Source organism: Micromonospora sp. WMMD882, from assembly GCF_027497255.1.
GTDB lineage: Bacteria > Actinomycetota > Actinomycetes > Mycobacteriales > Micromonosporaceae > Micromonospora.
On sequence record NZ_CP114903.1, the window covers coordinates 2,073,099 to 2,129,981 of the forward strand.

The 56,883-nt window shown below is 74.2% G+C and carries 56 protein-coding genes (2 of these 56 running past the window's edge); 9 read left to right on the forward strand and 47 right to left on the reverse strand.

Annotated features, from left to right (window positions below):
* Positions 1-1,106, reverse strand: the 5' portion of a protein-coding gene (gene tyrS / locus O7606_RS08125) for a tyrosine--tRNA ligase (protein WP_281598444.1). 181 nt of this gene lie to the left of the window's left edge; the window shows 1,106 of its 1,287 coding nt (coding positions 1-1,106); the start codon lies at positions 1,104-1,106; the stop codon falls past the left edge of the window.
* A gap of 136 nt (positions 1,107-1,242) precedes the next feature.
* Here tyrS and O7606_RS08130 point away from each other — a divergent pair, with 136 nt between their 5' ends.
* Positions 1,243-1,596: a PaaI family thioesterase gene (locus O7606_RS08130; RefSeq protein ID WP_281599553.1), complete on the forward strand. Its 354-nt coding sequence runs from the start codon at positions 1,243-1,245 to the stop codon at positions 1,594-1,596.
* 24 nt (positions 1,597-1,620) lie between these two features.
* Here O7606_RS08130 and O7606_RS08135 read toward each other — a convergent pair whose 3' ends face one another.
* The gene (locus O7606_RS08135; protein ID WP_281598445.1) at positions 1,621-2,940 is read right to left on the reverse strand and encodes a hemolysin family protein; all 1,320 of its coding nucleotides are present in this window, start codon (positions 2,938-2,940) and stop codon (positions 1,621-1,623) included.
* Between the two features lie 113 nt (positions 2,941-3,053).
* On the reverse strand, positions 3,054-3,686 hold the full coding sequence (locus tag O7606_RS08140; protein WP_281598446.1) for a hypothetical protein: 633 nt from the start codon (positions 3,684-3,686) through the stop codon (positions 3,054-3,056).
* Between the two features lie 178 nt (positions 3,687-3,864).
* On the opposite strand from O7606_RS08140, the gene O7606_RS08145 reads away from it, so the two are divergent.
* Positions 3,865-4,743, forward strand: a complete 879-nt coding sequence (locus O7606_RS08145; protein ID WP_281598447.1) for a universal stress protein — start codon at positions 3,865-3,867, stop codon at positions 4,741-4,743.
* 83 nt (positions 4,744-4,826) lie between these two features.
* On the opposite strand, the gene O7606_RS08150 is transcribed toward O7606_RS08145, so the two are convergent.
* The 3 genes from O7606_RS08150 to O7606_RS08160 form a co-directional block, all read right to left on the reverse strand.
* Positions 4,827-5,456 carry a DNA-3-methyladenine glycosylase gene (locus O7606_RS08150; protein WP_281599554.1) on the reverse strand — a complete coding sequence of 210 codons (630 nt, stop codon included), beginning with the start codon at positions 5,454-5,456 and terminating at the stop codon, positions 4,827-4,829.
* Positions 5,457-5,532: 76 nt separating this feature from the next.
* Positions 5,533-5,919 carry a metalloregulator ArsR/SmtB family transcription factor gene (locus O7606_RS08155; RefSeq protein ID WP_281598448.1) on the reverse strand — a complete coding sequence of 129 codons (387 nt, stop codon included), beginning with the start codon at positions 5,917-5,919 and terminating at the stop codon, positions 5,533-5,535.
* A 38-nt stretch (positions 5,920-5,957) separates the two neighbouring features.
* The gene (locus tag O7606_RS08160; protein ID WP_281599556.1) at positions 5,958-6,350 is read right to left on the reverse strand and encodes a VOC family protein; all 393 of its coding nucleotides are present in this window, start codon (positions 6,348-6,350) and stop codon (positions 5,958-5,960) included.
* A gap of 120 nt (positions 6,351-6,470) precedes the next feature.
* Between O7606_RS08160 and O7606_RS08165 the strand changes: the two genes are divergently transcribed.
* Positions 6,471-6,896, forward strand: a complete 426-nt coding sequence (locus O7606_RS08165) for a DNA-binding protein (RefSeq protein ID WP_281598449.1) — start codon at positions 6,471-6,473, stop codon at positions 6,894-6,896.
* Positions 6,897-7,046: 150 nt separating this feature from the next.
* Here the strand turns inward: O7606_RS08165 and argH are convergent, their stop codons facing one another.
* From argH to O7606_RS08250, 17 genes are all read right to left on the reverse strand, one after another.
* Positions 7,047-8,510, reverse strand: coding sequence for an argininosuccinate lyase (gene argH / locus O7606_RS08170; RefSeq protein WP_281598450.1), 1,464 nt, complete (start codon positions 8,508-8,510; stop codon positions 7,047-7,049).
* A gap of 112 nt (positions 8,511-8,622) precedes the next feature.
* On the reverse strand, positions 8,623-9,138 hold the full coding sequence (locus tag O7606_RS08175; RefSeq protein ID WP_281598451.1) for an arginine repressor: 516 nt from the start codon (positions 9,136-9,138) through the stop codon (positions 8,623-8,625).
* Complete coding sequence (gene argF / locus O7606_RS08180; RefSeq protein ID WP_281598452.1) at positions 9,135-10,139, reverse strand: ornithine carbamoyltransferase; 1,005 nt, start codon at positions 10,137-10,139, stop codon at positions 9,135-9,137. The genes O7606_RS08175 and argF overlap by 4 nt, the downstream gene beginning before the upstream one ends.
* The gene (locus O7606_RS08185) at positions 10,136-11,437 is read right to left on the reverse strand and encodes an acetylornithine transaminase (protein ID WP_281598453.1); all 1,302 of its coding nucleotides are present in this window, start codon (positions 11,435-11,437) and stop codon (positions 10,136-10,138) included. The genes argF and O7606_RS08185 overlap by 4 nt, the downstream gene beginning before the upstream one ends.
* The gene (gene argB / locus O7606_RS08190; protein WP_281598454.1) at positions 11,434-12,348 is read right to left on the reverse strand and encodes an acetylglutamate kinase; all 915 of its coding nucleotides are present in this window, start codon (positions 12,346-12,348) and stop codon (positions 11,434-11,436) included. Before argB ends, O7606_RS08185 begins: the two co-directional genes overlap by 4 nt.
* Positions 12,349-12,521: 173 nt before the next feature.
* Entirely contained in the window at positions 12,522-13,694 is a 1,173-nt protein-coding gene (argJ, locus tag O7606_RS08195; RefSeq protein WP_281598455.1) for a bifunctional glutamate N-acetyltransferase/amino-acid acetyltransferase ArgJ, read from the reverse strand.
* Positions 13,695-13,808: 114 nt separating this feature from the next.
* A complete protein-coding gene (gene argC, locus O7606_RS08200) occupies positions 13,809-14,813 on the reverse strand; it encodes an N-acetyl-gamma-glutamyl-phosphate reductase (RefSeq protein WP_281598456.1) in 1,005 nt (334 codons plus the stop codon).
* 232 nt (positions 14,814-15,045) lie between these two features.
* Entirely contained in the window at positions 15,046-17,592 is a 2,547-nt protein-coding gene (pheT, locus tag O7606_RS08205; protein ID WP_281598457.1) for a phenylalanine--tRNA ligase subunit beta, read from the reverse strand.
* 44 nt (positions 17,593-17,636) lie between these two features.
* Positions 17,637-18,704 (reverse strand): phenylalanine--tRNA ligase subunit alpha, encoded by a 1,068-nt coding sequence (gene pheS / locus O7606_RS08210; RefSeq protein WP_281598458.1) that lies wholly within the window; start codon positions 18,702-18,704, stop codon positions 17,637-17,639.
* A gap of 165 nt (positions 18,705-18,869) precedes the next feature.
* Positions 18,870-19,751 carry an RNA methyltransferase gene (locus O7606_RS08215; protein WP_281598459.1) on the reverse strand — a complete coding sequence of 294 codons (882 nt, stop codon included), beginning with the start codon at positions 19,749-19,751 and terminating at the stop codon, positions 18,870-18,872.
* A gap of 32 nt (positions 19,752-19,783) precedes the next feature.
* The gene (rplT, locus tag O7606_RS08220; RefSeq protein WP_088984921.1) at positions 19,784-20,176 is read right to left on the reverse strand and encodes a 50S ribosomal protein L20; all 393 of its coding nucleotides are present in this window, start codon (positions 20,174-20,176) and stop codon (positions 19,784-19,786) included.
* A gap of 36 nt (positions 20,177-20,212) precedes the next feature.
* Positions 20,213-20,407, reverse strand: a complete 195-nt coding sequence (gene rpmI, locus O7606_RS08225) for a 50S ribosomal protein L35 (RefSeq protein ID WP_089015061.1) — start codon at positions 20,405-20,407, stop codon at positions 20,213-20,215.
* Positions 20,408-20,426: 19 nt separating this feature from the next.
* On the reverse strand, positions 20,427-21,032 hold the full coding sequence (gene infC / locus O7606_RS08230; RefSeq protein WP_281598460.1) for a translation initiation factor IF-3: 606 nt from the start codon (positions 21,030-21,032) through the stop codon (positions 20,427-20,429).
* A 346-nt stretch (positions 21,033-21,378) separates the two neighbouring features.
* Positions 21,379-21,840, reverse strand: coding sequence for a PH domain-containing protein (locus O7606_RS08235; protein ID WP_281598461.1), 462 nt, complete (start codon positions 21,838-21,840; stop codon positions 21,379-21,381).
* A 45-nt stretch (positions 21,841-21,885) separates the two neighbouring features.
* Positions 21,886-22,863 carry a DMT family transporter gene (locus O7606_RS08240; protein ID WP_281598462.1) on the reverse strand — a complete coding sequence of 326 codons (978 nt, stop codon included), beginning with the start codon at positions 22,861-22,863 and terminating at the stop codon, positions 21,886-21,888.
* A complete protein-coding gene (gene hisG, locus O7606_RS08245; RefSeq protein WP_281598463.1) occupies positions 22,860-23,705 on the reverse strand; it encodes an ATP phosphoribosyltransferase in 846 nt (281 codons plus the stop codon). The genes O7606_RS08240 and hisG overlap by 4 nt, the downstream gene beginning before the upstream one ends.
* Positions 23,706-23,754: 49 nt before the next feature.
* On the reverse strand, positions 23,755-24,018 hold the full coding sequence (locus O7606_RS08250; protein ID WP_281598464.1) for a phosphoribosyl-ATP diphosphatase: 264 nt from the start codon (positions 24,016-24,018) through the stop codon (positions 23,755-23,757).
* A 187-nt stretch (positions 24,019-24,205) separates the two neighbouring features.
* On the opposite strand from O7606_RS08250, the gene O7606_RS08255 reads away from it, so the two are divergent.
* Genes O7606_RS08255 through O7606_RS08265 form a run of 3 tightly spaced genes read left to right on the forward strand, consistent with a single transcriptional unit; the run spans position 24,206 to position 26,656 of the window.
* Complete coding sequence (locus O7606_RS08255) at positions 24,206-25,069, forward strand: ABC transporter substrate-binding protein (RefSeq protein WP_281598465.1); 864 nt, start codon at positions 24,206-24,208, stop codon at positions 25,067-25,069.
* Entirely contained in the window at positions 25,066-25,911 is an 846-nt protein-coding gene (locus tag O7606_RS08260) for an ABC transporter permease subunit (protein WP_281598466.1), read from the forward strand. Before O7606_RS08255 ends, O7606_RS08260 begins: the two co-directional genes overlap by 4 nt.
* Before the next feature lies 1 nt (position 25,912).
* The gene (locus O7606_RS08265) at positions 25,913-26,656 is read left to right on the forward strand and encodes an amino acid ABC transporter ATP-binding protein (protein WP_281598467.1); all 744 of its coding nucleotides are present in this window, start codon (positions 25,913-25,915) and stop codon (positions 26,654-26,656) included.
* A gap of 27 nt (positions 26,657-26,683) precedes the next feature.
* Here the strand turns inward: O7606_RS08265 and ribH are convergent, their stop codons facing one another.
* The 7 genes from ribH to rpe all read right to left on the reverse strand — a co-directional run bounded on the left by ribH (position 26,684) and on the right by rpe (position 32,856).
* Positions 26,684-27,178, reverse strand: coding sequence for a 6,7-dimethyl-8-ribityllumazine synthase (ribH, locus tag O7606_RS08270; RefSeq protein WP_281598468.1), 495 nt, complete (start codon positions 27,176-27,178; stop codon positions 26,684-26,686).
* Position 27,179: 1 nt separating this feature from the next.
* The gene (locus O7606_RS08275; RefSeq protein WP_281598469.1) at positions 27,180-28,445 is read right to left on the reverse strand and encodes a bifunctional 3,4-dihydroxy-2-butanone-4-phosphate synthase/GTP cyclohydrolase II; all 1,266 of its coding nucleotides are present in this window, start codon (positions 28,443-28,445) and stop codon (positions 27,180-27,182) included.
* Entirely contained in the window at positions 28,442-29,140 is a 699-nt protein-coding gene (gene pnuC / locus O7606_RS08280) for a nicotinamide riboside transporter PnuC (protein WP_281598470.1), read from the reverse strand. Before pnuC ends, O7606_RS08275 begins: the two co-directional genes overlap by 4 nt.
* Positions 29,137-29,748, reverse strand: a complete 612-nt coding sequence (locus tag O7606_RS08285; protein ID WP_281598471.1) for a riboflavin synthase — start codon at positions 29,746-29,748, stop codon at positions 29,137-29,139. Before O7606_RS08285 ends, pnuC begins: the two co-directional genes overlap by 4 nt.
* Before the next feature lies 1 nt (position 29,749).
* Positions 29,750-30,811 carry a bifunctional diaminohydroxyphosphoribosylaminopyrimidine deaminase/5-amino-6-(5-phosphoribosylamino)uracil reductase RibD gene (gene ribD / locus O7606_RS08290; RefSeq protein ID WP_281598472.1) on the reverse strand — a complete coding sequence of 354 codons (1,062 nt, stop codon included), beginning with the start codon at positions 30,809-30,811 and terminating at the stop codon, positions 29,750-29,752.
* Between the two features lie 405 nt (positions 30,812-31,216).
* Positions 31,217-32,173: a response regulator gene (locus O7606_RS08295; protein WP_281598473.1), complete on the reverse strand. Its 957-nt coding sequence runs from the start codon at positions 32,171-32,173 to the stop codon at positions 31,217-31,219.
* A 2-nt stretch (positions 32,174-32,175) separates the two neighbouring features.
* A complete protein-coding gene (rpe, locus tag O7606_RS08300; protein ID WP_281598474.1) occupies positions 32,176-32,856 on the reverse strand; it encodes a ribulose-phosphate 3-epimerase in 681 nt (226 codons plus the stop codon).
* 242 nt (positions 32,857-33,098) lie between these two features.
* On the opposite strand from rpe, the gene O7606_RS08305 reads away from it, so the two are divergent.
* Positions 33,099-34,001, forward strand: coding sequence for a septum formation family protein (locus O7606_RS08305; RefSeq protein ID WP_281598475.1), 903 nt, complete (start codon positions 33,099-33,101; stop codon positions 33,999-34,001).
* 86 nt (positions 34,002-34,087) lie between these two features.
* Positions 34,088-34,981: a septum formation family protein gene (locus tag O7606_RS08310; protein WP_281599557.1), complete on the forward strand. Its 894-nt coding sequence runs from the start codon at positions 34,088-34,090 to the stop codon at positions 34,979-34,981.
* Between the two features lie 52 nt (positions 34,982-35,033).
* Here O7606_RS08310 and O7606_RS08315 read toward each other — a convergent pair whose 3' ends face one another.
* From O7606_RS08315 to pyrR, 17 genes are all read right to left on the reverse strand, one after another.
* Entirely contained in the window at positions 35,034-36,386 is a 1,353-nt protein-coding gene (locus O7606_RS08315) for a transcription antitermination factor NusB (RefSeq protein WP_348651160.1), read from the reverse strand.
* Between the two features lie 230 nt (positions 36,387-36,616).
* Positions 36,617-37,543, reverse strand: a complete 927-nt coding sequence (fmt, locus tag O7606_RS08320; RefSeq protein WP_281599559.1) for a methionyl-tRNA formyltransferase — start codon at positions 37,541-37,543, stop codon at positions 36,617-36,619.
* Positions 37,544-37,548: 5 nt separating this feature from the next.
* A complete protein-coding gene (gene def, locus O7606_RS08325) occupies positions 37,549-38,109 on the reverse strand; it encodes a peptide deformylase (RefSeq protein WP_281598477.1) in 561 nt (186 codons plus the stop codon).
* 104 nt (positions 38,110-38,213) lie between these two features.
* Positions 38,214-39,542 carry a cytochrome P450 gene (locus O7606_RS08330; protein WP_281598478.1) on the reverse strand — a complete coding sequence of 443 codons (1,329 nt, stop codon included), beginning with the start codon at positions 39,540-39,542 and terminating at the stop codon, positions 38,214-38,216.
* 105 nt (positions 39,543-39,647) lie between these two features.
* The gene (locus O7606_RS08335; protein ID WP_281598479.1) at positions 39,648-40,631 is read right to left on the reverse strand and encodes an AAA family ATPase; all 984 of its coding nucleotides are present in this window, start codon (positions 40,629-40,631) and stop codon (positions 39,648-39,650) included.
* A 171-nt stretch (positions 40,632-40,802) separates the two neighbouring features.
* A complete protein-coding gene (locus tag O7606_RS08340) occupies positions 40,803-42,836 on the reverse strand; it encodes a primosomal protein N' (protein WP_281599560.1) in 2,034 nt (677 codons plus the stop codon).
* On the reverse strand, positions 42,833-44,026 hold the full coding sequence (gene metK / locus O7606_RS08345; protein ID WP_281598480.1) for a methionine adenosyltransferase: 1,194 nt from the start codon (positions 44,024-44,026) through the stop codon (positions 42,833-42,835). Before metK ends, O7606_RS08340 begins: the two co-directional genes overlap by 4 nt.
* Before the next feature lie 87 nt (positions 44,027-44,113).
* Positions 44,114-45,319: a bifunctional phosphopantothenoylcysteine decarboxylase/phosphopantothenate--cysteine ligase CoaBC gene (gene coaBC / locus O7606_RS08350; RefSeq protein ID WP_281598481.1), complete on the reverse strand. Its 1,206-nt coding sequence runs from the start codon at positions 45,317-45,319 to the stop codon at positions 44,114-44,116.
* Between the two features lie 13 nt (positions 45,320-45,332).
* Positions 45,333-45,596 (reverse strand): DNA-directed RNA polymerase subunit omega, encoded by a 264-nt coding sequence (gene rpoZ / locus O7606_RS08355; protein ID WP_091462737.1) that lies wholly within the window; start codon positions 45,594-45,596, stop codon positions 45,333-45,335.
* A 494-nt stretch (positions 45,597-46,090) separates the two neighbouring features.
* Positions 46,091-46,408, reverse strand: a complete 318-nt coding sequence (gene mihF / locus O7606_RS08360) for an integration host factor, actinobacterial type (RefSeq protein WP_281598482.1) — start codon at positions 46,406-46,408, stop codon at positions 46,091-46,093.
* 171 nt (positions 46,409-46,579) lie between these two features.
* On the reverse strand, positions 46,580-47,425 hold the full coding sequence (gene pyrF, locus O7606_RS08365) for an orotidine-5'-phosphate decarboxylase (protein ID WP_281598483.1): 846 nt from the start codon (positions 47,423-47,425) through the stop codon (positions 46,580-46,582).
* A 104-nt stretch (positions 47,426-47,529) separates the two neighbouring features.
* Positions 47,530-48,804 carry an adenosylmethionine--8-amino-7-oxononanoate transaminase gene (locus O7606_RS08370; RefSeq protein ID WP_281598484.1) on the reverse strand — a complete coding sequence of 425 codons (1,275 nt, stop codon included), beginning with the start codon at positions 48,802-48,804 and terminating at the stop codon, positions 47,530-47,532.
* The gene (locus O7606_RS08375; RefSeq protein WP_281598485.1) at positions 48,801-49,886 is read right to left on the reverse strand and encodes a quinone-dependent dihydroorotate dehydrogenase; all 1,086 of its coding nucleotides are present in this window, start codon (positions 49,884-49,886) and stop codon (positions 48,801-48,803) included. The genes O7606_RS08370 and O7606_RS08375 overlap by 4 nt, the downstream gene beginning before the upstream one ends.
* Positions 49,883-53,284, reverse strand: coding sequence for a carbamoyl-phosphate synthase large subunit (gene carB / locus O7606_RS08380; RefSeq protein WP_281598486.1), 3,402 nt, complete (start codon positions 53,282-53,284; stop codon positions 49,883-49,885). Before carB ends, O7606_RS08375 begins: the two co-directional genes overlap by 4 nt.
* A complete protein-coding gene (carA, locus tag O7606_RS08385) occupies positions 53,277-54,455 on the reverse strand; it encodes a glutamine-hydrolyzing carbamoyl-phosphate synthase small subunit (RefSeq protein WP_281598487.1) in 1,179 nt (392 codons plus the stop codon). The genes carB and carA overlap by 8 nt, the downstream gene beginning before the upstream one ends.
* On the reverse strand, positions 54,455-55,732 hold the full coding sequence (locus O7606_RS08390) for a dihydroorotase (RefSeq protein WP_281598488.1): 1,278 nt from the start codon (positions 55,730-55,732) through the stop codon (positions 54,455-54,457). The genes carA and O7606_RS08390 overlap by 1 nt, the downstream gene beginning before the upstream one ends.
* The gene (gene pyrR / locus O7606_RS08395) at positions 55,729-56,313 is read right to left on the reverse strand and encodes a bifunctional pyr operon transcriptional regulator/uracil phosphoribosyltransferase PyrR (RefSeq protein ID WP_281598489.1); all 585 of its coding nucleotides are present in this window, start codon (positions 56,311-56,313) and stop codon (positions 55,729-55,731) included. The genes O7606_RS08390 and pyrR overlap by 4 nt, the downstream gene beginning before the upstream one ends.
* A 284-nt stretch (positions 56,314-56,597) precedes the next feature.
* On the opposite strand from pyrR, the gene O7606_RS08400 reads away from it, so the two are divergent.
* Positions 56,598-56,883 carry the 5' portion of a transcriptional regulator gene (locus O7606_RS08400; RefSeq protein WP_281598490.1) on the forward strand. 203 nt of this gene lie beyond the right edge of the window, so only the first 286 of its 489 coding nucleotides appear in the window; it begins with the start codon at positions 56,598-56,600; the stop codon falls past the right edge of the window.

Below are 56,883 nucleotides of genomic sequence, written 5' to 3' on the forward strand. Positions count from 1 at the left end.
GCGTCCCGGAGCAGGCCCGCGACGTCCGGCAGCTCCGTGAGCTCCACCAGCCCGGCCTCGGTCAGGGCCGCCCGCAGCGTCTCCTCCGCCAGGTCGTCCAACGCCCCCCGACCGAACAGCGCCTGGCTCGCGGCGACCGCCTGCGCCGTCTCCGTCGCGCCGTGCACCAGAGTGGTCAGCTCCTCGGCGAGAGCCCGCTGGGCGGCACGGGCCGCCGGACGTTCCGCCGTCGCCTTCTCCAGCTCCTCCAGCTCCGCACGGGACCGGAAGCTGAAGTACCGCAGGTACGGGCCGACGTCCCGGTCGTCGACGTTGACCCAGAACTGGTAGAAGGCGTACGGGCTGGTCATCGCCGGGTCGAGCCACACCGCGCCGCCCTCGGTCTTGCCGAACTTCGTCCCGTCGGACCTGGTCACCAGCGGGGTGGTGAAAGCCTGCACCGGCCCGGCGCCGCGACGCCGGACGTAGTCGACCCCGGCGGCGATGTTCCCCCACTGGTCGGAGCCGCCGAACTGCAAGTGGCAACCGTGCCGCCGGTGCAGCTCGAAGAAGTCGTGGGACTGGAGAAGCTGGTAACTGAACTCGGTGAAGCTGATGCCGGTCTCCAGCCGGGCCTTGACGACCTCCCGGGCCAGCATCCGGTTGACCGGGAAGTGCTTGCCCACGTCACGGAGGAACTCGACCACCGACATCTCGCCGGTCCAGTCCAGGTTGTTGACCAGGCGGGCGGCGTTCTCCCCGGTGTACGAGACGAAGGGCGCGAGCTGGTCGTGGATCCGGCGCACCCAACCGGCCACCACCTCGGGCGGGTTGAGGGTCCGCTCGGCGCTCTCCTTCGGGTCGCCGATCTGCCCGGTCGCGCCCCCGACCAGCAGCAACGGCCGGTGGCCGGCGAGCTGCAACCGCCGCGCCGTGACGACCTGCATGAGGTGGCCGACGTGCAGGCTGGGCGCGGTCGGATCGAAGCCGACGTAGTACGTGGCCGACCCGCTGTCGAGCAACGCGCGCAGCTCGTCGGGGTCGGTGGAGTCCTGGATCAGGCCCCGCCACCGCAGGTCGTCGGTCAGGGAGCCCCGCCCGGACGGCGGGAGGTTGCTATCGGTCACGATCACCGATTGTCCCCCATGGCGGCCGGACGGACGTACCGGGATTGCGCGACGGCCGCCCGGCTAGGCTGGTCGTCGCGCCGAGCGGGAGGAGCCGAGGGTGGACGGGTCGGACCGCGACGGAGGTCTCGTCGCCCTGCTCGGTCTGGAGATCGCCGCGGCCGACGGCGACCGGGTGGTGATCCGGTGGCGGGTCCGGCCCGAGCTGCGCCAGCCGTACGGCATCCAGCACGGCGGGGTCTACTGCGCGGTGGTGGAGACGGCGGCCAGTGTCGGCGCCGCGATCTGGCTCGGCGACCGGGGCCGGGTGGTGGGCGTCGCCAACCAGACCGACTTCCTCCGCGCGGTACGCGACGGTGAGCTGACCGCGGTGGGCACGCCGCTGCACCGGGGACGCAGCCAGCAGCTCTGGCAGGTGGAGATCCGCGACGAGGCGGATCGGCTGGTGGCGCGCGGTCAGGTCCGGTTGCAGAACCTCACCTCGGTGTGACGGCGGGCCCGTGGACGCGGGCGCTCACCGCTCGGCGGCGTCCAGGACGCGCTCGGCGTCGACCGGCTCGGCCTCCTGCCCGGGGCGCAGGCGCACCTGGGCGATGGCGTGGTGGTCGATGTCGGCCACCTCCAGTCGCCAGCCGTCGATGGTGACGTGCTCCCCCGTCTCGGTGGGGATGTGGCCGAGACAGGCGAGAAGCAGGCCGGCGATGGTGGTGTAGTCGCCCTCCGGGCGGCCCGGCAGCTCCACTCCGACGTCGACCAGGTCGTGCACCGGGAAGGTGCCCGGCAGCAGGAGGCTGCCGTCCGGCTCGGGCCGCACCGCGCGGACGTCCCGGTCGGTCTCGTCGTAGATCTCGCCGACGATCTCCTCCAGGATGTCCTCCAGGGTGACGATGCCGTCCACGGCGCCCCGTTCGTCCACCACTAGGGCGATGTGCTGGCGTTCCGCCTTGAACTGACGCAACGCGTCCACCACCGGCAGGGAGTCCGGCAGCAGCATCGGCGGGCGGGCGTACTCGTCGATCGGCCGGTCGTCGGGCACGCCGACCAGGTCCCGCAGGTGGAGCACGCCGACGGCGTCGTCCAGACCGCCGTGCCGGACCACCGGCGCCCGGGAGTGGCCGGAGGCGGCCAGCACCAGCCGGGCGGCCTCCGCCGTGGTGCCGCTGTCCAGGCAGAAGACCTGGAGGCGCGGGACCAGCACCGCCCGCAGCCGACGGTCGGCGATCTCCACCGCGCCGGCGATGATGGTCTGCTGCTCCTTGGTGAACCCGTGGTTGCCGGCGACGATGTCCCGCAACTCGTCGGGGCTGATCTCGTCACGCTGCGGCTTCGGGTCGACGCCGGCGAGGCGGACCACGACGTCGCTGGTGGCGCCGAGCGCCCACACGGCCGGGCGGGAGAAGCTGGCGAGCAGGTCGAGCGGCCGGGCGACCAGCAGCGCCCACCGCTCCGCCCGCTGCATGGCGATCCGCTTCGGGGCCAGCTCGCCGAACACCAGGGTGACGAAGGTCAACACGAGGGTGACCAGCACGATCGCCGCCGTTTCGGCGGCGCCGCCGAGGAAACCGAGCAGCGGCGTCAGGGGCCGGGCCAGGGAGACCGCCGCCGCCGCGGAGGCGAGAAAGCCGGCGAGGGTGATGCCGATCTGGATGGTGGCGAGGAAGCGGTTCGGGTCCTTGGCGAGCCTCGCCAGGACCCGGCCGGCGCGGCTGGCCCGCTCCAGGCGGTGCACCTGGCTCTCCCGCAGGGAGACCAGCGCCATCTCGCTGCCGGCGAAGAGCGCGTTCAGCACGACCAGGACTCCGACCAGGGCCAGTTGGCTCCAGTAGCTCTGCACGCCGGGCTCTCCTCACGCCGTTCGCGCCGCGCTGGCGACGCCGCCGGCCGGGGGTCCCGGTCGGCGTACGGCTGTCTTTGCCCCGCCGCCCGGTCGGCGAATCATCGCCCCGGTCAGGGCTGCCGCCCGGCCGGCAGGTCCAGCACGTACGAGTCGCCGTCGGGGCGGAAGCCGAGCCGGTGGTAGTAGGGGGCGACCATGCCGGGCGGGCTGACCACCCGGCGGTAGCCCCGTTCGGTGAACAGGTTGCTGCGGCGGAAGACGAACTCGCCCGGGGTGAGGTCCCGGAACCGTCGGGTCACGTAGTCCAGGTCGATCTGGGCGATGCCGTCGACTTCGGCGTGCGCGAGCACCACCCCGACCACCTCGTCGGCGCGCAGCACGAGGAACGCGTCCCCGGAGGCGGTCCGGGGGTCCCAGCGGAAGCGCGGGTTGAACCGGGCGATGTCCCGCGCGTGCACCCGTAGCGTGTGGGCGAGGAACTGGTCCCGCACCCCGACCGGCACCACCTCGAAGGCGCGCTCGTCGTGCCGGGTGGCGAGCAGTTTCCGCAGGTACCACAGGTTGACCACCGCGAGCACCACGTTGAGTCCGACCATCGGCCACACCGCCAGGGCGGCGTTGTACCCGATCAGGACCAGGCAGCCGACCAGGTTGAGCGCGCGCAGCCGCAGGATGCGTGCCTGGATGAGGGACCAGACCAGCAGGGCCGACCCGATCCAGCCGATCATGTCCAGCCAGTTCACCCCGCGAGAGTAGTCGCAGCTCACCGGGGCCGCCACGGGAACGGTGCGCGGGCTGCGCCCGGTCGTCACGCCCGCTGGCGCAAACCGGACGACGGCCGTCCGGCGGCGTGTCGCGGCGGATACCGGACGATACCGTCCGGGGCCTCCAGAATGGGGAGGGAACCCGGGAGGAGCGCAGATGAACCGACCTGTCGTGGTGGGCGTCGACGGATCACCGCCCAGCCTCGTCGCCGCCGAGCAGGCCGCGCAGGCCGCGACGCTGCGGTCCCGTCCGCTGCACCTGGTGCACGGGTACCTGCACCCGCTCGGCTACGGCGTGCCGGTCAACCCGTACGACCTGGGGGTGCCGGCGCCCAGCGAGGACGGCCGCAAGATGCTCGACCGGACGGCCGACGAGCTGCGCGACCGTTGGCCCGGCCTGGTGGTGGAGGCCCGCCAGGTGGCGGGCGGGCCGGGCGCGACCCTGGTCGAGGAGTCCCACCGGGCGGAGCTGGTGGTGGTCGGCAGCCGGGGTCTGGGCGGTTTCACCGGGCTGCTGCTCGGCTCGGTGAGCGCCCAGGTCGCCGGGCACGCGCACTGCCCGGTGCTGGTGGTCCGGCCCGGCGAGCCGACGGCGCGGACCGGGCCGGTGCTGGTCGGCGTGGACGGCTCGGAGTCGGCGGAGCTGGCCGTGGAGCACGCCGCCGACGAGGCCGTCCGGCGCGGCTCGCCGTTGGTGCTGGCCCACGTCTGGTCGGCGTCCGGCAACCGGCCGGCGGCCGAGGAGTTCGTCGAGGCCGAGGCGGCGTTCCGGGTGGCGGCCGTCCGGTTGCTCGCCGAGGCGGCGCAGGCGGTACGCGCGCGGCATCCGGGCCTGACCGTCGAGGAACGGGCGGTGCGGGCTGTCGAGCCGGCGGAGGCGCTGGTCGCGGCCAGCGCGGAGGCGTCGCTGGTCGTGGTCGGCTCGCGGGGCCGGGGCGGCTTCGTCGGACTGCTGCTCGGCTCGGTCAGCCAGGCGTTGGCGCAACATGCCCGCTGCCCGGTGCTGGTGGCGCGCCCGCACGCGCACACCGGCTGACGCCAGGCCCGCCCCGGACTGTCGAGGTGCGGCGACGCCTCGCCGCGCGCCGGCGGTGGCGACCCACCCGGCGCGTCGAGGCGTCAGGAAGGGACCCGAAACGGCGGCTGCCGGCGGAGGCGGGGGACGTGCCGGCGGTAGGCGCTGACCGTGGGGTCGCCGGCGAGCCAGAACCGCCAGGGCACGTCGTGCGCGGCGGCGACGCCGACCCGGGGGCCGGCGGTGATCGACGACGGGTCCACCGGCCGGGCCGGTGGGGTCAACCGCAGCGGGCCGGTCCCGTCGACCAGGCAGGTGCCGTTCGCGTCCGCGCCGGTCCCGAGCGCGACCACCAGGCGGGCCGGTCCCCGCGCCAGGTCACGATCGGCCACCTCCCCCCGACGGGCCCGGGCGGCGTCCCGCCCGGCGACGACCTCGCCGGCGCGGAGCAGGACGGCCGCCGCCTCCCCCTCGGCGCCGCAGACCACGTTCAGGCACCAGTGCACGCCGAAGACGAAGTACGTGTAGGCGTGCCCGGCCGGCCCGAACATGACCCTGGTCCGGGGGGTGGGTCCGCGATGGGCGTGCGATGCGGCGTCCTGCCCCGTTCCGGCGTACGCCTCGACCTCGGTCAGCCTGATCCGGACGGCACCGGCCGCGATCTCCCAGCCGAGCAGCGTCCGCGCGGTCTCCGGCACCCGGGCGGCGCTCGCCCGGAGCCAGGCGTAGTCCAGATCGTCCACGGGTCAAGGAGACGACGGACGGCCGAGATCGGCAATTCGACAGGCGGGTGGCGCCGTCACGGCGGGCTCACTCCGCCGGTCGGCGGCCGGTGTCGGTCGGTCGCTGCTCGTCGGCGTCGGTCGTCGCGCGGCGACGTTCGCGTCGGCCGCGGGCCAGTTCGGTGCCGAGCGCGTCGAGGCGTTGCTCCCAGAAGCGCCGGTAGCGGGCCAGCCACCGGTCGACCTCCTCCAGCGGGGCCGGGTCGACCGCGTACAGCCGGCGGGCGCCCTCGGCCCGCACGGTGGTGAAACCGTGCTCCCGGAGCACCCGTAGGTGCTGGGAGACGGCCGGCTGGGAGATGCCGAACTCCGCCTGCACGATCGCGCCGACCTCACCGGCCGCGCGCTCACCGTCGGCCAGCACCTCCAGGATCCGGCGCCGCACCGGGTCACCGAGGACGTCGAACGCGTGCACAGCTCCCCCACCTTCCGCCGGGAGGACCTACCGGGCGCTCACGCGGCGGGCTGTTGCAGGCTCAGCAGATTGCCGCAGGTGTCCTCGAAGACGGCGGAGACCACCGGACCGGTCGGGGTGGGCGGCATGGTGAACCGGACGCCGAGACCGGTGAGGCGCTCGTGCTCGCGGTGGACGTCGTCGGTGGCGAGGATGAGCATCGGCAGCCCGGCCTCGCGGACGCCCCGCTGGTATGCCTGGGCGACCGGGCTGGTGTTCGGCTCCAGCAGCAGCTCCACCCCGTCGGGCTGGTCCGCGGCCACCACGGTCAGCCAGCGCGCCTCGGGACCCAGCGGCACGTCGTGCCGTGGCACGAAACCCAGCACGTCGGCGTAGAAGCGCAGCGCCTTTTCCTGGTCGTCGACGAAGATGCTGGTCACGGCAACGCTGATCATGGCCGTCCTCTTCTCTGCCACCGGAACCGGAACATGGTTTCAGACGACTCTTATATAAGTCAAGACTGGTTAAACAAACTGTTGACAACAAGATGTTGAGAGTGGTGCGCTGTGGGCATGCCCAGCGACCACTTCACCCACCCGCCCGCCGCCGACCGGAGCCGACGGGACTTCGCCGCCCTGCAAAGGCTCGCCGAGCGGCACGCCGACACGGAGACCCGCCGACGGCGACACACCAACCCGTACCTGCCCGAGCCGTACGAGGCGGTCGGCGTGGTCCTCGCCCTGGCCGCCGGAGCGGCCGAGACGACGCCCGGCGAGGAGCCCGTCGACCAGGCCGACCTGATCGCGGCCCTCACCCTGCTCCCCCGGATCCGCGCCGACGTGGACACCCTGGAGGCGGGCCTGCTCGGCCTGGCCCGCAGCCGGGGCCTCACCTGGCAGGCGATCGCCCACGGTCTCGGCCTGGGCAGCGCGCAGGCCGCCCGGCAACGCTTCGAACGGGTCGCCGGCCGGGCCGCCGACGGCGGCGCCGCCCCGTGACAGGCGCCACGGACGTGGTGTCCGCGGTGGTGGTTCCGCCGAGCGGCGCGGCGGTCCCGGTCAGGGGACGGCCGGCGCTGGCGCTCCGCCACCACGTTCCACGACGTGGCGGCGCCGGCCCACCAGGGCCGACGCCGTCACGTCCGGAGATCAGCGGGGAACGACCTTCTCGGCGGCCCACTCCCGCCACCCGACCAACTGGTCGGCGGTGATGGCGAGCTGGTCGGCGACCGGGCCCGGGCCGGTCGAGCCGGGAGTGATCCGGGCGGCCAGCGCCGACCGGACCGACAGCACGTCCCGAACGGACGGGTCGAGATGCGGGCTGACCGCGACCAGATCGGCGTCGGAGACCTCGTCGAGAGCGCAGTCCCGGGCCGCGCAGAGCGCCACCAGCTTCCCGGTGATCTCGTGCGCGTCCCGGAACGGCACGTTGCGCCGGACCAGCCAGTCGGCGACCTCGGTGGCGAGGGAGAAGCCGACCGGCGCCGCGGCGACCAGCCGGTCGACGCGTACCGTCATGGTGGAGATCATGCCGGCCAGCGCCGGCAGCAGCAGTTCCAGGGTGTCGACCGCGTCGAAGGCCGGCTCCTTGTCCTCCTGCATGTCACGGTCATAGCTCATCGGCAGACCCTTGAGCATGGTCAGCACCGCGACCAGTCCGCCCACCAGGCGGCCGGACTTGCCCCGGGCCAGCTCGGCGACGTCCGCGTTCTTCTTCTGCGGCATGATCGACGAGCCGGTGGCGAACGCGTCGTCCAGCTCGACCCAGCCGAACTCCTGCGAGGTCCAGAGCACCACCTCCTCGCCCAGCCGGGACAGGTGCACTCCGACCATCGCGGTGACGAAGAGGAACTCGGCGACGAAGTCCCGGTCGGCCACCGCGTCCATCGAGTTGGCGAAGGACGTACGGAAACCCAGCTCCTTGGCGACCGCCACCGGGTCCAGCGGCAGGCCGGAACCGGCCAGCGCGCCCGCGCCGAGCGGACTGACCGCGGTCCGGTGGTCCCAGTCCCGCAGCCGCTCCAGGTCCCGCAGCAGCGGGTGGACGTGCGCCAGCAACCAGTGCCCGAAGGTGACCGGCTGGGCGTGCTGGACGTGGGTCATCCCCGGCGCGGCGGTGTCGACGTGCCGACCGGCCTGCTCGGTGAGCGCCTCGGCCAGCTCGACCAACCGGGCGGCCACCCCACGGGCGTGGTCACGCAGGTAGAGCCGCAGGTCGGTGGCGACCTGGTCGTTACGGGAGCGGCCGGCGCGCAGCTTGCCGCCGAGGCTGCCCAGGCGCTCCAGCAGGCCGCGTTCGAGGGCCGTGTGCACGTCCTCGTCGTCCACCGTGGGACGGAACGCCCCGGACGCGCAGGCGGCCTCCAGGTCGTCGAGGGCGGCGAGGATCCGACCCAGCTCCTCCGGGTCGAGCAGGCCGGCGCCGGCCAGCACCCGGGCGTGCGCCCGGGAGCCGGCGATGTCGTACGGGGCCAGCCGCCAGTCGAACTGCACGCTCACCGACAGCCGGGCCAGGGCCTCGGAGGGACCGCCGGCGAACCGGCCACCCCACAGGCTCGTCCGGTTGGTCGCGGCGCTGTTCTCGGTCAGGCTCTTGTCGTCCACCCCGCTCATTCTGGTGGTCACCATCCGACGCCGCCCAACCGGGCGTCGCGGACCGCCGCCGTCCCGCCCGACAGGCAGCGGCCGACGTCCGCCGCGGAGCACGCCAGGACGACCCGCTCGCTCATGCTGTGGTGCCTCCTTCAAGATTCTCGTCCCGGCGGGACCAGGCGTTGAGTTTCTCCCCCAGCGCGGCCCCGCCGTCGGCCGCACGGGCCACGACGAGGATGGTGTCGTCGCCGGCGATGGTGCCGACGATCTCGGGCAGGCCCGCCCGGTCCAGCGCGCTGGCCAGGTACTGCGCCGCGCCGGGCGGAGTGCGCAGGACGGCGATGTTGCCGCTGGCGTCGACGCCGTTGAGCAGCTCCCGCAGCAGGCGCACCAACCGGGTCGGGGCGCTCTCGGCGTCCCGCAGCGGCCGGTGGCCGTCCTCGGGGATCAGGTAGACCCCCCGGCCGTCACCTCCGCGTACGGTCACCGCGCCCAGCTCCTTCAGGTCCCGCGACAGGGTGGCCTGGGTCGCCTGGACGCCCTCGGCGGCGAGCAGCTCGCCCAGCTCCGTCTGGGAGTGGACCGCCCGGTCCCGGATCAGCTCGACGATGCGGGCGTGCCGGCCGGCGCGGTTGGCGGGGGCGGTCACCGCAACGCCACCTCCCGGGTGACGCCGGGAGGCGGGTTCGGCAGATCCACGCTGTCGGCCGGCCCGTCCGGCAGGTCCGCCGAGCCGGCCAGCAGGAAGGCCAACAGCGCCTTCTGCGCGTGCAGGCGGTTCTCCGCCTGGTCGAAGACCGCGCTGCGCGGACCGTCGAGCACCTCGTCGGTGATCTCCTCGCCCCGGTGCGCGGGCAGACAGTGCAGCACGATCGCGTCCGGCGCGGCGTGCCCGAACAGCTCGGCGTTCACCTGGTACGGCAGGAACGGGGTGATCCGGTCACGGCCGTCCTCCTCCTGCCCCATCGAGGTCCAGGTGTCGGTGGCGACCACGTCGGCGTCGCGGACCGCGGCGACCGGGTCGGTGAGCGCGTGGACCGACCCGCCGGTGGTCGAGGCGATCTCGGCGGCCCGGGCCAGCACCGCCGGGTCGGGATCGAAGCCGGCCGGGCCGGCCACCCGGACGTGCATGCCGGCGGTCGCCCCGGCCAGCAGGTACGAGTGCGCCATGTTGTTCGCCGCGTCCCCCACGTACGCGAGGGTCCGGCCGGCCGTGCCCCCGCACCGTTCCCGCACGGTGAGCAGGTCGGCGAGAAGCTGACACGGGTGGAAACCGTCGGTGAGCGCGTTCACCACCGGCACGGTGGCCGCCGCGGCGACCTCGGTGATCCGCTCGTCGGCGTGGGTACGCAACACGATCGCGGCCACGTAACGCGACAGCACCCTGGCCGCGTCACCGACGGACTCACCCCGGCCGAAGTGGGTCACCTGGGTGTCCACCACCAGCGGGTGACCACCGAGCTCGGCGATGCCGACGTCGAACGAGAACCGGGTGCGCAGGCTCTGCTTGTCGAACAGCACCGCCACCGAACGGGGACCGGCCAGCGGCCGGAAACCGTGCCGGTCGGCCTTCATCCGGACGGCCAGGTCGAGCACCGCCGCCTGGTCGGCGGGGGCGAGGTCGTCGTCACGCAGCAGGTGCCGGGTCATGCGCTCGTCTCCTGGTCGGTGGTAGGGGTGGTCGGGCTCGACGCGGCGGCCGGGACCGCCGCCGCGTCGAGGGCCGGAGCCGCCCCGTCAGGGACGGAAGCCGCCGCGCCGGGCGCCGCCGCGTCGGGGACGAAGGCCGCCGCGTCGAGCGCCGCCGGAAGGGCGGCCAGGAAGGCGTCGGCCTGCGCGGCGGTGAGGATCAGCGGCGGGGCCAGCCGGAGCACGTCCGGCTGCACCGGGTTCACCAGGAAACCGGCGGCGCGCAGCCGGTCGGCGGCCGGACCGGCCACCGGGGCGGTGAGCGCCACGCCGAGCAGCAGGCCCGTGCCGCGGACCCCGGCGACCAGCGGATGACCGAGGGCCTCCACGCCCCGACGCAGCCGCTCACCGACGCGCTTGACGTGGTCGAGCAGCCCCTCGCTGGCGATGGTGGAGATCACCGCGAGCGCGGCGGCGCAACTGACCGGGTTGCCGCCGAAGGTGGTGCCGTGCGCGCCCGGCCGCAGCAGCTCGGCAGCCGGCCCGAAGGCCAGGCAGGCCCCGAGCGGCAGGCCGCCACCGAGCCCCTTCGCCAGGGTGACCAGGTCCGGCTCGACCCCGTCGGCCTGGTGGGCGAACCAGTGGCCGGTCCGACCGACGCCGGTCTGCACCTCGTCCAGCACCAGCAGGGCGCCGTGCCGGGCGGTGATCCGTCGCGCCTCGGCCAGGTACCCGGGAGGCGGGACGACCACGCCGTTCTCCCCCTGGACCGGCTCCAGGACCACCATGGCGGTGGCGTCGGTGACCGCCGCCGCCAGGGCGGCCGGATCGCCGTACGGGACGTGGGTGACGTCACCCGGCAGCGGACGGAACGGGTCGGCCTTGGCCGGCTGCCCGGTCAACGCCAGCGCCCCCATGGTGCGGCCGTGGAAGCCACCCTCGGCGGCGACCACGTGCCGGCGGCCGGTGAGCCGGGAGATCTTGAAGGCGGCCTCGTTGGCCTCCGCGCCCGAGTTGGCGAAGAACACCCGACCGGGCCGACCGGCGAGGGCGAGCAGCAGCTCGGCCAACGCCACCGGAGGCTCGGCCACGTAGAGGTTGGAGACGTGGCCGAGCGTGGCGACCTGCTTCGACACCGCCGCCACCACGGCCGGATGGGCGTGACCGAGGGCGTTGACGGCGATCCCGCCGACCAGGTCGACGTACTCCCGGCCCGACTCGTCGACCACGACGGCGCCCGACCCGGCGACCAGCGCCAGCGGCGGAGTGCCGTAGTTGTCCATCATGGACTGACGCCAGCGTTCGACAAGCGTGCTCATGCGGTGACCTCCGGGCTGTCCTGCGCGCTCGGCACCACCATCGTGCCGAACCCCTCCGACGTGAACACTTCCAGCAACGTGGAATGGGCGACCCGGCCGTCCACCACGTGCGCGGCGGGCACGCCGCCCCGCACCGCCCGCAGGCACGCCTCCATCTTCGGCGCCATGCCGGACTCCAGGCGGGGCAGCAGCGCCGCCAACTCGTCCGCGCCGATCCGGGAGACCAGACTGGCGGTGTCCGGCCAGTCCGCGTAGAGGCCGGGCACGTCGGTGAGCACGACCAGCTTGCGCGCCCCGAGGGCGACCGCCAACGCGGCGGCGGCGGTGTCGGCGTTCAGGTTGTGCAGCACCCCGTCGACGTCCGGCGCGACCGTCGAGATCACCGGAATCCGGCCGGCCGCGATCAGGTCGGTCACCGCGGACACGTCGACCGAGGCCACGTCCCCGACCTGACCGACGTCGACCGGCTCGCCGCCCACGTACGCCGGGCGGCGCACCGCCGTGAACAACCGGGCGTCCTCCCCGGACAGCCCCACCGCGAGCGGGCCGTGCGCGTTGATCAGACCGACCAGCTCCCGGCCGACCTGACCGACCAGCACCATCCGGACCACGTCCATCGCCTCGGCGGTGGTCACCCGCAGGCCGCCCCGGAACTCGCTGTCGATGCCCAGCCGGCCCAGCATCCGGGAGATCTGCGGCCCGCCGCCGTGCACCACCACCGGCCGGAGACCGACGTAGCGCAGGAAGACCATGTCGGCGGCGAAGGCCCGCTGGAGCTCCGGGTCCACCATGGCGTTGCCGCCGTACTTGACCACGACGGTCGAGCCGGAGAACTTCGCCAACCAGGGCAGCGCCTCGATCAACGTGGCGGCCTTCGCCTGGGCACGGGCGAGATCGGTGGCCAGAGTCACTGTGCCGGCCTTCCGCTCGCGACGGCCGGACCATGCTCCGCTGCGCTCACCGCGCTCACCGCGCCCACCTCCCGCTCACGACTGCGGGACTCCGCTCCGCTGCGTTCCTCGCGCTCACCGCGCCCACCTCCCGCTCACGACTGCGGGACTCCGCTCCGCTGCGTTCCTCGCGCTCACGACGAGTAGGCCGAGTTCTCGTGGACGTACGCGTGGGACAGGTCGTTGGTCCAGACGGTGGCCTCGGCCCGGCCGGCGTGCAGGTCGATCCGGATGGTGACGTCCCGCCCGGCCAGGTCCACCTTCGACCGGTCCTCGGCGGCGGCTCCGGCCCGGCACACCCAGACGCCGTTGACCGCGACGTCCACGCCGTCCGGCTCGAAAGCGGCGGCGGTCGTGCCGACCGCGGCCAGGATCCGGCCCCAGTTCGGGTCGTTGCCGAACAGCGCCGTCTTGACCAGGTTGTTGCGGGCCACCGACCGGCCCACCTCGACCGCGTCGTCCTCGTCGGCCGCGCCGACCACCTCGATGGCGATCTGCTTCGTCGCGCCCTCGGCGTCGGCCAGGAGCTGCTGGGCCAGGTCGTGACAGGCGGCGGTGACCGCAGCGGTCAGCTCCTCCTGGGTCGGCGTACGGCCGGAGGCCCCACTGGCCAGCAACAGCACCGTGTCGTTGGTGGACATGCAGCCGTCGGAGTCGACCCGGTCGAAGGTGACCCGGCAGGCGGCCCGCAGCGCCGCGTCGAGCGCGTCCGGGCCGGCGACGGCGTCGGTGGTGAGCACGCACAGCATGGTCGCCATCGCCGGGGCGAGCATGCCCGCGCCCTTGGCCATCCCGCCGACCGTCCACCCGTCGCCCGGAACCACCGTGTTCTTCGGTCGGGTGTCGGTCGTCATGATCGCCTGCGCGGCGGCCACGCCGCCGTCGCGGGACAGCCCCCGGATCGCGGCGCGGACGCCGGGCAGCAGCTTCGGCATCGGCAGCCGCTCACCGATCAGCCCGGTGGAGCAGACCGCGACGTCGGCCGCGCCGAGGCGCAGCCGGGGACTGGCCGAGGTCAGCGCGGCGGCGGTGTGCTCGGCGGTGGCGTGGGTGTCCTGGAAGCCGGCCGGGCCGGTGCAGGCGTTCGCGCCGCCCGAGTTGAGCACCACGGCGCGGACCACCCCGCCCCGGACCACCTGCTGGGTCCAGAGCACCGGCGCGGCCTTGACCCGGTTCGCGGTGAACACCCCGGCCACGGTGGCGTCCGGGCCGTCGTTGACGACCAGGGCGACGTCAGGCACGCCGCCGCTCTTGAGTCCGGCGGCGACGCCGGCCGCCCGGAAGCCCCGGGGCGCGGTCACGCTCACGGCATCGTCCTCTCGATCGCGACTGCGGGGCTCCGCTGCGCTGCGCTCCTCGCGCTCACCACCTCGTCCTCTCGATCGCGACTGCGGGGCTCCGCTGCGCTGCGCTCCTCGCGCTCACGGGGCCACTCCGAACGTCGACAGGCCGGTGGTCTCGGGCAGGCCGAGCATCAGGTTGGCGCACTGCACGGCCTGCCCGGCCGCGCCCTTGCCCAGGTTGTCGATGGCGCTGACCACGATCACCCGACCGGTGTCCACGTCGACCGCGGCCTGGAGGTGACACGAGTTCGAACCGAGCGTGGCGGCGGTGTGCGGCCACGCCCCCTCGGGCAGGACGTGCACGAAGGGCGCGTCCCCGTACGCCTCGGTGAGGACCGCGCGCGGGTCGACGCCGGCGGCGGCCGGCACGGCCGTTACCGTGGCGAGAATGCCCCGGGGCATCGGCGCGAGGACCGGGGTGAAGCTCAACCCGGTCGCGCCGGTGGCCTGTTTGATCTCGGGCACGTGCTGGTGCGCGCCGACCTTGTACGGCGACAGGTCACCCATCACCTCGCTGCCGAGCAGGTGCGGCTTGGCGGCCCGGCCCGCGCCCGAGGCGCCGGATGCGGCGACCACCACCACGTCGGCCGGGGCGACCACTCCGGCGGCGACCAGCGGGGCCAGGGCCAGACTGGTGGCGACCGCGTAGCAGCCGGTGGCGGCGACCCGGTCGGCGGCGGCGATGGCCGCCCGCTGGCCGGGCAGCTCGGGCAGGCCGTAGGTCCAGGCCCCGGCGTGCGGGCCGCCGTAGTAGCGCTGCCAGGCGGCGGCGTCGGCGAGCCGGTGGTCGGCGCCGAGGTCGACCACCTTGACCGTCGCCGGCAGAGCGGCGGCCAGAGCCGCCGACTGGCCGTGCGGCAGGGCGAGGAGGACCAGGTCCGCGTCGGCCAGGGTGGCCGGGTCGGTGGCGGCGAAGGTCAGATCGAGGCCGGCGAGCTGCGGGTGCACGACCGCGACCGGCTGCCCGGCCTGGGCGTGCGCGGTGGCCGTGACCAGGTCGAACTCGGGGTGACCGGCGACCAGGCGCAGCAGCTCGCCACCGGCGTAGCCGCTCGCCCCGGCAACCGCAATTCGGATACCCATACCCACCTCCGCATGACTATGCGGAAGATCGTAGCCGCTCGACCACGGGCACTGCAAACAAATACGGCGCTCCGTATGACGATGACGAAAGGTCGGCGCACCAGCGGCTGCCGCCATCGGCGATCAGCGACGGACAGCGGGCAGGCCCGGGCCCGATCCGGAGTGATGCGCGAAGGGGGAAGGGGCGCCCTGCCGACGCCTCGTGCGCGGGCAGGGCGCCCCTTCCAGCCTGTCAGGCGCCGCGCAGGGTGGCGCCGAACCGGTCCGCCGCGCGGGCCACGGCCGCGTCGCGGGCGGCCACCGCCTCCTCGACGGTCAGGGTGCGGTCCGGCGCGCGGAAGGTGAGCTTGTACGCCAGCGACCGACGCCCCGCGCCGAGCTGCGGCGAGGTGTACACGTCGAACAGGCGCACCGACTCCACCAGCTCGCCGGCGCCCTCGACGAGCGCGCGTCGCACCTCGTCGGCGGGCACCGACTCGTCGACCACCAACGCCACGTCGATCAACGCGGGCGGGAACCCGGAGATCGTCGGGGCCGGGGCGACCTCGACCGCCGGCACGGCGTCCAGGTCCAGTTCCATCGCGGCGGTACGCCGCGGCAGCTCCAGCGCGGCCAGCGCCGAAGGGTGCAGCTCTCCGGCGTGCCCCACCACGACGTCGTCGACCAGCAGCGCCGCGCAGCGCCCCGGGTGCCAGGGGGCGTGCTCGGCGGCCCGGACGACGACCCGGTCCTCGGGGACGCCGGCCGCGGCGAGCACCAGCCGACCGGCCTCGACGGCGTCCGCCCAGCCCGCCGGGCGTCCGCCGCCCCACCAGCCGGCCGGCTCGACGTCCCCGGCGAGGACCACCGCCACGTGCCGGGGCTGCCGGGGCAGCACCGCGTCGGCGGCGGCGAACTCGGTGTCGGACGGCCGCCGCGCCACCGACATCGCCGGCGGCGGGCCGGCCTGCGGGCGTGGCTGGAAGACCAGACCGGTCTCGTAGAGGGCCAGGTCGCGGTGCCCCCGACCGATGTTGCGCCGGAGGATGCCGAGCAGCGGGCCGAGCAGCATGGTCCGCAGCAGCGGCTCCTCCTCGGACAGCGGGTTGGCCAGCCGCACCGCCGCCCGACGCGGATCGTCCGCCGGCAGGCCGAGCAGGTCGGGCAGGCCGGGCGCGACGAACGGGTGGGCGAGCACCTCGACGTACCCGTGCTCGGCGAGCGCCCGGGTGACGGCCCGGTGCCGGCGCTGGCCCGGGGTGAGCCCGCGTCCCGGCGGCGCCAGCGGCAACACCGACGGCACCCGGTCGTACCCGTCGAGCCGGACCACCTCCTCGACCAGGTCCGCCGGATCGGTCAGGTCGGGTCGCCAGGTCGGCGGGACGACGCTGAGCGCCGTGCCGTCCCCGGCCGGCGTGCCGACCGCGCCCGGGTCCTCGCCGAGCCGGTCGACGCCCCGGGTCACCGTGCAGCCGACCTGTTCGAGCAGGGCGACCACCCGGGCCGGCGGGTACGCGACGCCGACCCGTCGGCCCGGCAGGTCCGCCGGCAGGCTGACCGGGGTACGCGGCCGGACGTGGTCCAGGTCGAGGACGTCCGGGTCGGCCGCGCCGCCGCCGTGCTCGGTGAGCAGCCGCACCGCCCGCTCGATGGCGACCAGCGGCAGGGCCGGGTCGACGCCGCGTTCCCAGCGTTTGGCGGCCTCGCTGAACAGTTTGTGCCGGCGGGCGGTGCGACCGACCATGACCGGGTCCCAGTGCGCGGCCTCGAACAGCACGGTGGTGGTGCCGGCGACGACCTCGCTGGTCTCCCCGCCCATCACCGCCGCCAGGGAGATCGGGCCGCTGTCGTCGCAGATGACCATGTCCTCGGCGGCCAGGGCCCGGGTCACCCCGTCCAGGGTGGTGAGCTTCTCCCCCGGCTCGGCGCGCCGCACCACCAACGGCCCGACGAGGCGGTCCGCGTCGAACGCGTGCATCGGCTGGCCGAGCTCGAGCATCACGTAGTTGGTGATGTCGACCGGCAGCGAGATGGAGCGGACGCCGGCCGCAGTGAGCCGCCGGGCCATCCACTGCGGGGTCGGCGCGGTCGGGTCGACCCCGCGGACCAGGCGGGCGGCGAACCGGTCGCAGCCGACCGGGTCACGTACCTCGACCGGGTACGCCGGCCGGTCGGCGCCCACCGGCGCGTCGATCTTCGCCGGGTCGCGGAACGGCACGGCCAGGGCGTACGACAGCTCCCGGGCGATGCCGCGTACGGACATCTGGTAGCCGCGGTCCGGGGTGATCTCCAGGTCCAGCAGCACGTCGTCGAGGCCGACGACCGGGCGGGCGTCGTCGCCGGGCTTGGCCGCGACGTCGGCGGGGAGCACGATGATGCCCGAGTGGTCGTCGCCGAGACCGAGCTCCTTCGCCGAGCAGATCATGCCGTGGGAGTTACGGCCGTACGTCTTGCGCGCGCCGATCGCGAAGTCCCCGGGCAGCACGCCGCCGGGGAGGATCACCACGACCCGGTCGCCGGGGGCGAAGTTGCGCGCCCCGCAGACGATCTCCTGCGGCTCGCCGGTGCCGTTGGCGTCGCCGACGTCGACCCGGCAGAACCGGATCGGCTTCTTGAAACCGGTGAGCTCCTCGATCTCCCGCACCTCACCGACGACCAGCGCCCCGGTGACCGTGGCCCGCAGGTCCACCACGGACTCCACCTCGATGCCGAGGTCGACCAGGGCCTGTTCGAGGTCGGCCGGGTCGAGGTCGGCGGGCAGGTCCACGTGCTCCCGCAGCCAACTGACTGAAACTCGCATTGTCTTCTAGACCACCGTCTCCGTGTCTCGTTCCCGCGCTTCCGCTACACCCCGACGCCGAACGCGCGGGTGAACCGCACGTCACCCTCGGCCATGTCCCGCATGTCGCTGACACCGTGCCGGAACATCACGGTCCGGTCGATGCCGATGCCGAACGCGAAGCCGGAGTAGACGTCCGGGTCCACGCCGCAGGCCCGCAGCACCTTCGGGTTGACCATGCCGCAGCCACCCCACTCCACCCAGCGTGGCCCGTCCCGGTGCTCGGGGAACCAGACGTCGAACTCGGCGGACGGCTCGGTGAACGGGAAGTAGTGCGGCCGGAAGCGGGTCCGCGCGTCCTCGCCGAACATCGCGCGGGCGAAGTGGTCGAGGGTGCCGCGCAGGTGGGCCATGGTGATGCCCTTGTCCACCACGAGCCCCTCGACCTGGTGGAAGACCGGCGCGTGGGTGGCGTCGAGCTCGTCGGTGCGATAGACCCGGCCGGGCACCACCACGTAGATGGGTGGCTTGCGGGCCAGCATCGTGCGGGCCTGCACCGGCGAGGTGTGGGTACGCAGCACCGTCGACGAGCCCCCCGGCGCGACGTGGAAGGTGTCCATCAACCCCCGGGCCGGGTGGTCGGCGGGGATGTTCAGGGCGTCGAAGTTGGTCCACTCCAGCTCGACCTCGGGCCCCTCGGCCACCTCGTAGCCCATCCCGACGAACAGGTCGCTGACCTGCTCCATGACGATGCTGATCGGGTGGCGCGCGCCGCGGGGCCGCCGGTCGTACGGGAGGGTGACGTCCACCCGTTCCTCGACCAGCACCCGTTGCGCGCGTTCCCGTTCCAGGATCTCCAGGCGGTCGGCGTAGGCCGTCTCGATGGCCCGGCGGGCCTCGTTGACCCGCTTGCCGGCGTCGGACTTCGCGGCCGGCGGCAGGGCGCCGATCTCCCGGCGGGCCAGCGAGACCGGGGCCCGGTCACCGAGGTGCGCGGGGCGCAGCGCGGTCAACGCGTCCGGGTCGGCGGCGTCGGCGAACGCCTTCCCGGCGTCGGTCACGGCCGCGGCCAGGGCGGCCGGGTCGAGCAGGGCGACCTGCTTCGGGTCGTACGGATCGTTGCGATAGGTCATGGCGTACGGGCACTCCCTCACGGCGGTGCCGCCTCGTGGGGCGGCCAGGCGAGTCTACGGACGCGCGGCGACGCCGCAGCCCGCCGGTGGGAGAGACGCGCGGAGCAGGTCAGGCCCGCCGCCCGCCGACACCGGCGGGCTGGCTAAACGAACGCCGAGGCGCGTTCACGGGCGGACGCTCTCCTTCGTGGGGACCCCCGTCGCGGGGGATCGATGTGCTCTGGCAGAAGCGTACAGGCAGACGGCGGCGGCCGCAGCGAGGTTCAGGCTCTCCGCGCGGCCGTGCAGCGGCACCCGTACCCGGGCGTCGGCGGCGGCGGTGAGCGCCTCGGGCAGGCCGTGCGCCTCCGAGCCGAACAGCCACGCGGTGGGGGCGGCCAGCCGGCCGGCGTCGGCGAGGTCGTCGAGGTCCCGGTCGCCGTACCCGGTGGTGGCCAGGACGGTGAGCCCGGCGGCCCGCAGCGCGTCGACCACCGCCACCGGGTCGGCGGCGCGGACCACGTCGACGTGGAAGAGGCTGCCGGCGGAGGCCCGCACGCACTTGCCGTTGTACGGGTCGACCGCGTCACCGGCGAAGACCACCGTCGCGGCGCCGGCGGCGTCGGCGGTGCGCAGCACGGTGCCGGCGTTGCCCGGGTCGCGGATCTCGGCGAGCACCGCGACCAGCCGGGGCCGGGCGGCCAACGCCCGCTCCAGCGGGACGTCCAGGTGCCGGCAGACCGCGACCAGTCCCTGCGGGGCGACGGTCTCGGTCAGCGCGGCCAGCGCCTCCTCGGTGACCTCGGAGACGGGCACGTCCGCGGCGGCGGCCCGGGCGGCCAGTTCCGGGTGCCGGTCCAGGGCGGCCGGGGTGCCGAACAGCTCGACCACCACCTCGGCGCGGGCCAGGGCCTCGCGGACGGCCTGCGGCCCCTCGGCCAGGAAGCGGCCGGTGGCGTCCCGGTCCCGCCGGCGGTGCAGCCGGCGGGCGGCGACGACCCTGGGGGTACGGGGGGTGAACGGTCCGGCGACGGCGTCGAGGCGCCCCCCGCGCGGTGGTGACGGCATGGGAGACGCCTCGATCGTTTCGTCCGGGCGGATCAGGCGGCCTGGGCCGCCGCGCCGCCGGTGCCCTCGGCCGCCACGGCGGCCCGGGCGACCTCGACGATGGCGGCGAACGCGGTGGCGTCGTTGACCGCCAGGTCGGCGAGGATCTTCCGGTCGACCTCGACCCCGGCCAGTCGCAGGCCCTGGATCAGCCGGTTGTAGGTCATCCCGTTGGCGCGGGCGCCGGCGTTGATCCGCTGGATCCAGAGCTGCCGGAAGTCGCCCTTGCGGTCCCGGCGGTCCCGGTAGGCGTACTGCATCGAGTGCAGCACCTGCTCCTTGGCCTTGCGGTACAGCCGGGAGCGCTGACCGCGGTAACCGCTCGCGGTCTCCAGCAGGGTACGACGCTTCTTCTGGGCGTTTACCGCCCGCTTGACGCGTGCCATTCAACTACTCCTTATTCAGTGGTCGCGTGGCGCGCGTCAGCGGCCGAGCAGCTTCTTGATTCGCTTGACGTCAGCCTTGGCCAGCTCGACCGTGCCGGTCAGCCGCCGGGTGTGGGTGGAGGACTTCTTCTCCAGCTTGTGCCGGAGGCCGGCCTGCTGGGCAACGATCTTGCCCCGGCCGGTCACCTTCACCCGCTTGCCCGTTCCCGTGTGGCTCTTCATCTTCGGCATGTGAAACGTCTCTCCCCTGTTACTCGCCGGTGGACCCGGCGGGCTCGGCCGCCCCGGCCGGTGGTGCCTCGGCGGCACCGGCCTCCCGCTCCCGCGGCGTGCCGGCCCGGGCCGCCGTGGCGGCGGCCTTGGTGGCGCGGTGCGGTGCGAGAACCATGATCATGTTTCGGCCGTCCTGTTTCGGAGCGGCCTCGACGTACCCCAGTTCCGAGATCTCGGACTCGAGCTTGCGCAGGAGCCGGTAGCCCAGCTCCGGGCGGCTCTGCTCGCGACCGCGGAACATGATCGTCACCTTGACCTTGTCGCCGGCCTTGAGGAACCGCACCACGTGACCCTTCTTGGTCTCGTAGTCGTGCGGGTCGATCTTCGGCCGGAGCTTCATCTCCTTGATGACGGTCTGCTGCTGGTTACGCCGCGCTTCGCGCGCCTTCAGTGCGCTCTCGTACTTGAACTTGCCGAAGTCCATGAGCTTGCACACCGGCGGGCGCGCCATCGGCGCAACCTCGACCAGGTCCAGGTCGACGTCCGCGGCCAGCTGCAGGGCGCGCTCCAGCGGGACGATGCCCACCTGCTCACCCTCAGGGCCGACCAGTCGGACCTCACGTGCCCGGATCTGCTCGTTCACGCGTGGTTCGACGCTGATGGGGCCTCCTCGAGTCGGTATCTCCTGGTGGCCGACCCGGTGGTTCCCCGGTGGGAACCGGCCCGGAAAGCAGAAGGCCCCGGCGCATGCCAGGGCCCACTCGACCGGTCGGCACGATCACAGGATCGCGCATCCGGACCGGGAGTGAACCCGGAACCGGTGACCGGACCCGGCCGCCACGATGGGCGAATCGGGTGGGAGCGGGCGCTCCACTTTCACGGCTGGCGCACACGTTCACACGTGAGGGCAGCCTGGTCGACATGGTCACACTACACCCCAGCGGCGGGAACACCCAAATCGACCCACCCACCGGCCGGCCCGAGCCGGCTCAGCCCTGGGCGAGGGTGGCCTGTCGGGCCCGGTGCAGGCGACGCAGCGCCCGCACTCCGTCGACCGCCAGCTCCTTGTCGGCCGCCTGCAACGCCACCATCGGCAGCAGGTCGTCGTCGTGCAGCTCCAGGCTGGCCCACGGCGCGCCCCGGTCGAACCGGACGTTACGGACGACCTCCCAGGGCAGCTCGTACGAGCCGACGATGTTGCGCACCCGGACGCCGTGGGCGTCGGCCTCGACCCGGGGCCGGGTGAACAGCAGGATCACGAACGCGCCGAGGAGACCCAACCCGATCATGGCGAACTGGTCGCCGCGCTGGAACGTGCCGTAGCCGTTCCCGGTCGGGCCCTGCAGCGAGGTGGCCACCGCGCTGAAGACCACCACCAACGCCACGGCCGACGACCAGCAGACCAGCCGGATCCGGCGGGGACGCAGGCGTACCAGGTCGGAATCGCTCACCCCACCAGTCTGCCATCCGGGGGCGCCACCGCTCGCGGGCACCGGTCAGCGGGTCCGTAGCGGGTCCACCGCCGGGGCCACCGGCCGCGACGCCGACGGCGCCGGGCCAATCCGTCGCCGGCCGCCCCGGCCGGCGACCAACGCCGCGAGCAGGGTGAGCAGCGCGCCGAGGAGCACCGGCAACCGCAGCCCGGCCCCGTCTGGCAGCAGCGCGTCGAACAGCAGGGAGCCCGCGAGCTGACCGGCCACCAGCACCAGCCCGGTCCGCAGCACCCCGACCGACCGGACGCCGACCAGCAGGGCGACCACGATGGTCACGCCGAACAGCCCACCGGCCCACAGGTACCAGTCGGCGGGCCAGTTCGCCGGGGTCCGGGCCAGCCCGCCGGCCACCGTCGCCACCGTCAGCACCGCCACGGTGCTCACCGCGAAGTTCACCGCCGCGCCGGCGACGGTGCCGGCGACGGCCGACACCCGGCCGTTCAGCGCGGACTGCAGGGCCACCGCCAGTCCGCCCAGCACGGCGAGCAGCACCCCGCCGAGGGCGAGGTCGCCTAGCGGACGGCCGAGCTGGGCCAGGCTGACCGCCGCCACCCCGAGCAGCGCGCCGCCGACCCGGGGCGCGGTCAACGCCAGCCGACCCACCGGGGCGAGCCCGGTCCGGTCCACCGCGAGCCCGCCGAGGCTGCTCCCGGCGACCTGGGCGATGGTGAACACGGCCACCCCGAGCAGCGGCACGACGTACGTGGCGATCACCACGATCGCCGCCCCGCCCAACCCACCGAGGTACGCCCACCAGGGCAACCGGGCGGTCCGCAGCGCCCGCAGCCCGGCCCGTGCCGACGACGACGCCAGCAGGGCGAGCGCGACGAGCAGCGTGCCGACCAGGTTGTTGACCACCGCCCCCAGCACCGGGTCGCCGGCCCGCGCGCCGAACTCGGCGTTGATCACGCCCTGCGCCGCCGCGGCGGCGCCGCCGAGGGCGACCAGGGTGAGCGCCGCCGCCGGGGGCAGCGGCCTCACAGCCGGCAGGCGTGGATGTTGGTGACCAGGATGGCGCGGGCCCCGACCTCGTACAGCTCGTCCATGATCCGGTGCACCTGGTCCCGGGCCACCATCGCCTGGACGGCCACCCAGCCCTCGCGGTGCAACGGCGAGATGGTCGGCGACTCGATGCCCGGGGTCAGCGCGGTGGCCTGCTCCAGCAGGTTCGCCGGGACGTCGTAGGCGAGCATCACGTACCGGCGGGCGACCAGCACCCCGTGCAACCGGTGCCGGAGCTGGTCGGCCTGCGCGCAGCCGGGCGCGTCGACCCGGCGGACCAGCACCGCGGCCGAGCGCAGCAGCGGCTCGCCGAACACGACCAGGCCGGCCTGGCGCAGGGTGGCCCCGGTCTCCACCACGTCGGCGACCACGTCGGCGACGCCGAGCCGGACGGCGTTCTCCACCGCGCCGTCGAGCCGGATCACGTCGGCCTTGACGCCCAGGTCGGCCAGGTGCCGCTCGACCAGGCCCGGGTACGCGGTGGCGATCCGGCGACCGCCCAGCTCCGACACGGTGGCGATGTCGTCCGGGCGGGCGGCGAACCGGAAGGTGGCCCGGCCGAAGCTCAGGTCGACCACCTCCTCGGCCGGCGCGCCGGAGTCGATCAGCAGGTCACGGCCGGTGATGCCCAGGTCGAGGTCACCCGAGCCGACGTAGGTGGCGATGTCCTTGGGCCGCAGGTAGAAGAACTCGACGTCGTTGCCCTCGTCCCGGCAGACCAGGTCCTTGCTGTCGGTGCGCTGGCGGTAGCCCGCCTCGCGCAGCATCTGGGCGGCGGGTTCGGCGAGGGTGCCCTTGTTGGGGATGGCGACGCGCAGCATGACGGAGCGCTCCTGTCTCTCGATCGAGGTGAACCGGTCAGGTGGGCACTCACAGATGTCGGTAGACGTCCTCGAGCTCGAGGCCGCTGGCCAGCATCAGCACCTGGACCTGGTAGAGCAGCTGGGAGATCTCCTCGGCGGTCCGCGCGGGCCCCTCGTGCTCGGCGGCCATCCACGACTCGGCCGCCTCCTCGACGACCTTCTTGCCGATGAAGTGGACCCCCCGCTCCAGGGCGGCGACCGTGCCCGAGCCGGGGGTGCCGGCGGCGGCCTTGGCCTGCAGCTCGGCGAACAGCTCCTCGAACGTCTTCACGGGAGGCGATTCTTCCAGCCGCCGGTGACGGGCCCGGCCGCCGGGTCCGGGCGGTCCCACGTCCGGCCCCCGGCCGGTGACCGCCCGGCCCGCCGGGCGCCCGCCTGTACCGACCCGACATCGAAGTCCTACCGGAGCGGTGGGACACCCCTCCGGCGCGGCCGGGGCGGGCCCTACGCTGTCCACCATGACCGGTCCCTCACGTACCGTCGCGCTCACCGCCGCCGTGGCCGTCCTGGCCGCGGTCGCCGGATGCGCCCCGCAGGACGACGCCCCCGCCCCGGCCGGCAGCGGCGCCGCCGCGTGCGCTCCGGGCGACCTGCCCACCCGGACGCCCGGCAAGCTCACGATCGCCACCGACGAGCCGGCGTACGAGCCGTGGTTCAAGGACAACAAACCGGACACCGGTGAGGGCTTCGAGTCCGCCGTGGCGTACGCGGTCGCCGAGCGGCTCGGGTACGACCGGGCGGACGTCACCTGGACCCGGGTCAAGTTCGACACCGCCATCGCGCCCGGCCCGAAGGAGTTCGACTTCGACGTCAACCAGTTCTCCGTCACCGAGGAGCGCAAACGGGCGGTCGACTTCTCCGCCCCGTACTACCTGGTCCGGCAGACCGTGGTCGCGTTGAAGACGTCGAAGATCGCCGGGAAGACGTCCCTGGCCGACCTGCGGGACGCCCGGCTCGGCGCGCAGGTCGGCACCACCAGCTACCAGGCGATCACCGACGTGCTCAAGCCGACCGTCGCGCCGCAGGTCTACAACAGCAACGACGACGCGAAGAAGGCCCTGCAGAACGGGCAGCTCGACGGCCTGATCGTGGACCTGCCCACCGCGTTCTACATCACCGGCGCGGAGATCCCCGAGGCCGTCGTCGTCGGTCAGGTGCCACAGGTCGGCACGCCCGAGGCGTTCGGGCTGCTGCTCGACAAGGGCTCCCCGCTCACCGGCTGCGTCAGCCAGGCGGTCAGCGCGTTGGAGCGGGCCGGCGCCCTGCGGGAGCTGGAGCGGCGGTGGCTCGCCCAGGCGGCCGGAGCGCCCGAGCTGACGTGACCCTGCTCGACCACACCCCCTCGGCGGCCCAGCTCAGGAGGGCCGCGTACCGCCGCCGGCAGACGATCCGCAGCGTGCTGGTCGCCGCCTCGTCCACGGCGGCGCTCGGCACGCTGCTGGTCGTCGCGGTCACCGGCGCGCCCGGCTGGGAGCGGGTCCGCGCGTCGTTCCTGGACCCGACGGTCGCCCGGGACGCCCTGCCGACGGTGCTGACCGGGCTCTGGCTCAACGTCCGGCTGCTGGTCTGCTGCGCGACCGGGGCGCTGCTGCTGGGGCTGCTGGTCGCGGTGCTGCGGACGCTGCGCGGGCCGGTGTTCTTCCCGGTCCGCGCGCTGGCCGCCGGCTACACGTACACCTTCCGTGGGCTGCCGCTGATCATCGTGCTGTACGTGCTCACCCTCGGCGTGCCCGGCCTGCGGTTACAGGGCATGCCGTCGGTGCTGGTGCTCGGCGGGCTCGCCCTGGTGCTCACCTACGGCGGGTACCTGGCCGAGGTCTTCCGGGCCGGCATCGAGTCGGTCCATCCCAGCCAGCTCGCCGCGGCGCGGTCGCTCGGGCTGACCCACCGGCAGACCATGCGGCACGTGGTGCTGCCGCAGGCGGTCCGTCGGGTGGCTCCGCCGCTGCTCAACGACGTGGTGGCGTTACAGAAGGACGTCGGGCTGGTGTCCCTGGCCGGCCCGATCGACGCGGTACGCGCCGCGCAGATCGCCACCGCCGAGACGTTCAACTACACGCCGTACATCCTGGCCGGGGTGTTGTTCGTGCTGCTCGCCGTCCCGCTGATCGCGGTCACCGACTGGGTGACCCTGCGGGCGGCCCGACGCCAGTCCGGAGGCTGACATGGCCGTGCTCTCCTGCCGGGGGCTGCGCAAGGCGTTCGCCGGGCGGCTGGTGCTCGACCGGCTCGACCTGACCGTCGCCGAACACCAGGTGGTGGCCCTGATCGGGGCGTCCGGCTCGGGCAAGTCCACCCTGCTGCGCTGCGTCAACCTGCTGGAGGAGATCGACGACGGGGTGATCGAGCTGGACGGGGAGGACGTCTCCGACCCCCGCGTGGACCCCGACCGGGTCCGTCGCCGCATCGGCATGGTGTTCCAGTCGTACAACCTCTTCCCGCACCTGACCGTGCTGGAGAACGTCACCCTGGCGCCGCGCCGGGTGCACCGCCGGGCCCGCGCCGAGGCCGACGCGCAGGCCCGGGAGCTGCTGGCCCGGGTGGGGTTGGCGGACCGGGCCGACGCGTACCCGGACCGGCTCTCCGGCGGGCAGCAGCAGCGGGTGGCGATCGTGCGGGCGCTGGCCAACTCGCCCCGACTCATGTTGCTGGACGAGGTGACCTCGGCCCTGGACCCGGAGCTGGTCGGCGAGGTGCTGACGCTCGTGCGGGACCTGAAGGCGGACGGCATGACGATGGTGCTGGCCACCCACGAGATGGGGTTCGCCCGGGAGGTCGCCGACCAGGTCTGCTTCCTCGACGGCGGACGGGTGGTCGAGTCCGGTCCGCCGGAGCAGGTGTTCGGCGCGCCCACCCAGCCCCGTACCCGGCAGTTCCTGCGGCGGATCGTCGAGGCCGGCCGGCTCTGACCGGCCGGCCCCGCGACGCGCCGTGGCTCAGAACCCGACCGGGCGGCTACCCACCGCGTCCACGGCGCGGACGGCCAGCGCGGCGTCCAGCGCGGCCACGGTGGCCGCCCAGCCCTTGTCCTCGGTCGAGCCGGGCAGCCCGGCCCGGTCCCGGGCCTGTTCGACGGTGTCGACGGTGAGCACCCCGTGCGCCACCGGCTTGCCCTCGTCCAGGGCCACCCGGGTCAGCCCGTCGGTGACCGAGCGGCAGACGTAGTCGAAGTGGGCGGTGGCCCCCCGGACCACCACGCCGAGGGCCACCACCACGTCGCAGCGGCGGGCCAGGGCCTGCGCCACCACGGGCAGCTCCACCGAGCCGGCCACCCGGGCGGTGACCGCGCGGGCCCCGCACGCCTGCGCGGCGGCCACCGCCCGGTCGAGCATGTGGTCGGTCAGGTCGCCGTGCCAGCGGGCGGCGACCACCCCCACGGTCAGGCCGGCGGCGTCGACCGTCGTCACCCCGGGCTCACCGAAACCCGCCATCTCACGCTCCGATCTCGTCGGCCGCGGCCACCCGGCCCAGCGGCGTCTCGGTCACCTCGTCCAGCTCGTCCAGGAGGTGGCCCATCCGGTCCCGTTTGGTACGCAGGTAGCGCACGTTCTCCGGGTGCGGGCGCACCGGCAGCCCCTCCCGCCCGGTGACGGTCAGGCCGTAGCCTTCCAGACCGGCCCGTTTGGCCGGGTTGTTGGTCAGCAGCCGCATCGACCGGACCCCCAGGTCGTAGAGGATCTGCGCGCCGGTGCCGTAGTCCCGGGCGTCCGCCGGCAGCCCCAGGTCGAGGTTGGCGTCGACGGTGTCCCGGCCCTGGTCCTGCAACTGGTACGCCTGGAGCTTGTGCAGCAGCCCGATGCCGCGCCCCTCGTGCCCCCGGACGTAGAGCACCACGCCCCGCCCCTCCCGGGCGACCCGGGCCAGCGCGGCGTCGAGCTGCGGGCCGCAGTCGCAGCGCAGCGAGCCGAACACGTCCCCGGTCAGGCACTCGGAGTGCACCCGGACCAGCACGTCCCGGCCGTCGCCGAGGTCACCCATCACCAGGGCGACGTGCTCGGCCGGGTCGTGCGCGGCGCGGTAACCCACCGCCCGGAACACGCCGTGCCCGGTCGGCATCCGGGCCTCGGCGACCTGCTCGACCTGCCGTTCGGTGCGCCGGCGGTACGCGATCAGGTCGGCGATGGTGACCAGGGTGAGACCGTGCTCGGCGCAGAACTTCTCCAGGTCCGGCAGGCGCATCATGGTGCCGTCGTCGTTGACCAGCTCGCAGAGCACCCCGGCCGGACGCAGCCCGGCCAGCCGGGTCAGGTCGACGGCGGCCTCGGTGTGCCCGGACCGGCGCAGCACGCCGCCCTCGCGGGCGCGCAGCGGCACCACGTGCCCCGGCCGGGCCAGGTCGGTCGGGCTGGTCGCCGGGTCGGCGAGCAGGCGGATGGTGTGCGCGCGGTCGGCGGCGGAGATGCCGGTGCTGACGCCCTCCCGGGCGTCCACCGTCACCGTGTAGGCGGTGCCCCGCCGGTCCTGGTTGGTGTGGTGCATCGGCGGCAGGTCCAGCCGGTCGCACTCGCTCTCGGTCAGCGGCACGCAGATGTAGCCGGACGTGTGGCGGACCATGAACGCGACGAGCTCCGGGGTGGCCCGCTCGGCGGCGAAGATCAGGTCGCCCTCGTTCTCCCGGTCGGCGTCGTCGACCACGACGACCGGCCGGCCGGCGGCGATGTCCGCCACCGCCTGCTGAATGGTTCCCACGGTGGTCACGCCACGGCCTCCAGGTAGGTCGGGGGTACGGGATCGGGGCGCTGGCCGGCGGTCCGGGAGGCCCGCCACCAACTGACCAGCCCCCAGGCGCAGAAGAGGCCGTAGCCCAGGTACATCACGGCCGAGGGGTAGAACCCGCCGGCCAGCAGCAGCGGCACCCCCACCGCGTCCACCGCGATCCAGAGCAGCCAGAACTCGACCCAGCCGCGGGCCATGCCGTACGTGGCCAGCAGGCTGCCGACCAGGATCCAGGCGTCCGGCAGCGGCCCCCACGACCCCAGCGCGGCCAGCGCCGGGTATGCCACCGCGGTGCCGACCACGGCCGCCGCCAGCAGCCCCAGCCGCTCGCGTCCGGTGGCCCAGCGCGGGGTGACCGCCGCGGCGTCCGGGCCGCCGGCCCGGCGGGTCCGCGACCACCGCCACCAGCCGTAGCAGCTCACCGCGAAGAAGAACACCTGCCGGCCGGCCTGCCCGTACAGGTCGTGCGCCTGCGGGGTGGCGAAGACCCCGCCGAGGAAGACGGTCAGCAGCAACGCGTTGCCGACCATGCCGACCGGCCAGGCCCAGACCAGTCGGCGCAGCCCGAACAGCGCCGAGAGCAGCCCGAAGCCGTTGCCGACGATCTCCCGGACCAGCACCGGCGAGCCGGCGACGTCGAGCTGGGCGGTCAGCAGCCAGCCGAGCGGGCCGGTCACCGGGCACCCCCGGCCGACCGGTCGCCGAGCAGCCGCTCGACGTACTTGGCGAGCACGTCCACCTCCAGGTTGACCGGGTCGCCGGGGCGCTTCAGGCCGAGCGTGGTGGCCGCCAGGGTGGTCGGGATCAGCCCGACGGCGAACCAGTCGTCGCCGGTCGCGGCGACGGTCAGCGACACCCCGTCGACGGTGATCGAGCCCTTCTCCACCACGTACCGGGCCAGGGCGGGGGGCAGCCGGAACCGGACCGTCTCCCACTTCTCGGCGGGGGTCCGGTCGAGCAGCTCGGCGACCCCGTCGACGTGCCCCTGCACCAGGTGGCCGCCGAGCCGGCCGTTGAGGGCCATGGCCCGTTCCAGGTTGACCCGGTCGCCGGGGCGCAGCGCCCCGAGCGCCGTACGGCGCAGCGTCTCCCCCATCACGTCGGCGGTGAAGACGCCCTCGGTGGTGTCGACCACGGTCAGACAGACGCCGTCGACCGCGACGGAGTCGCCGTGCCGGGCGTCGGAGGTGACCAGTGGACCGCGGACGGCGACCAGCGCCGAGTCGTCGCCCGTCTCGGTCACCCGGACGATCTCACCCAGCTCCTCGACGATGCCGGTGAACATGTCAGCCCTCCCTCTTCCGGGGCAGCGCGGTGATCCGCAGGTCGGGGCCGACCTGCGTGACGTCGACCAGCTCCAGGTCGACGGCCTCGCCGATGGTGCGCACCCCGGCGTCGAGCAGGGCGGTCGGCCCGTCGCCGAGCAGCCGGGGCGCGAGGTAGCCGACCACCCGGTCGACCAGGCCGGCGGCGAGGAACCCGCCGGCGAGCCGGGGGCCGCCCTCCAGCAGGACCGCCCGGACCCCGCGCCGGTACAGCGCGGCGAGCAGCGCCGGCAGGTCGACCCGGCCGTCCGGACCGGCGCCGACCTCGCCAGCGGTGGCGATCCAGGTGTCGGCGGCGGCGTCGCGGACCCGGGCGTCGGCCGGGGTACGCCCGGCGCTGTCCACCACCACCCGCAGCGGCTGCCGGATGGCCAGGGTGCCGTCGCGCAGGTTGCGGACGGTCAGCCGGGGGTCGTCGGCGAGGACGGTGCCCACCCCGACCACGATCGCGTCGACGGTGCCACGCAACGCGTGCACGTCGATCCGGGCCGGCTCCGAGGTGATCCACATGCTGGTGCCGTCGACGGCGGCCGAGCGGCCGTCGAGGGTGGCGGCGTACTTCCAGATCACGTACGGCCGGCCCCGGCGCACCGCAGTCAGCCAGGCGATGTTGCCGGCCTCCGCCTCCGCCGCGCGTACCCCCAGCTCGACGTCGACGCCGGCGGCGCGCAACGTGCCGGCGCCGCCCGAGGCGACCGGGTCGGGGTCCGGCACGGCGACCACCACGCGGGCGACGCCGGCCTGCACGAGCGCCTCGGTGCAGGGGCCGGTGCGACCGGTGTGGTCGCAGGGTTCCAGGGTGACCACCGCGGTGCCGCCCCGGGCCCGGGCGCCGGCCTGGGCCAGGGCGACGATCTCGGCGTGCGGGCCACCGGCGTAGGCGTGGAAGCCCTCCCCGACGATCTCGCCGGCCGGGTCGAGGAGCACGCAGCCGACCACCGGGTTCGGGCTGGTGGTGCCCAGGCCCCGGGCGGCGAGCCCGATCGCCCGGCGCATCGCCTCGTCGGTGGAGACTCCGGCCATCGTCCTGCCCCTGCTCTCTCACGCGGTGTGCGCGGGCGGGGCGGAGGACGGGCATGCGGAAGCGGCGTCGGGGACGGCGGCGCCGAGCCCGACGGGCCCACGGCAGCCGACAGGGCGCGTCGGCCGGCGGGCCGTCCGTTCCGCGCGCTGTCTCCCATCCGGACTGTCTGGGCGCGGGTCTGCCGCCCCCAACCGTCGGCCCCGGATTCTCACCAGGTCCACCGGGCGGCCGAGGCCGACCGGGTCGCGGGCTTACCACGGTCGGACCGTGGATCACCGCCGGTTCGGAATTACACCGAGTCCCGCCAGCGCGTGGTGGGTACTGAGGGAAGTCTTACACGGCCACCCGGGTGCTCCGCCACCCCGGCGGGATACCTCACAGCAACCAGCGCACGACGGAAGAGGTCAGGGCACTCCGCGCCGGCGGTCCACCGCGACGTACGAGCCGGGTTGGCTCTTGGCGACCGTTTTCATCTCGGAGGCGACCGCGATCGCTTCGAGGGGGTCGGTGAAGCGTTTCCGGCTGTCGGAGAGGGAGACGCCGATGGAGAGGGTGACCAGGGCGGCCCGGCGGATGTTGCCGCGCCGGTCCTTCAGCTCGACGTAGCCGCGTTCGGCGTCGGTCGGGTCGTAGAGCTTGTCGGCGGAGGTCTCGAAGTCGACCACCGCGCGGGAGGTGAGCGGGCGCACCTGGTCGGGGGCGCAGACGATCACGAAGTCGTCGCCGCCGACGTGCCCGAGGAACGCCGGGGGCAGCCCGATCGCCACCACCGCCCGGTGCAGGCTGCGGGCCAGCGCGGAGATGAAGTCGTCGCCGCGGACGAAGCCGTACCGGTCGTTGACGCTCTTGAAGCGGTCGATGTCGATGTAGCCGACGGCGTAGTCGGCGCCGCTGCGGACCCGGTCGCTGATCTCCCGCCGGATCCGGCTGTTGCCGGGCAGCCCGGTCAGCGGGGAGACCTCGCGGAACTCCTTGTTGCGGCGCAGCGTGGAGCTGACCCGGGCCACCAGCTCCAGCGTGTCGAACGGCTTGACCAGGTAGTCGTCCGCCCCGGCGCTGAGCCCGTTGACCTTGTCGACGGTCATGCCCTTGGCGGTCAGCATGATCACCGGCAGGGCGGAGGTCATCGGGTCGGCGCGCAACCGGCGGGTCAGCTCCAGTCCGTCGACGCGGGGCATCATCAGGTCCACCACGGCCAGGTCGGGGCGCTGCCGCTCGATCACCTCCAGCGCCTCCTGGCCGTCGGCGGCGAGCAGCACCTGGAACCCGTGCAACCGGAGGTTGAACTCCACGAACCGGGCGATGTCCCGGTCGTCGTCCACGACGAGGATGACGTCGGGCTGCTCGTCGGCGGCCTCCACGCTCAGACCCCGGCGGCCGCGCGTTCGGCGAGCGCGCGCAGCCGGCGTACCGCCTCGGCGGGGTCGTCGGCGCCGTAGACGGCGGTGCCGGCGACGAAGGCGTCCGCGCCGGCCTCGGCGGCCTCGGCGATGGTGTCCGCGGCGATCCCGCCGTCCACCTCGATGCGCAGCTCCAGGTGGCCTGCGGCGGCGTGCCGACGGGCGACGCGGACCTTGTCGAGCAGGTGCGGAAGGAACCGCTGACCGCCGAACCCGGCCTTGATCGTCATGATCAGCAGGGTGTCGAAGCTGGGCAGGATGTCCAGGTACGGCTCGATCGGCGTGTCCCGGTCGATGGCCAGCCCGGCCTTGACCCCGGCGGAGCGCAGGTCACGGGCCAACGCCACCGGGTTGTCGCAGGCCTCGGCGTGGAACGTGACGTTGTGCGCCCCGGCGTCGGCGTACCCGGGGGCCCACCGGCGCGGGTCGGTGATCATCAGGTGCACGTCGAACGGCAGCTCCGTCACCGCCAGCAGGCTCTGCACGACGGGCAGCCCGATCGTCAGGTTGGGCACGAAGTGGTTGTCCATCACGTCCACGTGCAGCCAGTCCGCGGCGGCTTCGACCGCCCGGACCTCGTCGGCGAGGCGGGCGAAATCGGCGGCGAGAATGCTGGGCGCGACGATCGGCGGCGGTACGGTCACCCGGCCAGTGTACGAACGTGAGCACCCGACGTCGGCACCGCGGCACGGTCGGACACCCGACGCGACCCTGCCGTCACCCCCCGTCGCAGAATGACCGGTTGATGACGACACACGGGACGGAACGCCATCGAGAACTGGCCGACCGGTCGAAAGACCGCAACACTCCATGCAGGACGGTGCGACACCGCGTGGCCCGCGGGCCGGGCGGATCGACCGGCGGCCGGCTCCGGGAAGGGCGGACGATGCGACGGTGGCTCGTGGCGTTGACGCTGGCGCTGGCCGGCACGTTGGCGGCGTCGACCGGGTGCGCCCGGCCGACGACGGCGGACGGTGACCTGACCGACGACTGGCCCGCCCTGCCCGTCGCGCGCCCGTTCGTGCCGGCCTCCGGCGTCTGCCTGCCCCGCAGCGTCACCGTCGTGCCCGCCGCCACGTACGAGACCGTCGACTGCGCCCGACCGCACCTGGCCGAGACGATCCACGTCGGCGCCGTCACCGACGGCGACCGTCCCGCGTCCGGTCCGGACGACCGTCCTACGTCCGGCTCGGCCGCCCTGCGCAGCGCCCGCGCCGACTGCGACCAACGGGCCCGGGACATGCTCGGCGGGGACTGGCGGACCGCCCGGCTCACCCTGCAGATCGCGCTGCCCACCACCGTCGGCTGGGCGGCCGGCGCCCGCTGGTACCGCTGCGACCTCAGCGAGGTCGACAGCCTGGAGAACACCCGCCCGGTGGTGCGGGTCGGCAGCCTCCGGGGCGCGCTGCTCGGTGACTCGCCGCTGTCGCACCGCTGCTTCGACCCGAAACTCATCGCCGGCGACCTGAACTACATGGCCCCCGTGCTGTGCAGCCAGCCGCACCGGGCCGAGTTCGTCGGCGTCTACCAGGAGCAGGAGATGAGCTGGGCGCGGTTCGCCTCGGCTGCGGACGCCGTGCACCGGCGCTGCATGGCCATGATCGCCGAGTACGCCGAGGTGCCCAACAACAGCGACCTGCCGTACCGGGCCGGATCGATCTTCTACCCACCGTCCCGGCACGAGTGGGAGGAGGGTGACCGGGGGATCCGCTGTTTCCTGTGGAGCGACGACCGGAAGCTGACCCGGTCGATGCGCGGCGCCGGGCCGGCCGGACTCCCCCCGAGCTGAGGGCCGGTACCGTATGCTGCTGCGCCGTGGCGCGCGCCGGCCGGCCCCGGGCGGCGGTGACGCCCGGCTTCGGGGAGGACAGGTCGATGCGACGGTGGCTGCGGGCGGTTGCCCTGGGAGCGGTGGCGGCGCTGGCGGTGGCCGGCTGCGGCACGCCGGAGGGCACCGACGGCGACCTGACCGACGACTGGAAACTCCCCGCCGCGCCGGTGGTCTTCCAGCCGGCGAACGGCGTCTGCCACCCGTTTCACCAGGAGATCGGCTACGTGACCTCGTACCAGCCGGTCGACTGCGGGCAGCAGCACCTGGCCGAGACCGTGCACCTCGGCGCGCTCACCGGCGCGCACGCCGAACGCGGCACTCCCCCGGCGGCCGGGTCGGCCGCCCGGCAGGCGGCGTTCGCCGAGTGCCACCGGGAGGCCACCCGGGCCCTCGGCGCGGACTGGCGCACCGGACGCCTCGGGCTCAGCGTCGTCTTCCCGTCGCCCAACGGGTGGCGCGGCGGCGCCCGCTGGTTCCGCTGCGACCTGTTGGAGCGCGCCAGCCTCGACCGTGACGCCCCGCAACAGCGCACCGCCGGCCTCAAGGGCGCGCTCAAGGCCGCCTCCCCGCTCGCATACGGCTGCTTCAAGGCCGAGCTCGTCTCCGGCGACGTCCGGGCGATGGCCCCGACATCCTGCGCCAGGAAGCACGACGCCGAGTTCGTCGGCGTGTACGAGGCGCCCGCCGGCAGCTTCGCCGCGTTCGACAAGAACGACGCGAAGGTCCACCGGGAATGCCTGAAGAAGGTCGCCGCGTACGCGAAGGTGCCCGACGACGGCAACCTGAAGTACCGCGCCGGCACGATCGCCTACCAGCCCGACGAGGACGAGTGGCAGGACGGCAACCGGGGCGTCAAGTGCTTCCTGTGGCTCAGCGGCAAGCTGACCCGCTCGGTCAAGGGCGGCGGCACGAAGGCCCTGCCGATCCAGTACGCCTGACCCGGCGGCCGGGCGTGGACGGGTCGGCCCGTCCACGCCCGGCCGAGCGCTGTCAGCCCCGGCGGAGCACCGCCAGGAACATCGCGTCCGTGCCGTGCCGGTGCGGCCAGAGCTGCACCGTCGGCCCGTTGCCCAGTCCCGGCATCCCGGCCGGCAGCAGCTCCCGCGCGTCGACGAAGTCCACCGGCGCGCCACAGCGGCGGGCCGCCTCGGTGACCGTCACGTGCGTCTCCACGGTGTGCGGCGAGCAGGTCACGTAGGCGACCAGCCCACCCGGCCGGGCCGCCCGCAGACCGGCGGTGAGCAGCTCCCGCTGCAACCGGGTCAGCGGCGGCAGATCCGACGGCTGCCGCCGCCAGCGCGACTCGGGACGACGGCGCAGCGACCCCAGCCCGGTGCACGGCGCGTCCACCAGCACCCGGTCGAAGTGCCCCTCCGGCAGCTTCGGGTCGGCGCCGACCGTCCGGCCGTCGGTGGTCAGCACGGTGACCGGCAACCCCCGGGTGGCCTGGGAGACCAACCGGGCCCGGTGCTCGGCCACCTCCACCGCGGTCACCCGCGCGTCCCGCTGCGCGGCCAGCGCGCCGAGCAGACCGGTCTTGCCACCGGGGCCGGCGCACAGGTCCAGCCACCGGCCGTCCGGTCCGTCCAGCGGCGCGGCCGCCAACGCCGCCGCGACCAGTTGCGAGCCCTCGTCCTGCACGTGCGCCCGCCCCTCGGCCAACGCCGGCAGGTCACCCGGCGCGCCGCCGGACAGGTAGACCGCGTACGGCGAGAACGCCCCGGGCGCCCCGCCGACCGCGTCGGCCAGCTCCACCGCGTCGGCCAGGCCGGGCCGGGCGCACAGGTGCACGGAGGCGGGGGCGTTGTCCTCGATCAGCAGCCGGGTCGTCTCGCCCAGGTCGCCGCCGAGCGCCTCGGCGAACGCGCGGACGATCCACTGCGGATGACTGAACGCCACCGCCAGGTGCCCCACCGGGTCGCTCTCCATCGTCGGGGCGAGCCGCCGCACCCACTCCTCGGCGTCGTGCCCGGCGACCTCGCGCAGCACCGCGTTGGCGAAGCCGGTCGCGCCGTAGCCGACCGCCCGGACCAGGTCCACCGTGGAGGAGACCGCCGCGTGCGGCGGCACCCGGGTGTGCAGGAGCTGGTACGCGCCGAGCCGCAGCGCGTCCCGGACCGGCGGGTCGATCCGCTCGACGTCGCGGCCGGCGGCGTCGGTGAGGACGGCGTCCAGGGTGCCCACCGCGCGCAGCGTGCCGTAGGTCAGCTCGGTGGCGAAGGCCGCGTCCCGGCCGTGCAGACCGGCGTCCCGCAGGATCGCCGGCAGGACCAGGTTGGCGTACGCGTCGTCGCGCTGCACCGCCGCCACCGCCTCGTACGCCGCCCGGCGCGGCCGGTCCAGCACCGGACGGGCGGCCCGGTCACCACGCCGGTCACCGCCGACGGAACGGGCCCCGGCCGGACCAGAGTCCCGCCACGCCCGGTCGTCGCGCCGGGGACGGTCGTCGCGCCGTGCCCGGTCCTCATGCCGGGGACGATCGTCGCGCTGTCGGCGGTCGTCGTGCCGGGGACGGTCGTCGCGCTGTCGGCGGTCGTCGTGGCGGGGACGGTCGGCCCGCGCGTCCGGGCCGGTCACGCGAACAGCTCCCCGGCGTCGACCCGGACGCCACGCGCCCAGTCGGTGGCGGGCATCGGCTTCTTGCCGGCGGCACGCACCTCGCCGAGGGCCACCGGCGTGGTGGCCGTGCCGGCCAACACCCGCTTCCGCTCGACCAGCAGCTCGCCGGGTTTCAGCTCCGGGGCGTCCGGGACCGGCCGGACCGGGCCGAGCTTGACCCGGTCGCCGCGCAGCGTCGTCCACGCCCCGGGGGCCGGGGTGCAGGCGCGGATCCGCCGGTCCACCGCGAACGCCGGATCGGTCCAGCGGACCTGGGCGTCCGCCACGGTCAGCTTCGGGGCCAGGGACACCCCGTCGGCGGGCTGCGGCCGGGCCCGCGCGGCGCCGTCGGCGATCGCGTCGAGCACCGACACCAGCAGGCCGGCGCCGGAGTCGGCGAGCCGGTCCAGCAGCGCGCCGGAGGTGTCCTCCGGCCGAATCCGGTCGGTCAGCGTGCCGTAGACGGGGCCGGTGTCCAGCCCCTCCTCCAACTGGAAGACGCTGGCCCCGGTGAGCTCGTCGCCGTGCAGCACGGCGTGCTGCACCGGCGCGGCCCCCCGCCAGGCGGGCAGCAGCGAGAAGTGCAGGTTGACCCAGCCGTGCCGGGGGATCTCCAGCGCCACCGGCGGCACCAGCGCGCCGTAGGCGACCACCGGGACGCAGTCCGGGGCCAGCTCGCGGAGCCGGTCGAGGAACTCCGGCTCGCGGGGCCGGGCCGGCGTGAGCACCTCCACGCCGTGCGCGTCGGCCCACGCGCCGACCGGCGAGCGGACCACCCCCCGGCCCCGGCCGGCCGGGGCGTCCGGCCGGGTCACCACGGCGAGCAGCTCGTGACCGGAGGCGGCCACCGCCGCCAGGGCGGGCACCGCGACGGCCGGCGTACCGGCGAAGACCAGCCGCAACCCGGTCACCGCCCCAGGCCGAACGGGCTGGCCGCGCCGTGCGGGTTCACCTTGACCACCGGCGGGGCGGCGGCGTCGTACCACTCGGCCTGACGGATCGCCTTCATCGCCTCCTTGCGCCCGGCCGCGTCCAGCCGGTCGATGAAGAGCACCCCGTCCAGGTGGTCGGTCTCGTGCTGGACGCAGCGGGCCATCAGGCCGGTGCCGACGATCTGCATCGGGTCGCCGTAGCCGTTGAAGCCCTTGGCGATCACGTTCTGCCGGCGCTTGGTGTCGAAGTAGAGGCCGGGGATGGAGAGGCAGCCCTCCGGGCCGTCCTGCTCCTCGGAGTCGGGGAACTCCAGCACCGGGTTGACCAGATGCCCGAGCACGTCGTCGACGTCGAACGCGAACACCCGCAGGCCCACCCCGAGCTGCGGGGCGGCCAGGCCGGCGCCGTTCTGCTCCCGCATGGTGTCGGTCAGGTCGGCGACGAGCTTGCGCAACTCGACGTCGAAGTCGACCACCGGGTCGGCCGGCGTGCGCAGCACCGGATCCCCGAACAGACGGATGGGCTGGACGGTCACGCGGGGTGGCTCCTTCGTCGGTGGGACGGATGTCGTGCCGTACCAGTCTACGGACTCCCCGGACGGCTTCCCGGCGGTGTGTGGCGGGCGAGACGCCCCATGGGTCACCGGCGGTCGGTCGCCGCCGGTCGGACCGGTCGGGGTACCGGCCCCGACGTCGGCGCGGGGGCGCCCGGCCCCGGCGCCGGCGCGAGAGACGCCGACGCGGAGGACGTCGTCGGGGTGAGAGTCATCGGGAGGGCGTGGTAGCCGCGCAGGGTCAGTCGGGGGCGGTGCCGGGGCGTGCCGGCCAGCGCCAGGTCGGGCAGCCGGCGCAGCAGCAACGGCAGGGCGATCCGGGCCTCCAGCCGGGCCAGCGCCGCCCCGAGGCAGTAGTGCGCGCCACCGCCGAAGGACAGCGGCTGGTTCTGCGGGCGGGACGGGTCGAACCGGTCGGGCCCGGGGAACCGCTCCGGGTCCCGGTTGCCCGCGCCGAGCAGCAGCAGCACCCGCCGGTCGGCCGGCACCGGAACCCCGGCCAGGGTGTGCCCGCCGATGCTGGTCCGACTGGTCATCTGCACCGGGGAGTCGATCCGCAGCAGCTCCTCGACGTACGCCGGGGCGAGCCCGGGATCGGCGCGCAGGGCGTCGGCGTGCGCCGGGTGCCGCAGCAGCACCACCAGCCCGTTGCCGATCAGGTTGGTGGTCGTCTCGAACCCGGCCACCAGGAGGATCACCAGGTTGGCCAGCAGCTCGTCGCCGGTGAGCCGGCCGGCGTCGGCGTCGTGCGCCCGGACCAGGGCGGTGGTCAGGTCGTCGGCGGGCGCCCGGCGGCGGGTCTCGACCAGGGCGGCGACGTAGTCCCGCAGCGCGACCGCGCCCCGGTCGGCGACGGCCAGCTCGGCCCCGGTGACCTCCGGCTCCAGCGCGGCGGTCAGGTCGGTGGTCCACTCCCGGAACGCGGCCCGGTCCTCGGCCGGCACGCCGAGCAGCGCGCAGATCACCCCGATCGGCAGCGGGTAGGCGAACTCGGCCAGCACGTCGACGACGGCCCCGTCCCGGCCCCGGGTCGCCATCGCCTCGACCAGCCCGGTGGCCTGGGCCGTCACCACGTCCCGCAGCGCGGCGATCCGGCGCGGGGTGAACGCCCCGGCCACCAGATGCCGCATCCGGCCGTGGTCGGGTGGATTGCTCCGCAGCACCGACCGGGAGATCGTGGCCACCGCGGGGCTGGTCGCCCAGCCGTCGACCGGGCTCGCCGGCAACGGCTCGTAGCTCACCCCGTAGCCGGGGTCACGGAGCACCTCGTCGATCACCGCGTACCCGGTGGCCACGTGCACCCCCAGGTCGGTGTCGACCACCGGCCCGTACGCCCGGAGCCGCTCGTACGCCGGGTAGGGGTCGATCCGTCCCGCCGGTGAGAGCAGCAGCCGGACGGCGTCGGCGACGTCCATGGTCGACCTCCATCGACAGTGGGATGAGCCCTCATCATGCTCATCTCACCGTCGGTGGCGGAACCCTGACGCGCCGTGCGCGGGCGTCGGATCGACGACCTGTCGTCAGCCGCCGTTCGTCGGGTCGCCCGCCAGCACCGCGTCGGGGGTCCGCAGCACGTGCTCCGGCAGCGGTAGCTGGATCTTGTGGGCCGCCTCCCAGTCCTGGATCGTGTCGGCCCGGACGTGCCGGGTGAAGTACTCCACCGCGCTCACGCCGGCCGCGACCGGCTCGTCCATCTCGGCGACCAACCGGGCCGGCACCAGCGGGAAGCCGCTCTGCAGGGCGGCGCTGAGCCGGCGGTGCCCGTCGACCACGAAGAAGTACTCCCCGGTGTAGCCGATGGTCAGCGGCGCCAGCCCCTCGTCACCGCCGGCGGCGACCGACCCGACGAAGTCGCTCTCCCACAGGCCGCGCAGGTTCGCCACGTCCTCGGTCGGGTAGACGCGGGCCGGGTCGAGCAGCAGCAGCGGCGGAGCGTCACGGAGCACCTCGGCGGCCAGCCGCCCCTCGTACGCGTCGACGACGTGCGTGATGACCTGCTCCGGGGTGGCCCTGGTGGTGTCGCAGACCAGGTCGTAGTTGCGCAGCCGGGCCTTGTCCACGCCGTACCGGACGACGAACCGGTTCCGTTCGCTCTCGCTGCGTTCGCGGAGTCTGGCCTTCGCCTCCTCCAGCGAGGTGTAGCTCTCGGCCGGACCGGACGGGCGCAGCAGCACCCGGCGGGCCGCCTCGCCAGGCTCGGTGATCATGTGCACCTTGAGCGCGTCGGTGAAGAAGTGCCAGGCCAGCCGGGAGTCCATCACCAGGGACTCACCGGAGGCGGCGATGTCCCGCTGGAGCTGGTCGACGTACCCGTCGACGGCCTGGTCCAGCTCGGCGTGCAGGTTGAGCTGGAGCGCGGTCATCTGCCGTTCCTGCGCCATCTGCCGGTAGAGGTCGCCGACGCTGACCCGCCGCAGGCCGAGCCGCTTGGCGATCTCGATGGAGACGGTGCTCTTGCCGCTGCCGAGGTCACCGTTGAAAACGATCGATTGACGTGCGGTCACGACTGATCCACCTCTGATCACCGGCTGGTTGACATCATCGATATGGCGTCGAATCGACGCGCTCCCGGCATCGTCACGCGGTGCGGGCGGGACATGGGGGGCGATGCTATCACGGCGGGCCAGGGCATTCCCGGCGAACGGTCCACCGCCGGACCTCCCCGGCGGCCCCGCTCAGAACAGCTCCAGCGGGTCCACCTGGACGCGGACCGGGTCGGCCGCCCGGCGCGCCGCGCGTACCCCGGCGGCGGCGTGCAACGCGGCGGCCAGCGCGGCGGCGTGGCCGCGGGGCACCCGCAGCAGCATCCGTTCCCGGTCACCGTCGGCCGGGACCGGACCCAGCACCTCGGCCGCCTCGGGGAGCCGGGCCTCGGCGAGCAGGTCGGCCACCGCCGACGCCGACCCGGTCAGGCTGGCCATCCGGACCGCCGGCGGAAAGCCCAGCTCCCGCCGCTCGGCGAGTTCCCGGGCCGCGAACCAGGCCGGGTCCCAGCGCAGCAACGCCTGCACCGGGGCGAGCGCGCCGTCGGCGACCACCACCACCCGACCACCGGCCGACGCCGGACGGGCCAGCGCCGCGGCGGCCAGCCAGCGGCGCAGGGTCTCCTCACCGGCACGCAGGTCGGCCCGGGTCAGCAGCGCCCACGCGTCCAGCAGCAGCACCGCGCCGAAGCCGCCCTCGGCGACCGGCTCGGCCCCGGGCGTGGCCACCACCAGCCCGGCGCCGCCGGGCACCCGGGCCAGCACCTCCTCCCGGCCGGAGGTCCGCACCGGCACCCCGGGGAACGCCCGGCCCAGTTCCTCGGCGGTGCGGCGGGCCCCGGTCACGGCGGCGCGCAGCCGCCGCCGGCCGCACTCCGGGCAGGCGTACGCGGCGGCGACCCGGCCGCACCAACGGCAGAACGGGACGCCCTGCGCGGACGGCAGGGCGAGCGGGCCGGCGCAGTGCGGGCAGCGGGCCGGGGCCCGGCAGCCGGCGCAGGCCACCGACGGCAGGTAGCCCCGGCGGGGCACCTGGACCAGCACCGGCGTGTCGGCGCGCAGCGCGTCGCGGGCGGTGGCCCAGGCCAGGCTGGGCAGCCGGGCCGTGGCGGCGGCCGGGTCCCGGGCCAACTGCGGGTCGTCGCCGGTCGGGGCGACCGCCGGGGCGACCGACCGGACGGTGTCCCGCGCGGCGACCACCTCCCGCGCCCAGCCGGACTCCACCAGCAGTTGCGCCTCGGCGGTACGGGTGTGCCCGCCGACCAGGACGGCGGCGTCACCGAGCTGGGCCCGGGTGAGCAGCACCTCACGGGCGTGCGGGTACGGGGCCCGGGGCTCGGCGTGCAGGTCGTCGCCGTCGTCCCAGATCGCCACCAGCCCCAGCCGCGCCACCGGCGCGAACATCGCCGCCCGGGTGCCGACGACCACCGGCGTCCGACCCCGGCGTACGGCCAGGAAGGCCCGGTAGCGGCGGGCCGGGCCGAGCGCCGCGGAGAGCGCGACGTGCCGCCCCGGACCGAGCGCGTCGGTGAGCGCCGCGTCGAGCCGGTCCAGGTCCCGGGCGTCGGCGACCACGGCGACCACGCCCCGCCCGGACCGCGTCGTCGCGGCGGCGGCCTCGGCGAACCGCGCCGGCCAGTCCTCCCCCGGCAGCGCCGACCAGACCGCCCGGGGGGCCCGGCCGTCGGCGAGCGCGCGCAGGAACCCCGGCCCCGCCGGGTACGCGTCCCAGCCACCGCCCCCGGCCGGCGGGCCGGGCGGCGCCGGCTCGGGCCGGGTCGGGCTCGGCGCGGGCCGGGCGCCGGGCGGTGGGTCCGGCAGCGGACCGGGATCGGCGGGGGTCTCCTCTTTCTCCACCCGCGCGTGCCGGGCCGGCACGGCCAGGCGGAGCACGTCGGCGAGGCTGCCGGCGTACCGGTCGGCGACCGCGCGGGCCAGCCGGGCGATCTCCGGGGCCAGCGCCGGCTCGGGCGACACGACCTTCTCCAGGTAGGCCAACCGGCCGCCGTGCCCGGAGCGCTCGACGCGTTCCAGCAGCCAGCCGTCGACGAGCTGACCGGCGAAGCGCACCTTCACCCGCGTCCCGGGCGTCGCCGCGTCGTCGAGGCCGGCGGGCACCAGGTAGTCGAAGGGCCGGTCCAGGTGGGGCAGGGGGACGTCGACGCAGACACGGGCGACCGGCGACCCGTCAGCGGGCCGCCGGTCGTGGCGCGGGTTGCTGGTCAGGCTCCTGCGGCGGCTTTGAGGTCGGTGGCGCGGTTGGTGTGTTCCCAGGTGAGGTCGGTGAGGTTGCGGCCGAAGTGGCCGTAGGCGGCGGTTTGTTGGTAGATGGGGCGTTTGAGGTTGAGGTCGCGGATGATGGCGGCGGGGCGGAGGTCGAAGACTTCGGTGACGGCTTTGTGGATGCGGTCGAGGGGGATGGTTTCGGTGTGGAAGGTTTCGATGTGGAGGCTGACGGGGTGGGCTTTGCCGATGGCGTAGGCGATTTGGGCTTCGCAGCGTTCGGCGAGTCCGGCGGCGACGATGTTCTTGGCGACCCAGCGCATGGCGTAGGCGGCGGAGCGGTCGACTTTGGAGGGGTCTTTGCCGGAGAAGGCGCCGCCTCCGTGGCGGGCGTAGCCGCCGTAGGTGTCGACGATGATTTTGCGGCCGGTGAGGCCGGCGTCGCCCATGGGTCCGCCGATTTCGAAGCGGCCGGTGGGGTTGACCAGGAGGCGGTAGCCGGTGGTGTCGAGGTCGAGGTTGTCGAGTTCGGGGGTGATGACGTGGTCGCGGATGTCGGGGGTGAGGAGGGTGTCGAGGCTGATGTCGGCGGCGTGTTGGGTGGACAGGACGACGGTGTCGAGGCGGATGGGGCGTAGGCCGTCGTATTCGATGGTGACCTGGGTTTTGCCGTCGGGGCGGAGGTAGGGGATGGTGCCGTTTTTGCGGACGGTGGCGAGGCGGTGGGCGAGGCGGTGGGCGAGGGCGATGGGTAGGGGCATGAGTTCGGGGGTTTCGGAGCAGGCGAAGCCGAACATCATGCCTTGGTCGCCGGCGCCTTGGGCGTCGAGGGCGGATTCGCTGCCTTCGGTGCGTAGTTCGATGGCGTTGTCGACGCCTTGGGCGATGTCGGGGGATTGGGCGCCGATGGAGACGCTGACGCCGCAGGAGGCGCCGTCGAAGCCTTTTTTGGAGGAGTCGTAGCCGATGCGGAGGATGGTGTCGCGGACGATGGTGGGGATGTCGGCGTAGGCGTTGGTGGTGACTTCTCCGGCGACGTGGACCTGTCCGGTGGTGATGAGGGTTTCGACCGCGACGCGTGAGTGGGGGTCCTGGTCGAGCAGGGCGTCGAGGATTCCATCGCTGATCTGGTCGGCGATCTTGTCCGGATGGCCTTCGGTGACCGATTCGGACGTGAACAGACGGCGAGTCACGGCACTCCTAAGCGTTCAAGGTCGTCCGCGGCAGTGTAATCGGCACTGCCCGACCATGGGCGAAATTGCGGTTTTGTGAATGGAACGTCAAGTCGACGTCAGTCGGGGCACCACGAGATCCCACACGTCGTCGGCCAGATCGTCCTTGCTCCGTTCCGGAAACGTCCGGACCGAGCCGTCCGCGCCGACGACGGTCGCCGCGTTGGTTTCGGCGCCGAAGACCTTGTCCACCCCGACCTCGTTGATGACGATGAGATCGGCCTTCTTGCGGACGAGCTTGGCCCGCCCGTTGGCCTCGGCGTCCCCGGTCTCGGCGGCAAAGACCACCAGCACCTGTTCCGGACGACGACGGGCGCCGAGCTCGGCGGCGATGTCCGGATTGGTGACCAGGTCGATGGTGGGCGCGCGCCCGTCCGGCGACTTCTTGATCTTGCCCGGCGCGTAGACCGCCGGACGGAAGTCGGCCGGCGCCGCCGCCATCACCACCACGTCCGCCGCCTCGGCCGCCCGGAGGGTGGCCGTGCGCAGCTCCTCAGTGGTGCCGACCCGGACGAGGTCGACCCCGGCCGGCTCAGCGAGCGAGACGTTGGCGGACACGAGGGTCACCCGGGCTCCGCGGGCGACCGCGGCGCGGGCGAACGCGTACCCCTGCCGGCCGGAGGAACGGTTGCCCAGGAACCGCACCGGATCCAGCGGCTCCCGGGTGCCGCCGGCGGTGACCACCACCCGACGGCCGGTCAGGTCGGCGGGAGCGTCACCGCCCCGGCGCAGCGCCCGCCGCGCCACGGCGAAGATCTCCGCCGGATCGGGCAGCCGGCCCTTGCCGGTGTCCGCGCCGGTCAGTCGGCCCACCGCCGGCTCGATCACCCGCACGCCGCGGGCCCGCAGCGTGGCCACGTTGGCCACCGTCGCGGGGTGCTCCCACATCTCGGTGTGCATGGCCGGGGCCAGCACCACCGGGCAGCGCGCGGTCAGCATGATGTTGGTGAGCAGGTCGTCGGCGAGGCCGTGGGCCGCCCTGGCCAGCAGGTCGGCGGTGGCCGGCGCGACCACCACCAGGTCGGCCCGCTGACCGAGGCGCACATGGGGCACCTCGTGCACGTCGGCCCAGACGTCGTCGGCCACCGGCTGACCGGACAGCGCCGCCCAGGTCGGGGCGCCGACGAACCGCAGCGCCGACGCGGTCGGCACGACCCGGACCCGGTGGCCCGACTCGGTGAACAGCCTCAGCAGCTCGCACGCCTTGAAGGCGGCGATGCCGCCACCGACTCCGAGGACGATTCCGGCGGACATCCGCGCGGCGGGGCTACGGCTGGTCGGTCGGCTCGGCGGTGAGCAGACCGGCGTTGATCTCCCGCATGGCGATCGAGAGCGGCTTCTCCTGGGGGGTGGTCTCCACCAGGGGACCGACGTACTCCAGGAGACCCTCACCGAGCTGGCTGTAGTAGGCGTTGACCTGGCGGGCCCGCTTGGCAGCGAAGATCACCAGCGCGTACTTCGAGGAGGTCTTCTCCAGCAGCTCGTCGATCGGCGGGTTGGTGATGCCTTCGGGGTTGGCGATGGATCCCACGAAACAAACCTCTGCGTCTTCAGGAGACCGCGCCTGGCGCGGTGGGCACTCGACCGCACGCTCGCGGTCGAACCGGAGCTGGAAAGGACGAACCGAGCAATCCTACCAGCCCGGCCCCGACCTGTTCGAGCAGGTCACGGCCGGGCGGCAGGTCACGCCGGACGGTAGGCCACCGCCGGACGGCGGGTCACGCGCCCGGCCGACGCCACGACGGGGCGCCGGCCGCTGCCGGCCCGAAGGCCACCGCCGCCCTCGACACCGCCACCGGCCACCGAGGCCGGACGACGGACGACGGGCCGACGACGGACGACGGGCCGACGACGGACGGGGTCGGACGCCACGGGCGGGCCGGTCGACGGCAGACGTGCCCGGACGGCCCCGACGACACCGACCCGACCGGCCCGGGAAGGACCGGTTCGGGCCGTGCGCGCCGAGCCGCCGGGCGCCTCCCGGTCAGCCGCGCCCACCCGCAGACGGCGCCCGCCGGTGGCGGATCAGTTACCGGCGAACTCGCCCAGCAGAGCCTTGCGCTGCTGCTCGCCCAGACCGCGCAGCCGGCGGCTGTCCGCGATCTTCAGCTTCTCCATGATCTGGGTCGCCCGGATCTTGCCGATGCCCGGCATGGACTGCAGGACGGCCGAAACTTTCAGCTTGCCCACGACGTCGTCGGACTCGGCGCGCTCGAGGACGGAGGCGAGGGTGGTCTTGCCCTGCTTGAGCTGCTCCTTCAGCTCGGCACGGGCTTTGCGGATCTCCGCGGCCTTCTCCAGCGCGGCCGCGCGCTGCTCAGGGGTCAGTGACGGGAGCGGCACCAGTTCTCCTCAGGTCCCTATCGCGGCGGGCGGGACGCGCCGCCGCTTCTGTGAAACGTGGTGTCGCTGGGAGCCAAAGGGGTCCGTGGTTCCCAGCGCGGGGAAAACTAGCGGTCAGCGGAACTTTCGGCAACGTGGACGCGCGGCGATCATGGCCCGGTGACCGACCCGTCAGTCAGTTTTCGGCGACCCGAGCACCCGCCGACACTCCTCCGACACCCGCTCCGCCGCCGCCCGCAGCCCGTCCGGATCAGGCCCGGCGGAGAGCACCTGACGGGAGTACGACGGCAGCACGCCGGAGAGTGCGGGACCGAAGACGGTGCGCAGATCCGCGGCGGTCGCGCCCTGCGCGCCGAGCCCCGGAGCGAGCAGCGGACCGTTGACCCGGGACAGGTCGTGACCGGTGTCGCCGACCGTCGCGCCCACCACGAGACCGAAGCTGCCGAGCGGCTCCGCACCCGCGTTGAGCTGCGCAATCTCATCGATGACCGCCTGCGCGACGGTGCGCCCGTCGGCACCGCGCGCCCGCTGCACGGCCCCGCCCTCAGGGTTGGAGGTGAGCGCCAGGACGAACACTCCGCCGCCGTGCCGGGCCGCCGAGTCGAACATCGGGGCCAGCGAACCTACTCCGAGGTAGGGGCTCGCCGTGATCGCGTCGACATACAACGGACTGGATGGATCGAGGTACGCGGCGGCGTACGCGGCGACCGTCGAACCGATGTCACCTCGCTTGACGTCGAGCAGAACGAGCGAGCCGGCTTCACGCAACTGTCGGATAGTTGACTCAAGGATCGCGATGCCGCGCGAGCCGAACCGCTCGAAGAACGCCGACTGGGGTTTGACCACCGCGACCCGGTCCCCGAGGGCCTCGGTGACGGTCCGGGCGAACCGGTCGAGTCCCCCGACGTCGTCCGGCAGCCCCCAGGCCGCCAGCAGCCCGGGATGCGGGTCGATACCCACGCAGAGCGGCCCACGCTCCCGCGCCGCCCGGTGCAGCCGGGCGCCGAAACTCTCCATCTGCTGTCCTTCCTCTCGTGTCGGAAAGCGGTGGGCGGCAGGGGTGGGGGCGGCGCGACCCACCGCCGCCCGGGTCCGCGCCGCCGGATCGCGCGCCGGCCGGGTCAGCCCGCCGCGACGGCGGCGGCGATCCCGGCGGTGATCCGGGCCAGGTCCGCGTCGTCGGTCAGGTACGGCGGCATGGTGTAGACCAGGTCGCGGAACGGACGCAGCCAGACCCCGTGGGCGACCGCGGCGGCGGTGGCGGCCGGCAGGTCGACCTCGTGGTCGAGCTGCACCACGCCGATCGCGCCGAGCACCCGGACGTCCCGCACGCCGGCCGCGCCCCGCAAAGGCTCCAGACCCGTCAGTAACCCCCGCTCCACCCTGGACACCTGGCCCGCCCAGTCTCCGGCCCGCAGCAGGCCGATGGAGGCGTTCGCGACGGCACAGGCGAGCGGGTTGCCCATGAACGTCGGCCCGTGCGCCAGCACCCCGTCGGCGGAGATGCCGCGGGCCACCTCCGCGGTGCACAGCGTGGCGGCCAGGCTCAGGTAGCCACCGGTGAGCGCCTTGCCCACGCAGAGCACGTCCGGGGTCACCCCGGCGTGCTCGGCGGCGAACATCGTCCCGGTCCGGCCGAAGCCGGTGGCGATCTCGTCGAAGATCAGCAGCACGCCGTGGGCGCGGGTCACCTCGCGCAGCACCCGCAGGTACTCCGGGTGGTGGAAACGCATCCCCCCGGCCCCCTGCGCCACCGGCTCCACGATCACCGCGGCCAGCTCGGCGGCGTGCCGGCCGACCGTGTCGGTCAGCTCGTCGACGTACGCGGGGTCGACCGGGGAGTCGAAGCCGCCCGGCGGCGTCGCCGCGAAGACCTGGCGGGGCAGCACGTCCCCCCACCGGTGGTGCATGCCGCCCACCGGGTCGCAGACGCTCATCGGGTGGAACGTGTCGCCGTGGTACCCGCCCCGCCAGGTGCCCAGCCGGTGACGCTCCGGGCGGCCGACGGCCTGCTGGTACTGCAGGCACATCTTGACCGCCACCTCGACGCCGACCGAGCCGGAGTCACAGAGGAAGACCCGTTCCAGCCCGTCCGGGGCCAGCTCCACCAGGGCGCCGGCCAGCCGCGCCGCCGGCTCGTGGGTCAGCCCGCCGAACATCACGTGGCTCATCCGGCCGAGCTGGTCGACCACCGCCGCGTCGAGCGCCGGATGCCGGTATCCGTGGATCGCCGCCCACCAGGACGACATCCCGTCCACCAGCTCCCGCCCGTCGGCCAGGCGCAACCGGACGCCGGACGCCTCGGTCACCACGTACGGCGGGGTGGTCGGAGGCAGCGGCGCGTACGGGTGCCAGACGTGCGCCCGGTCCACCGCCAGGATCTCCTCCGGCGTCATCCACCCTCCCGGGCCGGGACGGACCGGGCGGGCGCCGGCCGGGCCGGCAGCGTTCCTCGCGCGACCGCCCGGACCAGGGCCGGCCCCCGGTAGACGAAGCCGGTGTAGAGCTGCACCAGGCTCGCCCCGGCGTCGAACATCCGGGCCGCGTCGTCCGGGTCGACGATCCCGCCGACCCCGACCACCGGCAGCCGGCCGCCGGTCTCCCGGTGCACGAAGGCGACCACCTCACGGGCCCGCCGGGCCAGCGGACGCCCGGACAGGCCGCCGGCCTGCGCGCCCCGCTCCCGGTCGGCCGGGGTCAGCCCGTCACGGGCCAGCGTGGTGTTGGTGGCGATCACCCCGGCCGCGCCCCGGGCCAGGCAGACCTCCAGCAGCTCGGCGATGGCCGGCTCGGTCAGGTCCGGGGCGATCTTCACGAGCACGGGCGGCCCGCCCACCAGGGCGGTCAGCAACGCGTCCAGGTGCGCCCGGTCCTGCAGGGCCCGCAGCCCGGGGGTGTTCGGGGACGACACGTTGACCGCGAAGTAGTCCCCGTGGTCCCGCAGCGCCCGGTACGAGGCCAGGTAGTCCCCGACCGCGTCGTCCAGCGGGGTCACCTTGGACTTGCCCAGCGAGATGCCCAGCGGCACGCCGAGCGGCCGGGGCCGCGCGGCCAGCCGGACGGCGAGCGCCTCGGCCCCGGAGTTGTTGAAGCCCATCCGGTTGACCACGGCCTCGCTGTCCGGCAGCCGGAACAGCCGGGGCCGGGGGTTGCCCGGCTGCGGGCGCGCGGTCACCGTGCCCACCTCGACGAACCCGAAGCCGAGCGCCGGCCAGGCCGGCAGCGCCACCCCGTCCTTGTCCATCCCGGCCGCCAGTCCCACCGGATTCGGGAAGTCGACCCCGAAGACCGTGCGCGGCGCGGCGACCGCGTACCGGCGGCGCAGCACGGCGAGCGCCGCCGGTCGTCCGGCCAGGGCGGCCAGCCGTCGCAGGGTCCACTCGTGCGCCGCCTCCGCGTCCCCGCCGCCGACGCGGAACAGCCCCGCCCGCGCCACCCGCTCGAACCAGCCGCCGCCCCGCCGGGGCGTCGCTGTCACCGGGGGTCCCGCAGCGCGGCGTGCAGCTCCTGCAACGGGCGGACCCGCATGTCACCCCGGATCCGGGCCTCGATGCCCATCACCGCCGCCGCCACGCCGGGCACCGTGGTGACGCAGGGGATGTCGGCGGTCACCGCCGCGCTGCGGATCTCGTACCCGTCGGAGCGGGCGCTGGCCCCCGAGCCCTGCGGGGTGTTGACCACCAGGGCGACCTCGCCGCGCAGGATCAACGACACCGCGTCGTCGTCCTGACCGGCCTCGTAGTGCTTGCGGATCTCCTCGCAGGCGATGCCGTGCCGGCGCAGCACCCCGGCGGTGCCGGTGGTGGCCAGGATCTCGAAGCCCAGGTCGGCGAGGCGCTTCACCGGGAAGATCATGGCGCGCTTGTCCCGGTTGCCGACCGAGACGAAGATCCGCCCGCGGGTCGGCAGCGAGCCGTACGCGGCGGACTGGCTCTTGGCGAAGGCGTGCCCGAAGGCGGTGTCTATGCCCATCACCTCGCCGGTGGACTTCATCTCCGGCCCGAGCAGCGAGTCCACCCCCTTGCCGGTGGGGGTGCGGAACCGCTTGAACGGCAGCACCGCCTCCTTGACCGCGATCGGGGCGTCCGGCGGCAGCGTGCCGCCGTCCCCGGTGGCCGGGAGCATCCCCTCGGCCCGCAGCTCGGCGACGGTCGCGCCGAGCGCGATCCGGGCCGCCGCCTTGGCCAGCGGGACCGCGGTGGCCTTGGAGACGAACGGGACGGTACGCGACGCCCGCGGATTGGCCTCCAGGACGTAGAGCGTGTCGTCCTTGAGCGCGTACTGCACGTTGAGCAGGCCACGCACCCCGACGCCGCGGGCGATCGCCTCGGTGTACCGGCGCACCTCGGCCAGGTGCGAGCCGGCCAGCGTGATCGGCGGCAACGCGCACGACGAGTCACCGGAGTGGATGCCCGCCTCCTCGATGTGCTCCATCACGCCGCCGAGGTAGACCTCCCCGTCGGCGTCGCAGAGCGCGTCCACGTCGATCTCGATGGCGTCGTCGAGGAACCGGTCCACCAGCACCGGATGGTCCGGGGAGATGTCGGTGGCCCGACCGATGTAGTCACGCAGCGTCGGGTCGTCGTAGACGATCTCCATGCCCCGCCCGCCCAGCACGTACGACGGGCGGACCAGCACCGGGTACCCGATCCCGTCGGCGATCGCCTTCGCCTCGTCGTACGAGGTGGCGGTGCCGTGCGCCGGCGCGGGCAGGCCGGCGCGGGCCAGCAGCGCGCCGAAGGCGCCCCGCTCCTCGGCCAGGTGGATGGACTCCGGGGAGGTGCCCACCACCGGCACGCCGGCGTCCTTGAGCCGCTGCGCCAGCCCCAGCGGGGTCTGCCCGCCCAACTGGACGACCACCCCGACCACGCCCGGCCCGCCGGCCGCCCGGCCGGAGGAGTCCTCGGCGTGCCAGACCTCCAGCACGTCCTCGAAGGTCAGCGGCTCGAAGTAGAGCCGGTCGGCGGTGTCGTAGTCGGTGGAGACGGTCTCCGGGTTGCAGTTGACCATCACGGTCTCGTAACCGGACCCGCTGGCGGTGTCGACAGGCGCGCCGCGCAACGCCATCACCGCGTGCACGCAGGAGTAGTCGAACTCGATGCCCTGACCGATCCGGTTCGGCCCCGAGCCGAGGATCATCACCTTCGGCCGGTCCGAGCCCACCACCTCGGTCTCCGCGTCGTACGAGGAGTAGTGGTACGGGGTGGTCGCGGCGAACTCGGCCGCGCAGGTGTCCACGGTCTTGTACACCGGCCGGACGTCCAGCCGGTGCCGCAGGGTACGGACGCCGTCCTCGGCGGCCAGCTCGGGCCGCAGCGCCGCCAACTGCCGGTCGGACAGCCCGGCCCGCTTGGCCCGGCGGAGCAGCTCCGCGTCGAGCACCGGGGCGTCGACGATCTCGGCGCGCAGCTCGACCAGGGACGCGATCTGGTCCAGGAACCACGGGTCGATCCCGCCCGACGCCGTGGCCACCTCGGCGATCGTCGCGCCCAGCCGCAACGCCCGTTCCACCGTGTAGAGGCGGCCGTCGTGCGGCGTGCGCAGCGCGGCGAGGGTGCTCTCCTTCGTCACGTCCGACGGGTCGTGGCCGGTGGCGACGGCGACCGCCGGGTCGGGCAGCGTCCAGAACCCGCCGGCCTTCGTCTCCATCGAGCGCATCGCCTTGTTCAGCGCCTCGGTGAAGTTACGGCCCAGGCTCATCGCCTCGCCAACCGACTTCATCGTGGTGGTCAGCTCCCGGTCCGCGCCGGGGAACTTCTCGAACGCGAACCGGGGGATCTTCACCACCACGTAGTCGAGCACCGGCTCGAACGCGGCAGGCGTCTGCAGGGTGATGTCGTTGGGGATCTCGTCCAGCGTGTAGCCGACGGCCAGCTTCGCCGCGATCTTGGCGATCGGGAAGCCGGTGGCCTTCGACGCCAGCGCCGAGGAGCGCGACACCCGCGGGTTCATCTCGATCACGACGATCCGGCCGTCGGCCGGGTTCACCGCGAACTGGATGTTGCAGCCGCCGGTGTCCACGCCGACCTCCCGCAGCACCGCGATGCCCAGGTCGCGCAGGCGCTGGTACTCCCGGTCGGTGAGCGTCATGGCCGGGGCGACGGTGACGCTGTCACCGGTGTGCACGCCCATCGGGTCTACGTTCTCGATCGAGCAGACCACCACGACGTTGTCGTGCCGGTCGCGCATCAGCTCCAGCTCGTACTCCTTCCAGCCGAGCACGCTCTCCTCGATGAGCACCTCGTGCACCGGGCTGGCGGCCAGGCCGGCCCCGGCGATGCGGGTCAGGTCCTCGTCGGTGTGCGCCATGCCGGAGCCGAGGCCGCCCATGGTGAACGACGGCCGGATCACCACCGGCAGGCCCAGCTCGGCGACCGTGTCGCGGACCTCGTCCATCGAGTGGCAGACCCGGGAACGCGGCACCAGCGACTCCGGGTCGGCGAAGCCGAGCCGGACGCCGGCCTTGGCGACGATCTCCTTGAACAACTGCCGGTCCTCGCCGCGCCGGATCGCGTCGATGTTCGCGCCGATCAGCTCGACCCCGTACTTGGCCAGCACGCCGGACTCGTGCAGGGCGACCGCCGTGTTCAGCGCGGTCTGCCCGCCCAGGGTGGGCAGCAGCGCGTCCGGGCGTTCCTTGGCGATGACCAGCTCGACGAACTCCGGCGTGATCGGCTCGACGTACGTGGCGTCGGCGAACTCCGGGTCGGTCATGATGGTCGCCGGGTTGGAGTTGACCAGGCTGACCCGGATGCCCTCGCTGCGCAGCACCCGGCAGGCCTGGGTCCCCGAGTAGTCGAACTCGCAGGCCTGGCCGATCACGATCGGTCCGGAGCCGATCACCAGGATGTGCTTGAGGTCCGTCCGCTTAGGCATTCGTCTTCCCGCCTTCACTGTGGCTCCGGTCGAGGCCGCGGCCCTCGATCAGCTCGGCGAAGCGGTCGAAGAGGTAGTCCGCGTCGTGCGGGCCGGCCGCCGCCTCGGGGTGGTACTGGACGGTGAACGCGGGCACGTCCTTCACCCGCAGGCCCTCGACCACGTTGTCGTTCAGGCAGACATGACTGATCTCGACCCCGCCGAACTCGGTGTCGACGACCCGGTCGGGGACGACCGCGCCGACGTCCACGCCGGGGAACTGGACGGCGAAGCCGTGGTTGTGGCTGGTCACCTCGACCTTGCCGGTGGCCCGGTCCAGCACCGGCTGGTTGATGCCGCGGTGACCGTACCCGAGCTTGTAGGTACCGAAGCCCAGCGCCCGGCCGAGGATCTGACTGCCGAAGCAGATGCCGAACAGCGGGATCCGCCGGCGCAGCACCTCCCGGGCCAGCGCCACCGGGACGTCGGCGGTGGCCGGGTCACCCGGGCCGGGCGAGAAGAAGACCGCGTCCGCGCCGGTGGCGAGCACCTCGTCGATGGTCGACGCGGCGGGCAGCACGTGCGTGGTGACGCCGCGCGCGGCGAGCCGGCGCGGCACGTTGCGCTTGATGCCCAGGTCGAGCGCGGCCACCGTGAACCGGTGCTCCCCCTCGGCGGCGACCACGTACGGCTCGGCGGTGGTCACCTCGGCGGACAGGTCCGCGCCGACCATCGACGGGGTCTGCCGCACCCGGGCCAGCAGGGCCCGCGGGTCGGTCTCGACGCTGGAGACGCCGACCCGCATGGCGCCGCGCTCCCGCAGGTGACGGGTGAGCGCCCGGGTGTCCACCCCGCTGATGCCGACCACGCCCTCGGCGTCGAGGCGGTCCGCCAGGTCGCCGGTGGCCCGCCAGTTCGAGGCGGTCCGGGCCGGGTCACGCACCACGTACCCGGCGACCCAGATCCGTCGGGACTCGTCGTCGGCGTCGTTGACCCCGGTGTTGCCGATGTGCGGGGCGGTCTGCACCACCACCTGCCGGTGGTAGGAGGGGTCGGTGAGGGTCTCCTGGTAGCCGGTCATGCCGGTGGTGAAGACCGCCTCGCCGAAGGTCTCCCCCACCCGGCCGTACGCCTCGCCGTGGAAGGTGCGCCCGTCCTCCAGAACCAGGATCGCGGCTCTCCGATGCGTCATTACCTGACTGCCTTTCCGTCCAGGACCGTCGGCTCGCCGCGCAGGAAGGTCGCCACGATGCGACCCGGCAGCGCCATCCGGGCGTACGGGGTGTTACGGCTTCGGCTGGCCAGCTCCGTCGGCTCGATCACACGCCGGGCTGCCGGGTCGACCAGGGTGAGGTTCGCCGGGACGCCGGGCGCCGGGTCCCGGCCGTGCCCGGTCAGCCCGGCGATCCGGGCCGGGGCGCGGGACATCCGCTCGGCGATGAGGTCCCACGCCGGGCCGAGGACGTCCAACGCGATGGACAGCGCGGTCTCCAGACCGAGCATGCCCGGCCGGGCGCACGCCCACCCGCGCTCCTTGTCCTGCGCGGCGTGCGGGGCGTGGTCGGTGGCGATGACGTCGATCACGCCCTCCACCAGCGCGGCCCGCAGCGCGGCGACGTCGGCGGCGGTGCGCAGCGGCGGGTTGACCTTGTAGACCGGGTCGTCGGTGGCGGCCAGCTCGTCGGTGAGCAGCAGGTGGTGCGGGGTCACCTCGGCGGTGACCCGCGCTCCCCGGGCCCGGGCGTGGCGGAGCACCTCCACGCTGCCGGCGGTGGAGACGTGGCAGACGTGCAGCCGGCTGCCGACGTGCTCGGCCAGCAGCACGTCCCGGGCGATGATGACCTCCTCGGCGACCGCCGGCCACCCGGTCAGCCCGAGCCGGGCGGAGACCACGCCCTCGTTCATCTGGGCGCCCTCGGTCAGCCGCGGCTCCTCGGCGTGCTGGGCGACGATCCCGTCGAACGCCCGGACCTGCTCCAGGGCGCGACGCATCAGCCTCGGGTCGGCGACGCAGTGCCCGTCGTCGGAGAAGATCCGCACCCGGGCCGCCGAGTCGGCCATCGCGCCCAGCTCGGCCAGCCGCTCCCCGGCCAGACCGACGGTGACCGCGCCGATCGGTTGGACGTCGACCAGCCCGGCCTCCCGGCCCGACCGCCAGACCTGCTCGACCACGGCCGCGGTGTCGGCGACCGGGGAGGTGTTGGCCATCGCGCAGACCGCGGTGTACCCGCCCAGCGCCGCCGCCCGGGAACCGGACTCGACGGTCTCGGCGTCCTCCCGGCCGGGCTCGCGCAGGTGGGTGTGCAGGTCGACCAGGCCGGGCAGGGCCACCAGCCCGTCCGCGTCCAGCACCGTGGCGTCCGGCGCGCTCAGCCCGCGACCGGTCTCGGCCACCACGCCGTCGCGGATCAGCAGGTCGGTGGGCTCGCCGCCGACGACGCCGGCCCCCCTGATCAGGTACGCGGTCATGAGTCGTTCCCTCCGTGCAGCCTGACCTCGTCGGCGCCGTCGGTCTCGGCGAGGGTGACCCGGACGCTCTCGGCGAGCGCGGTGGGGATGTTCTTGCCCACGTAGTCGGCGCGGATGGGCAGTTGCCGGTGCCCCCGGTCGACCAGGACGGCGAGCTGCACCGAGGCGGGGCGACCCAGGTCGTTGAGGGCGTCCAGGGCGGCCCGGACGGTCCGGCCGGAGAAGAGCACGTCGTCGACGAGGACGACCCGCCGGCCGTCGACGCCGCCGGGCGGCACCTCGGTCGGGCCCACCGCGCGGCTGGCGTGCCGGCGCAGGTCGTCGCGGTGGAGAGTGATGTCGAGCACGCCGACCGGCACGGCGACGCCCTCGAAGGCGCTGATCCGGGCGGCGAGGCGGCGGGCCAGCGGCGTGCCCCGGGTCGGGATGCCGAGCAGGACGGTGTCGGCGGCGCCCTGGGTCTTCTCCAGGATCTGGTGCGCCATGCGGTCGACCACCCGCTGCACGTCGCCGCTGTCGAGGATCACCTTCACCGAGGGTTGCCTCGGGGCCGAGGATCGTGCTGTCGGTGGGTAGGCCACGGCGGACCTCCTTCCCCGCCTCACGGGACGGGTCGTTAAAGGACGTCTGGACGCCCCGACCAGCCGCGGACGGTCCGGAGCGGGGCCTCGGGCCACGTTACCAGTGGTCACCGGGACGTCTGCCGGCCGGCTGCTGATCCACAAATCAGTCCCGAAATGCGGATGGATCGCCCCATGATCCCAACAGGTGTGTCACGAGCACTTGACCACGTGTCGTAATCCCCGTACCGTCACGCTCCGTAGCGATAGCTGGGAGAACCCCGAGCAGCACTGGGAGTGTCCGAATGCCCTCTGAATACGCCAAGTCGCTGGGCGCCCGCCTGCGTTCCATTCGCCAGCAGCAGGGCCTGTCCCTGCAGGGCGTGGAGGAGAAGTCCAACGGACGGTGGAAGGCCGTCGTGGTCGGGTCGTACGAGCGTGGTGACCGCGCCGTCACGGTGTCCCGGCTGGCCGAGCTGGCCGAGTTCTACCGAGTGCCCGTCTCCGAGCTGCTGCCCGACGGCAGCGGCGTACGGCACGAGCCGACCAGCAAGATCGTGCTGGACCTGGAGCGGCTCTACGACGAGGCCT

Coding starts and splice junctions, on each gene's coding strand:
- O7606_RS08255 (WP_281598465.1), top strand. CDS start 24,206: ATGACCGGTCCCTCACGTACCGTCGCGCTCACCGCCGCCGTGGCCGTC.
- ribH (WP_281598468.1), bottom strand. CDS start 27,178: ATGGCGGGTTTCGGTGAGCCCGGGGTGACGACGGTCGACGCCGCCGGC.
- rpmI (WP_089015061.1), bottom strand. CDS start 20,407: ATGCCGAAGATGAAGAGCCACACGGGAACGGGCAAGCGGGTGAAGGTG.
- O7606_RS08215 (WP_281598459.1), bottom strand. CDS start 19,751: ATGCCGTCACCACCGCGCGGGGGGCGCCTCGACGCCGTCGCCGGACCG.
- O7606_RS08370 (WP_281598484.1), bottom strand. CDS start 48,804: ATGACGCCGGAGGAGATCCTGGCGGTGGACCGGGCGCACGTCTGGCAC.
- pheT (WP_281598457.1), bottom strand. CDS start 17,592: ATGCGAGTTTCAGTCAGTTGGCTGCGGGAGCACGTGGACCTGCCCGCC.
- argC (WP_281598456.1), bottom strand. CDS start 14,813: ATGGGTATCCGAATTGCGGTTGCCGGGGCGAGCGGCTACGCCGGTGGC.
- O7606_RS08305 (WP_281598475.1), top strand. CDS start 33,099: ATGCGACGGTGGCTCGTGGCGTTGACGCTGGCGCTGGCCGGCACGTTG.
- O7606_RS08165 (WP_281598449.1), top strand. CDS start 6,471: ATGCCCAGCGACCACTTCACCCACCCGCCCGCCGCCGACCGGAGCCGA.
- O7606_RS08390 (WP_281598488.1), bottom strand. CDS start 55,732: ATGACCGCGTACCTGATCAGGGGGGCCGGCGTCGTCGGCGGCGAGCCC.
- O7606_RS08330 (WP_281598478.1), bottom strand. CDS start 39,542: ATGGACGTCGCCGACGCCGTCCGGCTGCTGCTCTCACCGGCGGGACGG.
- O7606_RS08265 (WP_281598467.1), top strand. CDS start 25,913: ATGGCCGTGCTCTCCTGCCGGGGGCTGCGCAAGGCGTTCGCCGGGCGG.
- O7606_RS08145 (WP_281598447.1), top strand. CDS start 3,865: ATGAACCGACCTGTCGTGGTGGGCGTCGACGGATCACCGCCCAGCCTC.
- O7606_RS08185 (WP_281598453.1), bottom strand. CDS start 11,437: ATGAGCACGCTTGTCGAACGCTGGCGTCAGTCCATGATGGACAACTAC.
- carB (WP_281598486.1), bottom strand. CDS start 53,284: ATGCCTAAGCGGACGGACCTCAAGCACATCCTGGTGATCGGCTCCGGA.
- ribD (WP_281598472.1), bottom strand. CDS start 30,811: ATGGCCGGAGTCTCCACCGACGAGGCGATGCGCCGGGCGATCGGGCTC.
- argF (WP_281598452.1), bottom strand. CDS start 10,139: ATGACCCGGCACCTGCTGCGTGACGACGACCTCGCCCCCGCCGACCAG.
- carA (WP_281598487.1), bottom strand. CDS start 54,455: ATGACGCATCGGAGAGCCGCGATCCTGGTTCTGGAGGACGGGCGCACC.
- O7606_RS08285 (WP_281598471.1), bottom strand. CDS start 29,748: ATGTTCACCGGCATCGTCGAGGAGCTGGGTGAGATCGTCCGGGTGACC.
- pyrF (WP_281598483.1), bottom strand. CDS start 47,425: ATGGAGAGTTTCGGCGCCCGGCTGCACCGGGCGGCGCGGGAGCGTGGG.
- argH (WP_281598450.1), bottom strand. CDS start 8,510: ATGAGCGGGGTGGACGACAAGAGCCTGACCGAGAACAGCGCCGCGACC.
- coaBC (WP_281598481.1), bottom strand. CDS start 45,319: ATGTCCGCCGGAATCGTCCTCGGAGTCGGTGGCGGCATCGCCGCCTTC.
- hisG (WP_281598463.1), bottom strand. CDS start 23,705: ATGCTGCGCGTCGCCATCCCCAACAAGGGCACCCTCGCCGAACCCGCC.
- rplT (WP_088984921.1), bottom strand. CDS start 20,176: ATGGCACGCGTCAAGCGGGCGGTAAACGCCCAGAAGAAGCGTCGTACC.
- O7606_RS08310 (WP_281599557.1), top strand. CDS start 34,088: ATGCGACGGTGGCTGCGGGCGGTTGCCCTGGGAGCGGTGGCGGCGCTG.
- pheS (WP_281598458.1), bottom strand. CDS start 18,704: ATGACCTATCGCAACGATCCGTACGACCCGAAGCAGGTCGCCCTGCTC.